We start from the raw sequence: 43,201 nt of genomic DNA, 5'->3' as shown, positions 1-43,201 counted from the left end.
ACGGGCAGGGACCGTACGCCCGGCGGCCGCGGGGGGGCGCCGTCAGTCGCGGGCGATCTCGCCCGTCTCCACCAGCCTGCCGTCGAGGCGCGCGACCAGGCCGGTCACCTGGCGCGCGATGTCGGGTGCCGTCAGGCCGATCTCGGCCATGATCTCCTTGCGGGAGGCGTGCTGGAGGAACCGCTCGGGGATGCCGAAGTCCCGCAGCGGCATGTCGACTCCGGCGTCCCTGAGGGCCTGCGCGATCGAGGCGCCGACGCCCCCGGTGCGGATGTTGTCCTCGACGGTGACCACGACGCGGTGGCGCTCGGCGAGGGGCACCATCTCCTCGTCGACGGGCTTGACCCAGCGCGGGTCGACCACGGTGGTCGAGATGCCCTGCTTGTCCAGGAGTGCGGCGACTTCGAGGCACATCGGCGCGAGGGCGCCCACCGAGACGAGGAGCACGTCGGGCGTGCCGGTGTCCCCTGCGGGGCGGTGCAGCACGTCCATGCCGCCGACCCTGCCGACCGCGGCGACGGCGGGGCCCACGGCGCCCTTGGAGTACCGCACCACGGTCGGCGCGTCCTCGACCTGCACGGCCTCGCGCAGCTGGGCGCGCACCTGGTCGGCGTCGCGCGGCGCGGCGATCCTGAGGCCCGGCACGACCTGGAGCATCGACATGTCCCACATGCCGTTGTGCGAGGGGCCGTCGGTGCCGGTGATGCCGGCGCGGTCGAGCGCGAAGGTGACGCCGCAGCGGTGCAGCGCGACGTCCATGAGGACCTGGTCGAAGGCGCGGTTGAGGAAGGTCGCGTAGACCGCGAAGACGGGGTGCAGACCGGCCGTCGCGAGGCCGGCGGCGGAGACCGCGCCGTGCTGCTCGGCGATGCCGACGTCGTAGACGCGGTCGGGGAACGCCTCGGCGAACTTGGTCAGGCCGACCGGGTGCAGCATCGAGGCGGTGATGGCGACGATGTCGTCGCGCTCCCGGCCGAGTTTGAGCATCTCCTCGCCGAACACGGAGGTCCAGTCGGCGCCGCCCGCCGAGATCGGCAGGCCGGTGTCCGGGTGGATCGGCCCGATCCCGTGGAAGCGGTCGGTCGGGTCCTGCTCCGCCGGGGTGTAGCCGCGGCCCTTCTCGGTGATGCAGTGGACGATGACGGGCCCGCCGAAGCGTTTCGCCCGCATCAGTGCCGATTCGACCGCTTCGACGTCGTGGCCGTCGATCGGCCCCATGTACTTGAGCCCGAGGTCCTCGAACATGCCCTGCGGGGCGACGAAGTCCTTCAGGCCCTTCTTGGCGCCGTGCAGGGTCTCGTAGAGCGGCCTGCCGACGACCGGGGTGCGCTCGAGGAGGTCCTTGCCGCGGGCGAGGAAGCGCTCGTAGCCGTCGGAGATGCGCAGGGTCGCGAGGTGGTTGGCGAGGCCGCCGGTGGTGCGCGCGTACGACCACTCGTTGTCGTTGACGACGATGACGAGCGGGCGGTCCTTGGCCGCGGCGATGTTGTTGAGCGCCTCCCAGGCCATGCCGCCGGTCAGCGCGCCGTCGCCGATGACGGCGACCACGCTGTCGTCCTTCTTCAGGACGCGGTTGGCCTTGGCGAGTCCGTCGGCCCAGCCGAGGACCGTGCTGGCGTGCGAGTTCTCGATCACGTCGTGCTCGGACTCGGCGCGCGAGGGGTAGCCGGAGAGGCCGCCCTTGCCCTTGAGCCCGGCGAAGTCCTGACGTCCGGTGAGGAGCTTGTGCACGTAGGACTGGTGGCCGGTGTCGAACAGGATTCTGTCGTTCGGCGAGTCGTACACCCGGTGGAGCGCGATGGTGAGTTCCACGACCCCCAGATTGGGCCCGAGGTGGCCGCCGGTCTTGGAGACCGCGTCGACGAGGAACGTCCTGATCTCGTCCGCGAGCTGCCTGAGCTGCTCGGGGTCGAGGCGGTCCAGATCCCGCGGTCCCTTGATGTGGGTCAGCAACGGCACCCGTGCCTCCTTGCGATTGAACCGGTCGAGCTCTGCCGATCCGCTGATTCTAATGTTCCGCCGGAGGCGGCGTCGGCCGGGCGGCGCGTTTGTGCGTCACACCATCGACTGCGAAGAGCGGGAATCCCTTGCGGGGACGGAGCTCTTGTGCATCATTGTTCGAACACGCGTGCCCCCGCCGGTCTCCGGCGGGGGCACGCGCCCAGGACATGCCGGTGCCCGGCGCCTGCGGGGCGCCGGGCACGGGCTGCGGGACCGCGGTCAGGCGCGACCCGCGCTCCTCTGCGTCTTCCTGGTGATCGCGTCGATGACCACGGTGGCCAGCAGGACGGCGCCGGTGACCATGGACACGATGGGCGCGGCGACGCCCTGGATGCCCAGGCCGACCTGGATGGAGATGATCACGAGGACACCCAGCAGGGCGTTCCACGTCCGGCCGCGGCCGCCGAAGAGGCTGGTGCCGCCGATGACCGCCGCGGCGATCGAGTTCATCAGCAGGTTGCCCGCGCCGGCGCCCTGGTTGGCCGCGGCGATCTGCGAGGCGAGGAACAGGCCGCCGAGCGCCGCGAAGCCGCCGGAGATCGTGAAGACCGAGATCCGGATCAGGGTCACGTTGATACCGGCGCGGCGCGACGCCTCGACGCTGCCGCCGAGCGCGAAGATCTTCCGGCCGTACGTGGTCCTGCGGAGCACGAAGTCGGTGATCACCAGCAGGCCGATGAAGATCACGACCGCCAGCGGCAGGCCCTTGTACTGGTTGAAGATGATCGCGACGCCGAAGGCGGCGATGGCGACGAGGACCGTGCGCAGGATGGTGTCACTCAGCGGGCGCGCGGGGATGCCGGCCTTCTGCCTGCTGCGGTTCTGCGCGAACGACGCCCAGAAGTAGACGGCCACCGCCACGACGGCCAGGATGTAGGCCGCCGCCACGTCGCTGAAGAAGTAGTTCTCCAGCTTGTAGACGATGTTGTCGTTCGGGATGTTGATGGTGCCGGCCGGGCCGAGCACCTGGAGCATCAGGCCGCTCCAGAACAGCAGGCCCGCCAGGGTCACGGCGAACGCGGGGACGCCGATGCGGGCGAAGAAGAAGCCGTGGATGGCGCCCGCGACCGCGCCGGAGGCCAGCGCGATGATCAGGGCCAGGACGTTGTTCATCCCGTGCGTGACGCCGAGCACCGCGAAGATGGCGCTCGCCAGGCCGCTGACCGAGCCGACCGAGAGGTCGATCTCGCCCAGCAGCAGCACGAAGACGATGCCGGTGGCGATCAGCCCCGTACCGCTCATCTGCACGAGGATGTCGGTGATGTTCCCGGCCCCGAGGAAGCTGGAGTTGAGGCTGGTGAAGATCGCGGCGATCAGGATCAGACCGATGATGACGGGTATGGAACCCAGCTCACCGGCCTTGATCTTGCGCTTGAACTCGGTGACGTACCCGCCGATGCCCTGCTCCTGCACGAGCAGCCGGGGGTCGACGGCCGTGACGGCGCCCTGGGCGGCCTCCGGCGCGTCGACGGCCTCGTGCCGTGGCGCGGAGGTCTTGTCGATGCTCACTTCTGAACCTCCGCGGTACGGGACGCGCGCCGGGTCACGGCGTTGTCCGTGGCGCCGGTGATGGCGGCGATGATTTCTTCCTGCGACGTGGTCCTGACGTCGAAGACGCCGTTGTTGCCGCCGAGGCGCAGGACCGCGACCCGGTCGGCGACCGCCTTCACGTCGGCCATGTTGTGGCTGATGAGCAGGACGGCGAGGCCGCGGGCGCGCAGCCGCTCGACCAGGTCGAGCACCTGGGCGGTCTGCTCGACGCCGAGCGCGGCGGTGGGCTCGTCGAGGATCACGAGCTTGGGCTCGCCGAGCATCGAGCGGGCGATCGCCACGACCTGGCGCTGACCGCCGGAGAGCGAGGCGATCGGGATGCGCACGCTCGGGATGCGGATGGAGAGCGAGTCGAGGAGCTCGCGCGAGCGGCGCTCCATCTCGACCTCGTTGAGCACGCCCCAGCGGCGGATCTCCCGGCCGAGGAAGAGGTTGCCCACGACGTCGATGTTGTCGGCGAGCGCGAGGTCCTGGTAGACGGTCGCGATGCCCAGGTGCTGGGCGTCCTGCGGCCGGTCGACGGAGACCTTGTCGCCCTCCCACTCGATGACGCCCTCGTCGATGGGGTGCACGCCGGCGATCGTCTTGACCAGCGTGGACTTTCCGGCGCCGTTGTCGCCCACCAGGGCGACCACCTCGCCGGCATGGATCTCAAGGTCGACGTCGGTGAGCGCCTGTACGGCACCGAACCGCTTGTAGACCCCTCGCAACGCCAGCACGGGCGTAGCGGTCACGTGAACCATCTCCTTCGCCGCCTGACCGGCGGGGATGCCGCGCCGGGGGTGTGGCGCGGAGGTCGAGCAGAACATGCGCGAGCCCGCCGCCGGTACGCGGCGGCAGGGTGTGGGGAGTTCCGTCCGGCGCCCCGCCGCTGCTGCTTGCGGGGCGTTGGTCGAGCGGGGCGCCGGACAGGCTGTGGTGAGCTCGCGGGGACCGGGTCCCCGCGCCCTCACGGCCGGGTCACTGGAGGCCGTTGGCCTTGCAGGCGGCGGCGTAGGTCGGGGTGCAGATGTCCGAGACCTTGTAGATCTTGTCCTTCAGGACCGTGTCCTTGATGTTGGACTTGGTCAGGGCGACCACCGGGACGATCTTGGTGGGCACGTTCTTCGTGGTGTCGCTGTTGCTGCTGTCCGGCGCGATGGAGTCGACGGACTTGCCCTGGGCGAGCGCGACGGCCAGCTGGCCGGCGATCGACGCCTCCTGCGGGTAGGACTTGTAGACGCTCATGAACTGCGTGCCCGAGAGGATGCGCTGGACACCGGTGAGCGTGGAGTCCTGGCCGGTGACCGGGATCTTCTCCGGGTCCATGCCCGCGGACTTCATGGCCTGGATGATGGCGCCCGCCATGTCGTCGTTGGCGGAGTAGACGCCGACGATGTTGCTCTTGCCGAGGGCCTGGATGGCCGCCGCCATGTTGGCGTTGGCGTTGTTCGGGTCCCAGTCCTGGGTGTCGTACTGCTTGCCGATGCTCGTGGCCTTCTGGAGGATCGGCAGCGCGCCGTTCTTGAACAGCTTCGCGTTCGGGTCCGTGATGGCGCCGTTCATCATCACGATCTTGCCGCTCTTGGCCTTCGAGCCGAGCTGCTTGACCAGGGCGTTGGCCTGGACGCGGCCGACCTCGGTGTTGTCGAAGGAGGTGTACGCGTCGACGGGGCCGTCCGCGAGGCGGTCGTAGGCGACGACCGGGATGCCCTGGTCCTTGGCCTTCTGGACCGAGGAGGCGATCGACTTCGAGTCCACCGAGTCCAGGATGATCACGTCGACCTTGCGGGTGATCAGCGTGGACATCTGCTGGGTCTGGGTCGTCGCGTCCTGCTGGGCGTTCTCGTAGACGACCTTGCCCTTGCCGTTGGTGAGGTCGGCTATGCGCTGGGTTATCAGCGGGCGGTCGAGCGCCTCGTAGCGCGCGGTCTTGTTCTCCGGGAGCAGCAGACCGACCGTGATGGCGTCCGAGGAGGACTTCTTCTTGCCGGAGTCCCCACCGCTGCCGCCGGACTGCTTGGCGCTGCCGCAGGCGGCGAGAAGGACGGCCATCGCGGTGGCCGACGCGGCCATCGCAGCACGACGCATCTGAGCGTTCACTTCGAAAAACCTCCCTGACGAGGCCGCGTCGCTGCGGCCGAGGTGGCAGGAAGTCAACTCGGCCAAACGGGCGGCGTCAAGGAGTAAATCCTTAACGAGATGACAACGGTGCCATTCGTTATCTAAGTGAAGGCAGGCGTGGAGGCCGGAAGGGCGCTTTCCAGCAGGGTCGAATCGCCCATTTCACTCAGTACGAGGGCCAGCGCGCCGAGCACCTCGGCCCGGCCGCCCAGGGCGCCGGGGAGCACGGAGAGCCGGCGGGCCGCACTGGGGATGGCGTAGCGCGACACGGACTCCCTGATGGGCGCGAGCACCAGTTCCCCAGCCTCCGCCAGATCGCCGCCGAGCACCACCCTGGAGGGGTTCAGGAGGTTGCACAGGTTGGCGACGCCGCTGCCGACGTGCCGGCCGACGTCGGCGACGACCCGGCGGCAGCCGGGGTCGCCCTCGCGCGCCAGCTGGACCACCCGCTCCATGGTCAGCTCCGTGCCGTGGCTGGGCTGGAGGAGCGGCAGGACGTAGCGGGCCGCGGTGAAGGTCTCCAGGCACCCGCGGTTGCCGCAGCGGCACACGGGCCCCGCCTCGTCCAGGGTGATGTGCCCGATCTCGCCCGCGGTTCCGCCGGGGCCCCGGTAGATCGTGCCGTCGATGACGAGGCCGGCGCCGACACCGCTGGCGACCTTGATGTACGCGAGGTCCCGCACGCCCCGACCGCTGCCCCACACCATCTCGCCGAGTGCCCCGAGGTTGGCATCGTTGTCCACGTACACCGGGACGCCGAGGCGCGCGGCCAGCTCCTCGCTCGGGTTGATGCCGCTCCAGCCCGGGAGTATGGCGGTGGAGCCGAGCGTGCCCGACTCGACGTCGATCGGGCCCGGGACGCCGAGCCCGGCCCCGACGATCTTCGTGCGGTCGATGCCGGTGGTCGTGATCAGCCGCTCGACCAGGGTCTCGGCCCGGCCGAAGCCGTCCGCGTACGAGGCGTCGACGTCGAGCGGCTCCGACTCCTCCGCGAGCACCTGGTGGGCGAGGTTGCCGACCGCGACGCGCAGGTGGGTGTGGCCGAAGTCGACGCCGAGCACGATGCCCGCGTCGGCGCTGAGCGAGACGCTGCGGGCCCTGCGCCCGCCCGCCGAGGTGGGGGTCACCTCGACCGTGCCGCCGTCCTTGAGCTCCCGGACGATGTTGGAGACCGTGGCGGCGGACAGGCCGGTGCTCCTGGCGATCTCGGCCTGCGTCAGCGAACCGGCCATGCGCACCGCGCGCACGACGCGTTCGAGGTTGGCCCGGTGCAGCGACGACTGCGACCCCGGAGTCTCCACGGCTCATCCACTCCTGCCCCTGGCGGGCGGCGCGACGGCCGCCTGCCGCGGGGCCGCGTCACTGAGACCCCGACGTATCTCCAACTTGTGAACCCTAAGCTCAGCGTTTGGTGCAGCCTCCCGTCAAGACCTTGAGCGACGCCGGTGGGGACGAAACACCTGGAACACGGCGAAACGCCCGCCGACCGCGGCCGGTGGGCGTTTCGCGCCTGACTCTATTTCAACGCGCCCGCGGTCAGTCCCGCGACCACCTGCCGCTGGAAGACGATGTAGGCGGCGAGCACCGGCAGCATCGCCATCACCAGCCCGGCGAACAGGCCCGAGTAGTCGCCCTTGTACCCCTGGCTCGTGGCGAGTTCGACCAGGCCCTGGGAGAGGACCTTGTGGTCGGGGCTGGTGTTCAGGACCGTGGGCAGCAGGTACTGGTTCCACTGCCCGAGGAAGTTGAAGATCCCCACGCTGATCAGTCCGGGCCGCGCCATCGGCAGCATGACCTGGAAGAACGTGCGGGTGTGCGAGGCGCCGTCGATGATCGCGGCCTCGGCGACCGAGGTCGGCAGCGTCCGGAAGAAGGACGTGAGGAAGAAGACCGTGAACGGCAGCGAGTACGCGATGTAGACCAGGATCAGCCCGTGGATGGTGTTGAGGATCGCCAGGTTCTGCATCACGTAGAACAGCGGCACGAGCGCGAGGATCACCGGGAAGCTCATCCCGCCGATGAACAGGAAGTAGATGAACCTGTTGCCGGGGAACTCGAACCGCGCCAGCACGTACGCCGCCATCGAGCCGAGCAGCAGCGTGCCGAAGAGCGAACAGGCGACGATGATCACGGTGTTGAGGAAGTAGTCGCTCATGTGCGCCTGCTCCCAGGCGCGCGACCAGTTCTCGAAGTGCAGGTGGTCGGGGAGCGACCAGGGCGAGGTGAAGATGGACTTGTCGTCCTTGAACGACGTCATCACCGCCCACAGCAGCGGCATCACCACCAGGACGGCCCAGAGCACCAGGATGCCGTGGGAGAAGACGTTCAGCACCCCGCCGGTCTTCTTCTCGCGGTCCGCGCCGCGGGGCGCGGGGCCCGGCCCGGGCGCGGGCGTCGCGGCCTCGGCGGGCTGGGGGGAGGCGTCGGTCGTCATCAGTACTCCAGCCGTTCGCGTCGGCCCAGGCGCAGCACACCGGCGGCGAAGACCAGGGTGATCACGAGCAGGGCGACACCGATCGAGGTCGCGTAGCCGGCCTGGCCGTCGCGGAACGCCTTCTGGTAGACGTACAGGCTCAGGACGTTGGTGGAATCGGCGGGCCCGCCGGGACCCACGGTCATGATCTGGGTGACCGCGAACGCCTCGGCGCCCAGGGACAGCACCCCCATGTAGACCCAGCCCGACTGCACGGTGTCCCACAGCAGCGGCAGGGTGATCCGGAAGAACGTGGTGGCCCGGCCGGCGCCGTCGAGCAGCGCCGCCTCGTAGAAGTCCTTCGGGATGGACGACATGCCGGCCGAGAACAGCACCACGAAGAAGCCGATCTGGCTCCACATCAGGACCGCCATCACGCACCACAGCGCGAGCCCCGGGTCGCCGAGCCACTCGGGCTGCACACTGTCGAGGCCGACCGCGCCGAGGAAGGCGTTGAGCGCGCCGCTGTCGGGGTTGTAGAGGAACTGGAACAGCAGGGCCACGATGGCGATGGAGAGCACCTGCGGGAAGAAGTACACGATCTTGTAGAAGGGCGCGCCCTGGACGCCGGAGACCGCGGCGCCCCTGCGCCTGCGGCCGCCGACGTTGAGCATGAAGGACAGGAACAGGGCGATCGCCAGCACCACCACGGGGAGCACCAGCACATAGACCACACTGTGCCGGAAGGACGCCCAGAACGTGCTGTCGTGGATCATCCGCCGGTAGTTGTCGAGCCCCGTCACCGAGAACCGGGGGCTGAGCCCGGTCCAGTCGGTGAACGAGTAGTAGATCGACTGGATGAACGGCCAGACGACGAAGATGGCGTACAACGCCAGGGGCACGATCAGGAACCCCGCGATGAACCGGTACTTGCCGTGCTGCATGTCTCCCGACCCCGAATCCTGTGCGGACACCGCCCGACGGCGCGCCGCGGTGCCTGGGAGCTGCCAGGCACCGCGGCGGCCGGGGACCCGGTACGGCCCCGGCGCGGGCGCGCTCCTGGCGCCCCCGCGGCCGTACCGCCCTACTGGTGCTTGTAGTGGGTGATGGACGAGTCCTTGGCCGCCGCGTCGGTGAACTCCTGGCACTTCTTGACGCATTCGGCCGGGGTCATCCGGCCTGCCATCATCTCGCCGAGCGCGCCGACGCCGATCTTCTGCTTCATCAGGTCGACGTACCAGTCCTGGAGGCGGGGGTTGAGGACGTTGGAGCCCGCCTTCTTCAGCGCGTCCACGCCGGACTGGAGGGCGCTGGTGAGCGTGAGTCCCTCGGTCCCGCCGTCGAAGGAGCTGAGCGACTTCACCTTCTGCGTGAAGTTCCGCGAGGACGCCTCGCTGAGCATGATGCGCAGCTGCTCCATCCCGCCGAGCGGGTTCTTCGCCTTCGCGGGGACGATGTACGGCTCGCCGCCCGCGGCCCAGAGGGTGCCGAAGGGCAGCTTGTCGTGGGCGTCGAGGCCGGAGGGCGCGGAGACCTTCATCCGGAAGTCCTTGGGCGTGGTCTTCGCCGCCTCGTTCTCCACCCAGGAGCCGTTGGGGATGAACAGCGCCTTGTACTGGGTCCACGCGGTCTGCGACTGGATGTGGTCGAGCCCCGGGGTGCCCTTGAGGATGTACCCCTTGGCGTACAGCTCGTAGTACGCGTCGAAGGCGGCCTTCACGGCGGGCGCCTTCCAGCAGTTCGGCTCCAGGTTGTCGATCGCGTCGAGTACCTCGCGGCCGCCGATCTTGCCGATGAACGGGAACAGCGAGAAGGGGATGTAGTACGGGTACTTGCCCGCGTACGTCCAGCCGGCGACGCCCTTCTTCTTGGCCTTGGCGCACAGCGCCAGCATGTCGTCCCAGGTCTCGGGGTACTGCGCGTCGAAGCGGTCGAGCGCGGTCTGCGAGTACCAGACGCCGTAGACCGTGTACGCGTAGTTCATGACGTAGACCGGCGCGCCGTTGAACTGGCCCATCTCAAGGACGCCGGGGCGCAGGGTGTCGCGGACCTTCTTGGACGGGTCGTCGATCGAGGGCGCGTCCATCAGCGGGGTGAGGTCGGCGAGCTGCTTCTGCCCCACGAGGACGCCCATGTCCATCTGCTCGGCACCGGAGTTGTCGATCAGGTCGGGCGGGGTGCCTCCGTTGAAGCGGGGCTGGAGCTGGGTCTGGATCTTCTGGGTGGGCGTGAGGCTGATCTTCGCCTTGGGGAAGCTCTTGCGGTAGAGCGCGGTGGCGTCCTTGGCGTACTCGGTGCCGAAGCCGCCGTCGAAGATCACGAAGTCGAGCGGGGCGGTGTCGTTGACCCCGAGCGGGTTCTTCGCGCTCGTCTTCCCCTTGTCGGGCTTGCTCGCGCCGTCGTCCCCGCCGCCGCTCGCGCAGGCGCTCAGGAAGCTCACCGCCGGCACGCCGATCACGCCGAGCGCCGCCGACCGCTTGATCACGTCGCGGCGGCCGAGGCCCCCGTCGCTTTGAGCGGAGGTGGATGCCATGCTCAAGTCCTCGCCTTCTCCAGGACTCAGGCGGTGTGCCGCGCGGCCGTCCTTCTCGTCTGAGGCGAAGGCCCCGCCACCGCGGGTCTATGAAGCTGGTCGTGCCGGGTGCCCGGGTGTGCACGGGCGGTGGACCGCAGCGGGGCGCGGTCCGCTTCCGCCCCGCGGAATGCGGGCAGAGTCCACCCGGGTCCTCCCCCCGGCCCCGTCTGCACAGCGAAAACACCAGGGCGGACGCCGACAGGTATAGTCCACTTCCCGCCGGGTGAGCAAGATCGAAAGCAAAGTTGGACGGCAGTCTTTCCCTGTTCGAGACCTCACAGAAATGTGGAGCGATGAGGGAATGTTCCGGTCCGAATCGCATCCGGAATTCCCGGTTTCACGACATCTTCCCTCCGCAACACCCTTGACAGCACGGCCCCTTCGGATGTCGATCATGCCTCGCACCCCGGCTTCCGGGGCTCGGTCCCGCCCGGTACGGACGGTATGCCGAACGCCGGGGAAACACGCCGGGCGCATACAGCGCGGGCAAAGCGTCCCCAAAGGGATGGGAGGGCGGGAGAAGGGGAGGGGAAGACGGGAAAGGCAGGAAAGGGGCGTTGGCTCGATGAATCCCCCTCCCCCACGTTTCCCCGCCACCGGTATTCGTCGATCCGCCTTTCCCTTTACGGATCATGGAAAAGGGGCCGAGCACGTGGTGGGAGGGGATCCGGAGGGCCGCCGAGGGTCCGCGCAAGGGTCCACGGAGGACTCGGCGCAGGGGGCCGGGGGGCGGCACCGGCCGCCGCGCCGCCGCCGGTGCGGCGGCGCGCGGGCGCCCCGGCGGGTGGCCGGTCGGAAGGTTCGGTTCACTGAACGGACGGTGAACGAGCGGCGGAGCGACCGCAATCGGAGGTGTGGAGCGCTGAACCGTGGGGACACGGCCTCCGTAAGGGAGGACAATGGTCTCCCGGGGCCCCGGTGCCGGGGACCGCACCGATCTGTCACGCCGAGGGGGCGCGTCATGGTGTTCCAGGGGGCGTACACGGTGCTGTGCGCGGTTCTGGCGTTGTTCGGCCTCGCCTGCGTCGTATGGGCCTGGACCGTCAGCGGGCGCGGCGGCGGGGCCTGCTGAGCTGACGGCGCGGGCCCGGCCGAGCCGGGGCCCGCAGGCGCGGCGCCCGTCAGTCCAGGAGGCGGCGGATCAGCGGCAGCAGCTCGTCCCTGTCGGCCGCGGCGAGGTGCGGCAGGGTGCCGGCGCGGCGCGCGAGGACGACGCCGACGAACGCGGCTGTGAGCAATTCAGCGCGCAGGGCGGCCTGTTCCTCGTCCTCCTGCGCGAAGCGCTCCCGCAGCGGCCCCACGACCCTGCGGTCCAGCTCGGCCGCGGCCGCGGCGTGCGCGTCCGGGTCCTCGTAGGGCCGCACCGCCACCTGCGCGACGGGTCCGGGGCCCTGCCGGTCGAAGCGGGCGACCAGCCCGGCGAGGCGGTCGGCGTCGAAGAGGTCGGCGAAGCTCTCCGACCGGTCCTCGGCCCGCAGGACGGCCACGAACAGCAGCGCCTTGCCGCCGAAGTAGCGGGCGATCATCGCCGGGTCGACCCCGGCGCGCTCGCCGATGTCCCTGGCGGTGGTGCGGTCGTAGCCCCGCTCGCCGAACAGCTCACCGGCGGCCCGCAGCAGCCGCTCGCGGCTGGCCGCCGCGTCCCGGCGGCGCGGCGCGGGGCGCCCCTCGGCTGCGGGGCCGCCCGCGGCGGGCGGTGCGGTCTCGGCGGCGGGCCGCGGCCCGGTCGGCTCGGTCACGGGGTCAGTCCTCGCTGGGGTCGTACGGGGCGGGGGCCGCGCCCTCCATGGCGCGCGAGCGCGGGCCGCCGGCCGGGGGCAGGTCGGGGGTGGCGGGCACCGCACCGGCGAGGCCCTCGTCGGCGAGGACGGGGTCCGCGGCGGCGGACGGCGCGTCCGGTGCGCCGGTGCTCCCCGCGGCCGTCGCGACGCGGGCGCGCAGCCTGGGCAGCATGACGGCGGCGAGTGCGGTGGCGATCCACATCGCGCACGCGATCAGCCCTCCGTCGGTGTAGCCCGCGCCGCTCGGCAGGTCGCGCCCCCTGGCGGTGTGGGCCTCCAGCACCACGGCGCTCATGGTACTGCCGGCCGCGTAGCCGATGTACCTGATGACCTGGTTGAAACTGGTGGCGCTGCCGGTCTCCTGCGCCGGCACCGAGCCCACGATGAGACCGGGCATGACCGCGAAGATCGCGCCCACGCCGAGGCCGGCGAGCGCCATCACGACGAGGACCTCCACCATGGTGGAGCGGGCGCAGCTGAACACCGCCATGGCGAGCAGCATCACGGCGGCGCCGAGCGCGAGGGCGGCGCCCGCGGGGATCCGGGCCGCCAGGGCGCGGGTGATCCGGGTGGCGACGACGCTCGCCGCGGAGAACGGCACGAGGACGAGGCCCGCGACGAAGACGGAGGCGCCGAGGCCGTACCCGCTGCCGACCGGGGTCTGGACGAAGCGCGTCACCAGCGAGATCAGCAGGTACATCCCGACGCCCGCGAGCAGCGCCGAGACGTCGGCGGTGAGGATGGAGGGGCGGCGCAGCAGGCGCAGGTCGACGAGCGGGTGGGCGGCGAGCAGCTCCCGTACGACCCAGCCGGCGAGCACCAGGACCGAGCCGGTGACGACGCAGATCAGCAGCGGCGAGGTCCACCCCCAGCTCTCGCCCTCGCTCAGCGAGAGCAGCATCCCGACGAGGGCGGCGCCCAGCAGCACGGCGCCCGGCAGGTCGACGGGCCGGCGGGGCCGGTGCGCCGAGGACGGTACGACGACGGCGGCGACCACCAGCCCGAGCGCGCTGACGACGGCGCCGAACCAGAACGCGGCGTGCAGCCCGCCGAACTGGGCGACGAGCCCGGTGACGGGGTAGCCGAGGCCCACGCCCGCGACCGTCGTCACCGAGAGCACGGCCGCGGCCAGCCGCGCGCGCTCGGCGGGCAGCGCGTCGCGCACGGCGGTGATGCCGAGCGGCGTCAGCCCCAGGCCGATGCCCTGAAGCGCCCGCCCGACCAGCAGGAACGCGAAGCCGAGCGGCAGCGCGGCGAGGATCGCGCCCAGCATGACGGCGGCGAGCGACACGATGATCACCCGCCGCCGGTGCGGCCCGTCCCCCAGCCGCCCGGTCAGCGGCGTGGCGACGGCGGCCACCAGGAAGGTCACGGTGAGCGCCCACTGGGCGTCGTTCACCGATATGTGGTCGGTCTCCGCGACGGTCGGGATCAGCGGCGCCCCGAGGCTGCTGACCACCGCCACCACCATGCCCATGAACACGAGCCCCGGCACGAGGAACCGGTGCACGGGTGCGGGCGGAGCGTCCTGACGCAGAAGTCCATGGGTCATACAATCAGGCTACGCCCCACGTCCACACCCGATGTCTACACCCGATGACCACCCGCCCTCGGCAACCCGACACGGCGCCCCCGCACCGTGGGGTGCGGGGGCGCCGGGGTGGGGCTGGGGGTTACTTGCGGAGGAGGCTGCGGAGGACGTACTGCATGATGCCTCCGTTGCGGTAGTAGTCCGCCTCTCCGGGGGTGTCGATGCGGACGACCGCGTCGAACTCCACGCCGGAGTCGGTGGTGACCTTGACCGTGGACGGGACGGAGCCGTCGTTGAGGCCGGTCACGCCGGTGAAGGAGAAGGTCTCCTCGCCGGTGAGGCCGAGGGACTCCGCGCTCTGGCCCTGGGGGAACTGGAGCGGGAGGACGCCCATGCCGATGAGGTTGGAGCGGTGGATGCGCTCGTAGGACTCGGCGATGACGGCCTTGACGCCCAGCAGGGCGGTGCCCTTGGCGGCCCAGTCTCGCGAGGAGCCGGAGCCGTACTCCTTGCCCGCGAGGACGACGAGCGGGATGCCCTGCTCGATGTAGTTGCGCGAGGCGTCGTAGATGAAGGAGACCGGCGCTTCCGCCTGGGTGAAGTCGCGGGTGTAGCCGCCCTCGGTGCCCGGCGCGATCTGGTTGCGCAGGCGGATGTTGGCGAACGTGCCGCGGATCATGACCTCGTGGTTGCCGCGGCGCGAGCCGTAGCTGTTGAAGTCGCGGCGCTCGACGCCGTGCTCCGTGAGGTACTGGCCGGCCGGGGTGTCGGCCTTGATGGCGCCGGCCGGGGAGATGTGGTCGGTGGTGACCGAGTCGCCGAGCTTCGCCAGGACGCGGGCGCCCGCGATGTCCTCGACCGGGGCCGGCTCGTGCGCCATGCCCTCGAAGTACGGGGGCTTGCGGACGTAGGTCGACTCCGCGTCCCACTCGAAGGTGTTGCCCGTCGGGACGGGGAGCGCCTGCCACTGGGCGTCGCCCGCGAAGACGTCCGCGTAGGACTTGTTGAACATGTCCTCGCCGATGGCGTTGGCGACGACCTCGTTCACCTCCGCCTCGGTGGGCCAGACGTCCTTGAGGAAGACCGGGTTGCCCTCGGCGTCGTGGCCGAGCGCGTCCCTGGTGATGTCGGTCTTCATCGAGCCGGCCAGCGCGTACGCGACGACCAGCGGCGGGGACGCCAGGTAGTTCATCTTGACGTCGGGGTTGATGCGGCCCTCGAAGTTGCGGTTGCCGGAGAGCACCGCGGTGACCGCGAGGTCGTGCTCGTTGACCGCCTTGGAGACCTCCTCGGGCAGCGGGCCCGAGTTGCCGATGCAGGTGGTGCAGCCGTAGCCGACGAGGTTGAAGCCGACCTTGTCGAGGTACGGGGTGAGGCCCGCCTTGTCGAAGTAGTCGGTGACGACCTTGGAGCCGGGCGCGAGCGTGGTCTTGACCCACGGCTTGCGGGTCAGGCCCTTCTCGACCGCCTTCTTGGCCACGAGCGCCGCGGCGACCATGACGTACGGGTTCGAGGTGTTGGTGCAGGAGGTGATCGCGGCGACGGTGACGGCGCCGTGGTCCAGCTCGTACGCCACACCCTCGGGTGAGGTGACGCCGACCGGGTTGGACGGGACGCCGTTGGCGGCGGCCGGGGCGTCGGAGGCCGGGAAGGACTCCTTGCCCGCCTCGTCCACGGTGTCCACGTAGTTGCGGACGTCCGTCTTGAACTGCTCGGCGGCGTTCGCCAGGACGATGCGGTCCTGCGGGCGCTTCGGTCCTGCGATCGACGGGACGACCGTCGCGAGGTCGAGTTCCAGCTTCTCGGAGAAGTCCGGCTCGGCCTTCGGGTCGAGCCAGAGGCCCTGCTCCTTGGCGTACGCCTCGACGAGCGCGACCTGCTGGTCGCTGCGGCCGGTCAGGCGCAGGTAGTTCAGGGTCTCGTCGTCGATCGGGAAGATCGCGGCGGTGGAGCCGAACTCCGGCGACATGTTGCCGATGGTGGCGCGGTTGGCGAGCGAGGTCGCGGCGACGCCCTCGCCGTAGAACTCGACGAACTTGCCGACGACGCCGTGCTTGCGCAGCATCTCGGTGATGGTGAGCACCAGGTCGGTCGCGGTGGTGCCGGGCGTGAGCTCACCCGTCAGCTTGAAGCCGACGACGCGCGGGATGAGCATCGACACGGGCTGGCCGAGCATCGCGGCCTCGGCCTCGATGCCGCCGACGCCCCAGCCGAGGACGCCGAGGCCGTTGACCATGGTGGTGTGCGAGTCGGTGCCGACCAGGGTGTCGGGGTACGCCTTGCCGTCGCGGACCATCACGACGCGGGCGAGCTTCTCGATGTTGACCTGGTGGACGATGCCGGTGCCCGGGGGGACGACCTTGAACTCGTCGAAGGCGGTCTGGCCCCAGCGCAGGAACTGGTAGCGCTCCTTGTTGCGGCCGTACTCCAGCTCGACGTTCTGCTGGAAGGCGTTGCTCGTGCCGAACTTGTCGGCGATCACGGAGTGGTCGATGACCAGCTCGGCGGGGGCCAGCGGGTTGATCTTCGCCGGGTCGCCGCCGAGGTCCTTGACGGCCTCGCGCATGGTGGCGAGGTCCACGACACACGGCACACCGGTGAAGTCCTGCATGATCACCCGGGCGGGCGTGAACTGGATCTCCTGGCTGGGCTGCGCCTGGGAGTCCCAGCCGCCGATCGCGCGGATGTGGTCCGCGGTGATGTTCGCACCGTCCTCGGTGCGCAGCAGGTTCTCCAGGAGCACCTTCAGGCTGTAAGGGAGGCGCGCGGAGCCCTCGACCTTGTCCAGCCGGAAGATCTCGTACGACTCGTCGCCCACGCGCAGCGTGCTGCGGGCGTCGAAGCTGTTGGCCGACACGACAGTCTCCTTCTTGATGTGCGCGTACTACCGCCATGCTGCCGCCACGAGTCGTCACCGATCCGCTAAGGTAAGACTTAGTTAGGGTAGCCTTACCTTGTCGCAGGCCGCGGTACGCCTTCGACAAGTATCTCGATGTCGAGATAACTCTAGTACATGGCCGCGCCGTGGTCATGCACGTACGGCCGCCCCGGCGGCCGTGAGGGTGCGCGTCCGACGCGCGACCGCCTCCCCGCGTGGCGCGCCGGGCCGCTCCCCGCGGCCCGCACCGGCCGGAGCGCGTGTCCGGTCCGCGTAGGGGCGGGCCGGGTACCCGCGGGTCAGGCGCCGGGGTGCCGCTCGCGGTCGAGCAGGGCCGCGGCCTCTGCGCGGTTGGCCACGCCCAGCTTCGCGAACAGGTTGTTGACATGCGTCTTCACCGTCGCGACCGAGACGTACAGGGTCTCGGCCACCGAGCGGTTGCCGCGGCGCTCCGCGATCAGTTCGAGCACCCGGGTCTCCTGCACGGTGAGGGAGTGGCGGGCCGCGACCCGTTCGAGGGCGCTGCGCGCCGAGAGGCCCCGCACCATGACCGACGCGATCTCGGGCGCGAAGGTCCTGTGCCCGTCCGCGGTCGCGGTGATCGCGGAGACGATCTGCGCCCGGCCCGCGCTCTTGGTGAGATACCCGGCGGCGCCCGCGCGCAGCGCGCCGACGATGGACTCGTCGTCCGCGTAGGTGGTCAGGACGAGCACCGCGGGCGCGGGCGGCGGGAAGGCCGCGATCGCCCGCGTGGCCTCGACGCCGTCGACGCCCGGCATCCGCAGGTCCATCAGGACCACGGCGGGCGCGAGGCGGCGCGCCTCGGCGACGGCCTGCGCGCCGTCCGCCGCGGTGCCGACGACCTCGACCTCCTCCTCGTGTTCGAGGATGGTGACGAGGCCGTCGCGCACGGCGGCCTGGTCGTCCGCCACCACCACCCTGACGGGCCGCTCACTCATAGGGCACCCGGCATTCCACGCTCCACACTCCCTCTCGTCCGCGCGCGTCGAGCGTGCCGCCGACCAGGCGCGCCCTCTCCCGCATCCCGGCGATCCCGTGGCCGCCCGGCGGCAGGGCGCCGCCGGACGCGCCGGGTGGGGGCAGCGGGTTGGCGACCCGCAGGACCGCGGCCTCCCTGCCCGCCTCCACCAGGACCTCCACGTGCGTGCCCCGTGCATGCTTGCGCGCGTTGGTCAGCGCCTCGACGGTGACCGAGGCGAGCACCTCGGCGACGGGCGCGGGCACCCGCGCCGGATCGCCGCGCAGCTCCACGGAGACGTCCGCGCCGAGGGCCCGCGCACCGGCCGCGACCTCGGCGAGCGCCGCGTCGATGCCGGAGGGGAGCCGGCGCAGCGCCGCCACGGCGCGGCGCGCCGCGACCAGGCCTTCGGCGGCGCTCTCGCGTGCCCCGCGTACGCGGCCGACGACGTCGGCGTCGGCGCCGTGCGCCGTGCTGACGGCGTCCAGCGCGTCGAGCTGGATGACGAGGCCGCCGAGGGAGTGCGCGAGCACGTCGTGGAGGTCCCTGGCGATCCTGGCACGCTCCTCCAGGACCGCGCGCTCGGCCCGCCGCTCCGCGCTCTCGCGCTGGGCCCGCCTGTCGAGGCCGGAGAGCCGGGCGAGCAGGCCGAAGCCGCCGCCCAGCACGGCTGAGACCAGGGTGTTGGCGGCATCGGCGGGGGCGCCGCCCGTCAGCGCGAGCGCGAGGCCGTGGCCGAGGGCCGCGGCGGCGAGCGACCACCCGATCAGCGGGAGCGCCGTGTCGACGGTGGAGGTCAGCAGGAACAGCCCGGCCCCGGTGAGGAACGTCGCGCCGGAGGGCTCGCCCGCGTCGAGGCCCGCGCTGACCGCGCCGCCGACGAGGACCACGGCCCAGGCGGCGCTCGGCCAGGGCCTCGCCATCCGGTGCCGCAGGACCGTGACGGCGGTCCAGAGCGCGAGCAGCGCGTAGCAGAGCACGGACGCGGCTTCCGGCGCCCGGCGCGTGCCGGCCTGGAGGAACGCGGCGACCCCGATGGCGAGGGCGCCGAGCAGCATCCTGCGGAGACGGGACGCGTCGAGGCCCTCCCTGAAGGGGCCGGGCGCGAAGCCGCGCGCGCTCTCGAATGGCACGTCTCCATCATGGCCGGGGACGCGGCGGGCGACCCGGCCCGGCGGCGCGTTCTCCACCTTTATCTCCACCCCGGCGGCTGATCCGCGCGGCCCGTGCGCCCGGCCATGGTGGTGGTGTGCCGGCCGGTCCGGCGGGCCCGGCCGGCGGCAGCGGCCGGGCGGTCTCCCAGGGAAGGGTCCCGTGGTCATGGGCAGCGCGTCGTTCGCCAACCTCGCCGTCACCGCGGCCGTCCTCGCGTGGCTGCTCGTCCGGCAGCTCTCCGAGCGGCCGCTGAAGGAGAAGTCGCGGGTCGCCCTCGTGCTGGTGGTGGTCGGCGCGGTGGAGACCGTCGCCTTTGCCGGGCACCATCCGCTGTCGGGCCACGACGCGGCGATACTGCTCGCGAGCCTCCTGGTGGGGGTGGGGCTCGCTACGGTACGGGCGTTCACCGTGCGGCTCGCCGTCAGGGGCGGCCAGGTGGTCCGGCGCGGCACCTGGCTGACGGGTCTTCTGTGGATCGCCGGCATCGCCCAGCACTTCCTGATGGACACCACGGTGGCCGCGGGCCTCGGCCAAGTGACGATCCTGCTCTACTTCGGCGTGGTGCTGCTGGCACAGCGCCAGGTCCTCAACGCCCGCGCCCGCACGGGGGCCCCGACCGGGTGAACTGGCGGCCGGGGGGCCGTGGGCGGGGGCGTCCCCACGGCCGGGCCCCACGACCCCGCGCCCCCGGGAGGGGGCGGCCGGCTCAGCGCGGCCGGGTGACCGGGCCCGGTCTCCGTCGGCGAAGGCCGTCGGGACCGGGGCCCGGCCGCCGGCGCCGGGCGGTCGGGCCCGCGCGGCGGCCGTGGCGGGCCTGCGGCCCTGCCCCGGTCGCCGGCTTGGCCGTCAGAGTGCGATCTGGAGGCGGTTGTCGACGATCTGCCCGAAGTCGGCGTCCTCGGGGATCAGGTCCCAGTCGACCATCCAGTCGTACGTGCGCTGGAACTCGGCGACCGGGTACGGCGCCGGCTCCGCGTACCGCAGGCGGTCGCGGCGGAAGTCGGACGGGTCGAGGTGCACGACCTCCTCGGGCACGTCGGCGATGAGGTAGTGCAGGTACGGCTTCGGGTCCTCGTTGATCTTGTGTACGGCCTTGACCACCGCGCGCTGGATCGCGGTGAAGGTCTCCGGGTCCATGCCGGGGGCCGCGATCTCGGCGCCGACGTAGAACGCCTCGGCGATCAGCTTGTAGCCGAGCTTCTCCGCGACGGTGATCCACGGCTCCATCACCGCGGCCGCCGCGACCTTGCCGTCGCGCAGCGCCTCGAACCGCTCCTTCGGGCCGCCGACGTGGACGATGTTGATCTCCTCCTTCCTGAGGAAGCCCTCAAGCGTCTGGATGCCGATGTAGTGGGACCCGTGGTGGAAGTTGACCCCGACGGTGCGGCCCGCCAGATCCTGCGGGTGGTTGGCCGGGTCGTCGGGCCTGACGAAGATGGCCTGGCTGCCGATGGCCGCGCGCTTGCTGACGACCTGGCCGCCCGCCTCGCTGTCGTACGAGCGGCGGATCTGCCCCCACTCGCAGGCGCGGTAGAGGGACGCGTCACCGGCCTCGAAGGCGGAGTTGCCGCTGAACGCGGAGATCAGGGTGTGGTCCTCGACGGGCTTGAGCACCGCCTCGCGCTGCCCCTTGCGCACCAGCTCGACGTCGAGTCCCTCCTCGGCGAAGTACCCCTCGTCGCGTGCGACGAAGTAGGGCAGGGAGAAGACGGGGCTCGACGTCTCACTGACGATCTTCTTGAGTGCCATGGTGGCGGCCTTCCTGTAAACCGGTGGGCGGGTGGGGATGCGCCGCCCGCGCCGTGCACCGCGCGGGCGGGCGCGCGGACGTCAGCGCAGGACCTGCGCGACGGTGGTGTCCTTGGGCAGCGGGCCGTACGTCTTCTGCAGGCCCTGGTAGAAGCCCTGCTTGGCGAGGGCGTCGACGTAGGAGTTGTCCACGAGCGGGGTGAGGTTCTTCAACGCCGCCTGTTGGGCGGCCGGTTGGTAACGGACGTACGGTGCGAAGTCCGCCGTGTCGCACCGGCCGACGGGCGCCTGGACCGGCGGCAGGTAGGCGTCGAAGCTCTTGCCGAGCGTGGCCGCGTCGGCCGGTTTCGCGGGGTCGAGGTGGAGGAAGGCGCCGAGCGTCTTCACCCCGTCGGCCTTGTGCGTCTGATACGACCAGGCGCCCTCGGCCAGGCTCTTGAGGACCGCGGTCACCGCCTCGGGGTTCTTCTTCGCCCAGTCGGTGGAGACGACGTACGGGCTCGGCGGTCCGAGCGCGTAGCCGAGTCGGGCCAGACCCGCCTTGTCCGCACGGAAGTTGAAGGGCGTGGAGAGCAGGCCGCTGTCGACCTTGCCGCTGGTGAGCGCGGTCAGCACGTTGGGGATCGAACCCAGCGCCACGAACTTCACCGCGCCCGGGTCGAGCCCCTTGGAGCGCAGGTACGCCTGGAGGGCGACCTGCGGGGCGCCGCCGAGCGAGGGCACACCCACGGTCCTGCCCCGGAGATCCGCGAGCGAGGAGGTCCCCTTGCGGGCGTAGACGTAGTAGCCGTTGCTCTTGGCGACGCAGCCGATCGCGGTGATCGGCACGTGCTTGGCGTACAGGTCGAGCACGTCGCCGCCGGCCAGCTGGTCGAAGGCGACGGAGCCCGCCACGAAGGCCGCCTTGAGCTGGCCCTCGGCGGAGAGCGGGGTGGTGACGGAGAGCCCGTTCTTGCGGAAGAAGCCCTTCTGCAGGGTGTACTGGAAGGCTCCCTGGGCCGCGGACACCGAGGCCGTGGGCACCGTCAGGGCCGTCGCCGAGCCCTTCGCGCCGGTGTGGTCCGCCGCGGCGGATCCCGAGCCGCACCCGGCGAGCAGGGCGGACAGCGCGCCCGCCGTGGCGAGGGCGAGGGCGCGGCGGACGCGTGGTCCGCCGGGGGTGCGGGCGGCCCGTGGGGGCCTTGCGTCGGGTGCATGCGGTTCACGCATCGGCGGTGCCTTTTCTCAGGGGTCGGCGGGGCTCGGGCGACCGCGCGGCCACCGGTCCCCGGGTCATGGCGAGTTCGGAGGCGCTGGCCCGCTCGTCGCCGCTGCGGAGGCGCTGGTAGACGCGGGCGCTGACGGCGGCGATGTACTCGCCGTGCTGGAACTCCTCGGTGCGCGGGCGCTTCTCGTCGACCTCGAAGGTCTCCACGATGCGTCCGGGCCGTTCGCTCATCACCGCGACGCGGTCGCCGAGGAAGACCGCCTCGTGGATGTCGTGGGTGACGATGACGGCCGCCGTGCCGAGGGCGTGCAGGGTCGCGGACAGTACGCGCTGGAGCCGTTCGCGGGTGAGGGTGTCCACGGCGCTGAACGGCTCGTCCAGCAGCAGGGCCACCGGGTCGGTGGCGAGTGCGCGGGCGAGGTTGACGCGCTGCTGCATGCCACCGGAGAGCGCGGCGGGCCTGAAGTCGTGGAAGCCGGTGAGGCCCACGAGTTCGAGCAGTTCGTCGGCGCGCGCCCGGCGCCGCGCGGCGCTCGGCCGGCCGCTGTGCGCCCGTAGCCGCAGCCCGAACTCGATGTTCTTGCGCACGCTCCACCAGGGGAAGAGCGAGGGCTGCTGGAAGACGTACCCGGTGTCGGTGCTGCCTGCTTCGGGCGGCCGCCCCTGGAGTGTGACACTGCCCCGGTCGAGCGAGGCGAGGCCCTGGAGGGACTTGAGCAGTGTGGTCTTGCCGCAGCCGCTCGGTCCCACGACGGCGAGCACCTCCCCGCGCCCGACGGCCAGGTCCACGCCGTCGAGGACGGGCAGGGGCCCTGAGGCGGTCCTGTAGTGCGCGTACGCCCCGTGGACCTCGATGACCTGTGCCGCGTGGGCGGCCGGTTCGTCCAGTGTGTTCATGCCTGCTCCGTCCGGGCGGTACGGGCCTCGTTCATGCGGCGTTCGAAGAACGCGACGAGTGCGGTGAGGACGATGCCGATCACACTGAGCGTGACCACACCGACGTAGACGTCATCGGTCTTGAGGTTCTGCTGGCCGGAGATGATGAGGTAGCCCAGGCCCGAGGTGGAGCCGAACAGGTCGGCGGCGACGAGCGCGATCAGGGCGCGGCCGATGGCCAGCCGCAGTCCGGTGAGGATGTGCGGTGCGGTGCCGGGGAGGGTGAGGTGGCACAGCGTCTCGAAGGCGTTGGCGCGGAACGCGCGGGTCACGTCCCGCAGTCCGCCGCCGACGACGGAGGCCGCGCCCGCCTGGGTGTTGATGACGAGCGGGAAGAACCCCGAGGCCGCGACGATCGCGACCTTGGCGGTGAAACCGAAGCCGAGGCCGACAATGACCAGCGGCGCCACCGCGATCACGGGGATCGTGTAGAGCGCGGTCACCCAGGGCCCGAGCGCCGCGGCGAGCGGGCGGCTGGTGCCGAGCAGCAGTCCGGCCGGCACGCCCACGGCCGTGGCGATCGCGAGGCCGATGAGCAGTTGGGCGAGGCTGAGGCCGATGTCGGGCCCGAGTGTGCCGGCGCCGAACAGGGCCGCGGCGTCCCTGGCGATCTGGGCCGGGCCGACGACGGCGAGCGGGTTGGGGCTGAAGACGGTGATCACGAGCTGCCACACCGCGAGGCCGGCCACGATGGAGACCAGGGGCAGTACCAGCCTGCGGACGCGGCTGCTCCGCGAGCCCCTCGGGGTCTCGGCTGAAGCGGGCACGGGAAATCCTCCGTTGCTCGGGCGCTGCGGCGGACGGGTGTCGGATGGCGGGCGGGGACCGGGACCGGTACCGGGGACGGGTGGGCCACCCGGGCGCACGGTCGCGGAAAGGGCAGGAAAGGAGCGCGGAACGTGCCGGGGAAAGACACGGGAGGGCGCCGCGCCCCGCGACCTGTGGATGCGGTGGGGCGGCGGCAGGGGCGGTGCGCGGGACGCGGTGGGTACGGGCAGGGGCGGTGGCCGCCGTCCGCACGGAGGCGTCAGGGCGCGGGGCTGTGCCGCACGGTGAAGGGTGACTCCCGGCCGTACGGCGGTCGTTGAAGCCCGGTCAGCGGCGCGCGGACGCCCACGGGAGCCGTGGCCGCCGGGTGCGCGGGACGCTCGGAAGGTGCAGGGATCCCGGGGGTCCGCCGCGGCGGTACGGGATCGGGCCGCGGCGCGCCGGTGCGCGCCGGGCGTGCGCTATCAGCGACAGACGGCCCCGCTGTAGAGAACGAAGTCCAGGTACCGTCGCCGCACGAGAAGGTCAGCAGCCGGGTTCATGCGAACGAGTATGCGCGGGGGCCTTTCCGGGTGTCAACAGGCATCGCATTTCATTGACATGACGCCCGGTGCCCCGGCCCGCGAGGGCCCGGGCGGCGCGGCACGGCAGCGCGCCCGGCGGCCCGGCCGTGGCGGCTTCGCCAACTCCCTCACGAAGCGGAGTGGTTGGCGGCCCCGTTCGCGTCGGTCCGGGAGCGGAGCGAGGACCTGCCGCCGCGGTCGGTGATCCGGCGCTGCGAGGAGGCGGGCCGCCCGCCGGAGCGTTCGAGCCAGACGCAGATCAGGTCGGTCCAGGCGTGCACCCGTGCCACGCCCGAGACGTCGAGCGCCATCAGCCGCAGCAGCCGCTCGGTGCGCGCCCTGTTGCCGAAGGCGGCGCGGCGGGTACCGAGCCGCCGTTCGAGCTCGGCGAGCGCGGCGCGCACCGGGCGGCGCGACACGGGCCTGCCCCGGTCGCGCGCCGCGAGTTGGCGCTCCATCACGGGCCCGGCGAAGGCCAGCCAGCGGTCGAGTTCGGGGACGGCGTGGCGGCGCGCCTCCGCGGCGAAGCGGTCCCAGTCGGCGCGGCCGCGCCAGCCCCGCTGGAGCGCCTGCCACAGGCGGCCCTCCCTGCGGTCGAGGCCGTGGTCCCGGCAGATGCGCCTGGCCTCCTCGCGCAGCAGGTGCTCGTCGTACCAGAGGACGGGACGCGGAGTGCCGGCGCCGCCCTCCGCGGGCCACACCCGCCGCACGGCGGTGGCGAGCGCGGGCGAGCCGTCACCGACGACCCGGGCCGGCGCCCCGGCGCGCTCCCGGTCCAACTCCCGCAGGAACGAGGCCCAGTGGGCCGCGCCCGTGCCGGTCGACAGGCGGATCGCGAAGATCGCGGGCCGAGCCCCTGGCCGGTGGGTGAGAGCGACGAAGACGGAGAACGCCAGGGCGGGCGCGCCACCGCGCCCGCCGGGTCCCGGCGCGAGCAGCGGCAGCACGCCGACGAGGACCGTGTCGGGCCACGTGTCCTGGCAGGGCGCCTGGGCCCGCCAGAGCGCCTCCGCGTAGACCTCGACCCAGTCGGAGACGAGGGTGCCGTGCCTGCGCGCCGCGTCGCCCGCGGCGGCCGGGCCCCAGCGGCGGGCCGCGCGCTCGCGCACGTCGTGGCCCGCCTGGGCGTAGCTCGTGCCGCGGCCGACCAGGACGAGGCCCGAGGCGATGTCGTACGCCGTGAACTGGTACTTGCGCGCGGTGCGCAGCTCCTCGGCCTCCTTGGCCCGGTCCTCCTCCGTCCGCTTCTCCGTCGGCTCCGCCCCCGGGTACGGGACGGTCAGCGGCGCGGAGAAGCGGTGGGAGGAGGAGGTGGAGCCGGGCTTGGGCATGTTGCAGACGTAGAGCTGCCGCCGCCGCCCCGGCGTGCCGTACCGCCCGCCCAGGACGACCTTGCTCTGCTCGTGCCCGGGGACCGGGCAGCGTGGCGGCGCCGCCGCCACGCTCGTGTCAGACGTCACCACGTCCGTGATTACAGACGCGGCCCCCACCGGTGTCAAGCCGGGCAGGGCGCGCACGGGACCCGCTCGGGCGTGAACTGGGGCGTACGGAAAGGCGAGTTCACACACTTGTCACGGCGGGACGCTGGCCCGGCGGAAAGGGTCCGTGGTGTGCTGGCGCCATGGCCATGCTGGTGATCCGTCGACACGTGGACTACATGCGTGTCAGCAGCGCAGGGTGTCCCGCCGCGCGCTGACACCGCGCTCCTGGGGTCGCTGCCCCTGTCCCCGCGGGCGCCGCGCCACGGACGGCTGACCACGGACGGCTGACGGCGGGCAGGCAGGCACGGTCCGCCGTGAGGGCGGCCCCCTGCCCGCCCGGTGCCTACGGCCGTGCGTCGCACCGGCCGGGTGCCCCGCCGCCGTGCGCCGCCCTGCCCGCGCGTCCGGCGGCCGTCCGCCGCACCGCACGTCCCGCGGGCCCCGACGTCCTCCACCGCCCCGGATGTCCTCCACCGTCCCGCCGGTGCGCGCCCGCGGGGCTGCTTCCCCGCGTCCCCACACCCCCGTCCGCACAAGGGAGAACCATGACCCGGTCCACCGAACCCGCAGCCGCCGACGTCCCCGAGGGGGCCGCGGCCGGGCCCGACACCTCCGCCTGGTCGTTCGAGACCAAGCAGGTGCACGCGGGCGCCGCGCCCGACCCGGCCACCGGCGCCCGCGCCGTCCCGATCTACCAGACGTCCTCGTACGTCTTCCGCGACACCCGGCACGCCGCGGACCTGTTCTCGCTCGCCGAGCCCGGGAACATCTACACCCGGCTGCACAACCCCACGCAGGACGTCTTCGAGCAGCGCGTCGCCGCGCTGGAGGGTGGTGTCGCCGCGGTGGCGCTGGCGTCCGGGCAGGCGGCGGAGACGCTGGCGATCCTGACGGTGGCGCGCGCCGGGGACCACATCGTCTCCAGCGCCTCGCTGTACGGGGGCACGTACAACCTCTTCCGGCACACGCTGCCGAAGTTCGGGATCGACGTGACGTTCGTCGACGATCCTGACGACATCGACGCGTGGCGGGCCGCGATCGGGCCGCGCACGAAGGCCCTGTTCGCGGAGACACTCGGCAATCCGCGCGGCAACGTCCTGGACGTGCGCGCGGTCGCCGACGCGGCGCACGCCGCGGGGGTGCCGCTGATCGTGGACAACACGGTGCCGACTCCGTACCTGCTGCGGCCGGTCGAGCACGGCGCCGACCTCGTCGTGCACTCGGCGACGAAGTTCCTCGGCGGGCACGGCACCACCATCGCGGGCGTCGTGGTCGACGGCGGCACCTTCGACTTCGGCGCAGAGACGGGCCGCTTCCCCGACTTCAACGAGCCGGACCCCAGCTACCACGGGCTGCGGTACTGGCCCGACCTCGGTCCCGGGGCGTTCGCGGTGAAGCTGCGGGTGCAGCTGTTGCGCGACGTGGGCCCCGCGCTCTCGCCGCACTCGGCGTTCCTGCTGCTCCAGGGCGTGGAGACGCTGAGCCTGCGCATCGAGCGGCACTCGGCCAACGCGCAGGCGCTCGCCGAGTGGCTGGAGGGGCGCGACGAGGTCGCGGTGGTGCACTATCCCGGGCTGCCGTCCAACCGGTGGTACGAGGCGGGCCTGCGCTACCTGCCGAACGGCGCGGGCGCGGTGGTGGCGTTCGAGCTGCGCGACGGCATCGAGGCGGGCAAGCGGTTCGTGGACGGTCTCGAACTCTTCAGCCATCTGGCGAACATCGGGGACGTGCGCAGCCTCGTCATCCATCCCGCGTCCACCACCCACAGTCAGCTGGCCGAGGAGCAGTTGAGGGCCACGGGCACCGCTCCTGGGCTGGTGCGGCTGTCGGTCGGGATCGAGCACCTCGCCGATCTGAAGGCCGATCTGGAGGCCGGGTTCCGCGCCGCGAAGGGCACGGGCGCGGGGAAGGGCGCCTCCTGAGCGGCTCCCGGCCGGCGGACCCGCCGCCGGCCTCCGGGGCCTGGCGGGCGGGGGGCCCGCCGGGGCGGCGTCGCTGGCACGCGCTGGGGCGGCCGCTGCCGCTGGAGTCCGGCGGCGAACTGCCGGGCGTGCGGATCGCGTACGAGACCTGGGGGCGCCTCGCCGCCGACGCCTCCAACGCGGTGCTGGTCCTGCACGCGCTGACCGGCGACAGCCATGCGGCGGGCCCTGCCGGGCCCGGCCATCCCACGGCGGGGTGGTGGGACGGCCTGATCGGCCCCGGTCGCGCGCTGGACACCGACAGGTTCCATGTCGTGGCGCCCAATGTGCTCGGCGGTTGCCAGGGCACCACGGGCCCGGCGTCGCTCCGGCCGGACGGCCGGGTCTGGGGCTCGGCCTTCCCCGACCTGACACAGCGCGACCAGGTCGCGGCCGAGGCGGAGTTGGCCGGGGCGCTCGGCATCCGCAGGTGGGCGCTCGTGGTCGGCGGTTCGATGGGCGGCATGCGCGCGCTGGAGTGGGCCGTGTCCCGCCCCGAGAGCGTGCGGTCGCTGCTGGTGCTCGCGTGTCCTGCCGCGGCGAGCGCGGAGCAGATCGCCTGGGCCCGCGTCCAGTTGGGGGCCATCAGGGCCGATCCGCGCTGGCACGGCGGCGACTACCACGGTGCGGCTCCGGGCCGGGGGCCGCACACCGGGCTCGGGCTCGCCCGGCGGCTCGCCCAGGTGACCTACCGCAGCGAGGCGGAGTTCCAGGAGCGGTTCGGCCGGCTGCCGCAGGGCGCCGAGGACCCGTACCGCGGCGGCAGGTACCAGGTGGAGTCCTATCTCGACCACCACGCCGACCGCCTGGTGCGCCGCTTCGACGCGGCGTCGTACGTGGTGCTGACACAGGCCATGAACAGGCACGACGTGGGGCGGGGACGCGGCGGCACGCGGGCCGCGCTGCGGCGGGTGAAGGCCCGAACCGTGGTGGCGGGCGTCGACTCGGACCGCCTCTACCCGCTGTACCAGCAGAGGGAGCTGGCCGAGGGCATCCGGGGCGCCTGGCCGCCGCGGGTGATCACGTCGGCGCACGGGCACGACGGCTTCCTGGTCGAGACCGGGCAGGTCGGCGCGCTGCTCGCGGCGCTGACGCAACCGGTCTGACGCGGGCGGGCCGCGGCCACCCGGCCGGGCCTGCCGGCCCCCACGGCCGGCCCCCGGCACGGCCGAGGCGAGCCCCCCGGCACGGCGGCGCGACGCGGCGGTGGCTTCCGGCACTGCGGCTGCATCCCGCACGGCGGCATGGCCGGAGCGCCGGGCCGCGCCGCCGTGCCAGGGGGGTCGGCGCCGGGCGGCGCCGCCGTCAGCAGGCGCCCTCGTCCTCCCAGGCGCCCCACTCACCGGTGCTGCCCGGCTTCTCGTTCTGCGTCCACCACTTGGCCTTCCAGGCGTGGCCGCCGTACGAGACCTCGTTGCCCGCGGTGTAGGCGGTGGCGGCGTTCCACGCGGCGGCGGCGCAGCCGTTCGGGTCGCCGGGGCCCGTCGGGTCGGTCGGCGGGTCGGTGGGCGTGGTGCTCGGCGGGGTGGCGCCGGCGAACTTCACCGAGTACTTGGCGAAGTCCCACGCCGACTGGGGCACGCTCGAACAAGTGCCGGACGTGGTGCCGTTGTTGTCGGGCGGCGAGCACTGCCGGTCGCGGTTGAGGGACCAGAAGGTGAAGCGGTCCATGCCGTGGCCGGTCGCGTAGTCCAGCACGGTCTGGAAGTCGGACTGGGTGAAGATCTCGCCCGTGTCGCTGCGGCCGTTCATGCCGGAGAAGCCCTCGTGCGCGTACGCGGTGGCCTCGCTCCAGCCGAAGGTGGTCTGGAGCAGCTTGTTGAAGGCGGTGAGCGCCGAGGTCTGCGAGGCCGCCCCGTTGAAGCCGCCGTCGAAGGGCATGATGGAGAAGTTGTTGGGCGTGAAGCCCTGCGACTTGGCCTCGTTGAGCATCTGCTGGCCGAACCAGCCGGTGCCCGCCGCGGTGCCCGCCGTGGTCACGGAGACGTAGAGCCCGGGGTTCTTCTGCTGGAGGATCTTGGCGGCGCCGATCTCGTGGGAGACGGCCGCGGTGTTCTCGTACTCCGGCTCCTCCAGGTCGAAGTCGATGGCGTGCAGCTGGTACTTGTCGATGACCTGCTGGTAGGCGGCGGCCGTGGACGCGGCGTCGGAGCACGCCTGGCCCAGCTTCGTGCCACCGTAGCCGCCGATGGAGACGGAGACGTCGCCGCCCTTGGCGCGGATGGCGCTGATGGTCGAGGCGACGGAGGTGTCGCTCGACACGGGCGCGGTGCCGCCCCACGTGGGCGAGCAGCCGCCGCCGTTGGGGGCGAGGATGAACGCCAGCTGGAACGCCTTGAGGCCGGAGGCGTCCATGATCTGGGTGGCGCTCGGCGGGGTGTTGTCGAGGGGCATCAGGTAAGGGGCGGCGGCGTACCACCTGTTGCTGAGCGCGGCGGCCCGGGCGGTGGACGCTCCCGCCGTGGCGCCGTGCGCGGCGGTGTGGGCGGCGTCGGCCGAGCCGAAGGCGGTCGGCGACGCCACGGCGAGGCCCGCGCCGGCGAGCGCGACCGCTGCCGCGCCGCCGAGGAGGGCACGTAGACGCTTCATGGGCGATCTCCCGGTGAGGTGGGAAAGGAGGGCCGGAGGTCGCAGCGCGAACCTGCGAACGCAGCTCAGAATCGGTCACGCCCTCCGGCACGTCAATAACTTGGACTAGACCAAAGCCATCGAACCTCCGGCGCCGCGGCTTCGCGGCACGGGGGCATGACGATCGCGTTACCGCTCGCGGCCGCCGCGCGGTGACGGCTCGTCAGCACCGCCGCGCACGGCGGGGCATGGTCCGCGCGGCCCGGGCAACACGGAGACCACGAAGGAAGAGAGGGGTACGCCATGCCGATCACGTTCCGCAAGAGCTTCCGGATCCTCCCGGGGGTACGCCTCAACATCAACCGCCACTCGTGGTCCGTCACCACGGGCGGCGGCGACCACGGCCCGCGCCACACGCACAGCAGCACCGGCAGGAGCACGACGTCGATGGACCTGCCGGGCCCCTTCGGCTGGCGGAAGACCACGACGAAGCGGCGCAAGGGGCACTGAGCGGGGCCGGGGCGCCGGGGCTGGCCATCGGGGCCGGGGGCGCCGGACCGGGCGCCGACGGTCGGCGTCGCCGGGCCGTGCGCCGGGAGCCGGGGGCATCGGCCACGTACCGCGAAGGCAGGGACGCGGCGCCGGAGCCCCGCCCCCGCGACGCCTCCCGCGCGGCGGCCACTCCCCCACTCCCCAGCCTCCTCCGTCTCCTTCCGCTCTCCTTCCGCACCGGGCTTTGCTTCCGGTTGCGGCGGCGACACGCGCGGGTCGATGATCGGTCGGCGGGGCGGGTTCCGGTATCCCTGTTCCGGGGCCGCGCGCCCGTACGGTGGCCGCGACACGGCGCCTCACCCGGACGGACTACCCCGACTCGGCACTTATCTCATAGGTGATATAGCCTTTCCTCTATGGCAGACGACTACCTCGTACGCATCGGCAAGCTCATCCGCGACGCCAGGCAGCACCGGGGCTGGACGCAGACGCAGCTGGCCGAGGCACTCGCAACCAGCCAGAGCGCGGTCAATCGCATCGAGCGCGGCAATCAGAACATCAGCCTTGAGATGATCGCCCGTATCGGCGAGGCCCTCGACAGTGAGATCGTCTCCCTCGGCTACTCGGGCCCCATGCACCTGCGGGTGGTCGGCGGCCGCAGGCTCTCCGGCTCCATCGACGTCAAGACGTCCAAGAACGCCTGTGTCGCCCTCCTGTGCGGCTCCCTGCTGAACAAGGGCCGCACGGTGCTGCGCCGGGTCGCCAGGATCGAGGAGGTCTACCGGCTCCTCGAAGTCCTCAACTCGATCGGCGTGCGGACCCGCTGGATCAACGACGGCGTCGACCTGGAGATCGTGCCGCCCGCCGACCTCGACATGGAGGCCATCGACGCCGACGCGGCCCGCAGGACCCGCTCGATCATCATGTTCATGGGGCCGCTGCTGCACCGCATGGACTCCTTCCGGCTGCCGTACGCCGGCGGCTGCGACCTCGGCACGCGCACGATCGAGCCGCACATGATCGCGCTGCGCCGCTTCGGCCTCGACATCGCCGCGACCGAGGGGCTCTACCACGCGCAGGTCGACCGCACGGTCGCCCCGAGCCGGCCGATCGTCCTGACCGAGCGCGGCGACACCGTCACCGAGAACGCGCTGCTCGCCGCAGCGCGCCACGACGGCGTCACGGTCATCCGCAACGCCTCGTCGAACTACATGGTCCAGGACCTCTGCTTCTTCCTCGAAGCGCTGGGCGTGCGGGTCGAGGGCATCGGCACCACGACGCTCACGGTGCACGGCGTGCCGTCCATCGACACCGACGTCGACTACTCGCACTCGGAGGACCCGGTCGAGGCGATGAGCCTGATCGCCGCCGCGGTCGTCACGGAGTCGCAGCTGACGATCCGCCGGGTCCCGATCGAGTTCCTTGAGATCGAGCTCGCGGTCCTGGAGGAGATGGGCCTCGACCACGACACGACGCCCGAGTACGCGGCGGACAACGGCCGTACCCGGCTGGTGGACCTGACGGTGCGCCCGTCCAAGCTGGAGGCGCCGATCGACAAGATCCACCCGATGCCGTTCCCCGGCCTCAACATCGACAACGTACCGTTCTTCGCCGCGATCGCGGCGATGGCCCAGGGCCAGACCCTCATCCACGACTGGGTCTACGACAACCGGGCGATCTATCTCACCGACCTCAACCGCCTCGGCGGACGCCTCCAACTCCTCGACCCGCACCGCGTCCTGGTCGAAGGCCCCACCCGCTGGCGCGCCGCAGAGATGATGTGCCCGCCGGCGCTGCGCCCCGCGGTGGTGGTCCTGCTGGCCATGATGGCCGCAGAGGGCACCTCGGTCCTGCGCAACGTCTACGTCATCAACCGCGGTTACGAGGACCTCGCGGAGCGCCTCAACTCGGTCGGCGCACAGATCGAGATCTTCCGCGACATCTGACCCGACGATGCCGCCGCACCCCATCCTGACCTGCTATTTAGCAGGTCAGGATGGGGTGCGGCGGCATCTGTGGGACTTCTCTGGGACTTTGGGCCTGCGGCGGGCTACGGGCCGAGCTCCACAGGCTTTGCCGAGCGGCCGCAGCTACGCGAAGATCGCGTCGATGGCGGCACTTCCCCGTGCGCCGGCGCGGGGCAGGAAGTGGGAGTACTTCCGCAGCGTGAACCCGGGATCGGAGTGCCCCAACCAACGTGCCAGGGAGACGACCGATTCACCAGCCTCCAGTTCCTCGGAGGCGAAGAAGTGGCGCAGAGCGTGGAAGCCGTGCTCCCGGGACGGCTCCCACACGCGAGCGCCGTCGGCGCTGCTCTCCTCCAGCGGAGCGATCACGCCCGCCGCAGCTAGAGCGGGCTTCCACACGTAGGAGTTGAAGTAGTTCCGGTCGACGGCCTTCCGCTCACGTCCTGTCACCAGGAGGCTGTGGGTCCTCGGCCGCCGGTGTTTGGCTTCCACCGGCGTCTCAGCAGGAGTCGGGTCGTCCCAGGGCAGCGTGACCGGCACCGGCGCGAACTGCTCCATGTGCTGCCGGATGGCCTGGGCCACGCTTGACGGCAGCGGAACGTCCCGGACCTTGCGCCCCTTGGGGAGAGCGAAACACAGCTTCGCCCGCACCATCTTGATCTGCCGCCGGACGTGCACGACTTCCTTCTCGAAGTCGATGTCGTCCGCTGAGAGGCCGAGCGCCTCCCCTTGGCGGAGCCCAAGACCTGCTCCGATCACGAGGAGGAGCCGGTAGCGGTCCGGCATGGCCGCCCGTACCGCGAGCACCCGTTCGGGCGGCCACGCCTCCACCCTGCCGGGGGTGGCGGCCGGCGGGCCGACCGTGCTGGAGCGGCACGGGTTTCGTCCGAGGCGACGGTCCTCGACGGCGGCCTGGAGGACGCTGGAGAGCGTCGCCCAGACCAGACGGATGGAGGTCGGACCGAGGTCCTTCTCCAGCCGCCTCTTCCAGTGACGCAGGACTTCCGTGCCGATGGCGTTGAGCGGCTGAGCACTCAGATGGGGAACGATGTGCCGACGCACCCTCTGCTCGATCCGCTCGGTCGTGGACGGGTCACCGCTCTGGGTGGGCCACCAGTGGGTCGCGATGTAGTCCTTGAGGGAGATGGCCCCATCGCGGGGATCGCCGAACTCTCCTCGGCGGGCGTCGGTCTGGGCCTGGGCGAGCCAGGTCTTGGCGTCCTGAAAGGCGTCGAAGGACCGGTCCTTCACGCCGGAGATGCCCTTGACTCGGTAGCGGGTGCACTTGCCGTACATGGCGGTGCGCTCGCGCTTGCCGGTTTTCGTGTTCGGGCGCTTCTTCAGCCATCGGTCTTCTATGTAGCCGGCCAGGTTGAACCGTTCCGGGCGACGTAGCAGCAAGACGCGGCGTGACCTCAGTCACGCCGCTATTCGTCGTGTGAAACAGCTTCAGACCCGACACCTTCCCTCCCCGGCTAAGAGATGGAAAACGTCGGGTGGGTGCAGATTTGTTTCCGCAAGGGGCACTGAGGCTGTGAAGAAAGCGTGAGAGTGAGCTCTGTGTCCAGCCACCCGCGCACCGGTCAGATCACCGTCCGAGATCCAGCACGGGCACCTTCACCCCATCCCAGCACGGGGAAAAACCAGGAGCCCGACCCCGCAGAGTCGGGCTCCGCCTGACCTGTACGTTTGCCAGATCAGAGACGTGGTGACCGCTACACGTTGAAGCGGGACTCGCTCACACGTCCAATCCCCGCATGACGGACTCCTCGACCTCCACACGAGCCATCGCACGAGCAGGGCATCCACTTGGCGTGAGGGCCCACGAGGGCCGAACCCACGGCTGGCCACATGACCAACGCGTGACCAACAGCGGCCAGGAACAGCCAGAAACGCCTGGATAAGGACCGATCCAGGCGGCAAAGGCAGACCTGCGCCAGAAGCACAAAACAGCTGGTCAGAGGGACATTAGACTTCAATTCGCCCAGGCTTGGCGGCCCCGGCCGTCGTCGCCCCCCGTCCGGCCGGGCCTCGGCGGGAGCTCAGGGGCGTACGGGCGCACCCTCGGTGTACAGCCGCACCGCGCGGTCCGCCGCACGCACCGTCCAGCCGTCCTCGTGCGTGGCGAGGACCGTGCCGGGCGTGCCCTCCAGGTGGTCCGCCAACTCCACCGCGCGGACGAGCCCTTCGGCGTCCGGCAGGCGCACCGTGGCCCGCGTCGTGAGGACGTTGACGGCCGCGGCCTTGCGCCGGACGGTCTCCGCCGTGTCGGTGAAGTCCATGACGAACTCGTCCGCCGTGAAGGGCGCCGCGTAGGAGGCGCCGGCGGGGTCCTGTTCCTCGCCGGGTTCACCGCGCAGCGCCCGCGCGGCGCCCTCCTCGATGACTTCGGCGAAGAGGTCCGTCCAGCGGGCGAGGAGCGTCGGGCCGTCGAGCCGCTCGGGCAGCGGGCACTCGCGCGTGCTGAGCACGGCGCCGGTGTCGAACTCGGCGGCCGTGCGGTGCAGGGTCGCCCCGATGGTCCCGGCGCCGTCGTACACCAGGCGCGCGGGGTTGGGACCCCGCCCGGCGGGGAGCACGGTCGGGTGGAGGTTGACCGCGCCGTGCAGGGGAACGTCGAGGATCTCCTTCGGTATCAGGCGGGGGAACGCCGCGGAGATCACGAGGTCGGGGGCGAGCGAGGCGATCAGCGGCGCGGCCACGGTCCGCAGCCGGCCGGTGACGAGGAGGCTGACGCCCTTCCCCAGCTCATCCGCCAGGTCGCCGCCGCCGTACCGGCCGGCTCCGCCAGGAGGGGCGACGGCGAGGAGGATCTCGTGGCCGTGCCGCTCGGCCCAGTCGGCGACCAGCCGGTAATTCGCGGGAAAGGCGGAAAGGACGACAATGCGTGCTGGTGCGGAACTCATGGGCCGATCGTGCCCTGATTCCACCGCGGAGCGCACTGCGGCCTATCTCACAACGGGTTTCTTCGTCATGGCGGCCGCCCGCCGCGTAGCGGCTTTCCGGACCGCGTCCGGCGTTCCCCTGTGCCTCCTGTTCCCGCGGCCGTTCGCGACCCGGTACGGGAAAGAGGGCAGCCCTTTCACGTCGGACGGTTCCTTTCACGTCGGACAGCCCTTTTCTCGTCGGACGGCCCTTTCGCGTCCGGCGGGCCTTCGGGGACCCCGTACGGCGAAAGGCGCGCGTTTCCCGCGCGCCCGGAGAAGCGCACGCGCCGGTACACGTGACGGCTCCCCGCCGGGCCCCGCGGCGGAATGCGCGCTGCGCCGCGGCCGGCCCGTCGGTCCCTCAGCCGGCGCTCACGAAAGCACGCACCCGGTCCGCCGTGTGCTCCGGCCGCTCCACGACCGGTGAGTGGCCCGCGTCCTCGATGACCTCGGCCGTCGCGTTCGGCAGCAGGCCGTAGCGCTCGCACGACGGGCGAGCCCTGTACACCTGGTCCTGCGCACCGAAGAGTACGAGCGTGGGGAGTGCGAGCTGCGCCACCCGCGCGTCGAGCGGCATGTCCGCGACGTATCTCTCCTTTTCCGCCTGCGTGGCGGAGAACGCCGCGTACGGGACCGCCCGCGCCTCGCCGACGACTCGCGCGGGCTCGTCGAAGACGGAGTCGAGGGAGGCGCCGGGCGCCAGGAATCCCTCGACCGCCCGGCGGAAACCGGACGCGGGAAGGGCCGCGTGGAGCAGGGGCCCAACCACCGGCATGCGCAGCACCTTGTTGACGGCGGGCGGAGTGGCCAGGGAATAGTCGGGTCCCTCGTCCACCAGGACGAGCCTGCGCAGCGGAAAACCCGACTCACCCAGGGCGACGGCGACGTCGGCGCCGAGCGAGAAACCGACCACCGCCGGTCCGCTCACGTCCAGCTCGTCCAGCAGGGCGCGCAGCACGGCCGCCTGTTCCTCGGGCGAGTAGCCGGACCGCGGCTTGCCGGAGAAACCGTGCCCCAGCAGGTCGGAGCGGATCAGGCGGAAGTCCCCTGCGAGCAGGGGCACGAGCCGATCGAACCACCGCAGCGAGCCGAGGAACCCGTGCACCAGCACGAGTGGCGGGGCGCCGGCGGGCCCGTCGAGCCGCACATGCAGGTCGTGACCGGCCACCGGCATGATCGTGCCGAGGGGACGGGGGGACGCGTCAGGGGTCATGCCACACTCCCGGGCGAGCTTTCGGTGGTACGTACGGGGCCGCCGCTCCGCGCCGCCGGCGGGGTTGCCGCAGGTGCGGTTCGGCGGGGCGGTGGACGACCTGGACTCCCGTACATCCTTCCAGGTCCGACGGCCGTTCTCGACGCCGGCACCGCTCCACCTGATGCCGGCGAACACGGCTCGGAGCTGGTGGCGGTGTGCGGGGTGACCCACGCCGTGCCGGCCTCCGCCTGCTCGGCGGTGACGGCGGCGCGCTCGGGGCCCCGCCCCGGACGGAGCCGCCGAGGCCCGTCGTCACCGCCGCCTGCCGCATCGCCCAGGCCCCTGACGGCACGGGTGGCGAGGACGGCGAGGTGGGGCGAGCCCTGACGGCTCCCCGCACCCCGCCGGTCACGCCTTCGGCCTCTTCCGCCTCAGAACGGCCGCACCACCGTCTCGGCCACCCGGACCGGCCCCTCCCCCACCAGGTACACCCGGTCGAACTGGGCGAGCGTGGTGTCCACATGGCGCGGCACGAGGAGTACGGGATCGCCCGGCCCGAGCGCCGCGCCGGACTCCAGGGTCACCTTGAGGTGCTCCTGGGAGGGGGCGCCGACCTCCGCGGGGACGCCGACCAGCCGGGCGTGCGGCCGGCCGCCGTCGACCTGGAGGGTGGTGAGCCCGGCGTCGAGGGTCACCCCGTTCGGCTCCTGCGTGCTGACCACGCGGGACAGGACGAAGGCGGCGCAGCCGAAACCCGTGTCGCCGAACCGCGCGAGGCTGCGCAGGTCGTTGTAGACCACCGTGCCAGGACCGAGGGTGAGCCGTTCGTCCCACGGCGCGGGCAGGGGGGTGCGCGCGGCCGGGACGAAGGTGTGGCTGCCGCCTGCCACCAGCTCGCCCACCGGATGGCCGCGGGCTTCGAGCGCCTCGGCGAGCCCTACGAGGTCCTGCAGGTCGGCCGCGACCGTGGCGCGCTGTTCGGCCTCCGGGAGGTCGGCGAGGTGGCCGTCGTAGGAGTGGAGCCCGAGCACCTCGAAGCCCGCCCCGGTGAGCGCGTCGGCGACCGCGCCGGCCCGGTCGGCGTCCTTGACCGGGACGCCCGTGCGGCCGCCGCCGTTGTCCACGTCGAGGAAGGCGGCCACCGGGCCGCGCCGCCAGCCGCGCACGGCCCGCACGTCGTCCGCCAGGGCGGAGACCCGCGCCCGCGGGTGGGCCGCGGCGAGGTCCGTGAGCCGCCACTGCGCCGGCCCGACGGCGGGGTGGGCGAGCAGCACGTCCCGCGCGCCGGTGGCGAGCAGGAGCTCCACCTCCGCGAGCGTGGACGCCTTGAAGCGGGTGACGCCCGCCTCCCGCAGCGCCTCGACGGTCCAGCGCAGTCGCGCCGTCTTCACGTGCGCCCGCCAGGAGCGTGCGGAACCGAGGTACGACAGGGTCACGGCGATGTTCTCCCGTACCCGGCCGGTGTCGATCAGGACCGCCGGGGTGAGGGCCGAGGCGAACGGCTCGCCCCGGACCAGTTCGCGCAGTTCGGATGCGTCCAGAGGACGGTTCACGCCGCCTCACTCCCTTGTTCTCGTCTTCCCGCGCCGGTGTACAGGCCGCTCGCCGCGGGGTCCGTCCTCGTGGCGTCCGCCAGCTCGGCGGCGGTCGCTCGGCCGGTGGTGAGCAGCCGCGGGCGGCGGGGGATCACCGTGCCGCGGTGGTACACCACGTGCCCCGCGGCCACGGTGGTGACCACGGACTTCGAGACGCGGTCGACGACCGCGACGTCGGCGTCCGCGCCCGCGGCGAGGGTCCCCTTGTTCTCCAGTCCCAGGGTCCGCGCGGGGGTCCAGGACGCCTTCTGGACGAACTCCTTGAGGCTCAGCGCGCCGAGTTCCACCAGGGAGAGGCCGGCGCGCACGGTGACGTTGCGCGGGATGCCGCCGCCGTCGGTGGCGATGGCCGCGACGTCGAAGGCACCGCCGGCGTTCTTGGAGCCGACCAACGGGACCCGTGACGCGGCGGGGTTGAGCGGCAGGCATAGCCCGGTGTGCGTCCCCGCCTCCTCCCAGGCCCGTACGGCCGCGGGCCCGGACAGCGGGACCGTGCGGTCGCCGTCCCGCAGCGGGATCGCGGCCCAGCCGTCCAGGATCGCGGCACGCAGCCCCTCCTCGGTCCCCGGATAGCCTCCCCCGGCCAGCCACTCGGCGACCCTGGCCACCTTGGGCAGCCCGTTCTCGCAGTCGGCGACATTGCCGTTGATCTCGGCGAGGTAGGACTCCGCGAACAGCCGCGGCGAGCCGCGCAGCAGCGCGACCGCCTCCCGGGCCTCGTCCTCCGGTGTCCCGAGCTCGCCCCTGCAGTAGCTGTTGACGTGCGCGATGTGGGCGGGTCCGCCGTCCAGGTACGCGACGGTCTGGCGCAGCCCCTCGATGTCGCTGCCGGCGCTCGTGGTGCCGCAGTGCACCGCGAGCCACACCCCCATCTCGTGGGCCGTCTCGGCGATGGCCGCGGCGCTCTCCACCGACCAGCCGGAGTCCACGTGGATCTTCACCCCGAGCGCCCCGTCCGCGAGGACCCGGTGGAACGCCGCTCTGATCTCGCCGCGGCTCGGCGCGGCCGGCAGGTGGAGGCCGGGGACGAGGCGCACCACGCACGCGATCGTCAGTCCCGTGCCGTACCGGTCGGCGAGGGCGAACACATCGGCGGCGGACGGGGTGCCCAGGTCGAGCGCGGTGGTCACTCCGGCCCGCGCGAGCATGGCGTGGCCCGCGTCGCCGCCGTATCCGGTGTCGAGGTGGACATGGAGGTCGACGAGTCCGGGGAGGACGTAGCAGCCGTCCGCTTCGACCACCGAGCGCGTCGGGGCGCTGATCTCGTCCTCGACGGCGGCGATGCGTCCGCCCTCCACGGCGAGGTCGGCGTACCGGTCGGTGCCGGAGGCGTGATCGACGACGCGGCCGTTTCTGATCACCAGGTCGTACATGCCTGATGGCCCTTTCTCCGAGCTGGAACGGCTCGGGCGTTACGGAGCCGGCGGGCGGCTCAGCCGAGCTTGAGGCCGACACCGGGGCCGACCGGCAGGCCGGTGAAGTAGAAGACGGCGAGCACGGCGAACCAGGTCAGCATGGCGGCCGGGACGAAGAGGCTGGTGCGCCGGATCAGCCAGCCGATCGTGACCTCGGGGTCGACCTTGCGCGCCTCGTTGTAGGTGAAGTACAGGAACACGTTGGCCGGTGACATGACGGACCCCCACATCACCGCCATCCGGAAGGCGATCTGGAGGCCCGCGGGAGCGAGTCCCGTCATCATCAGCGCGGGCACCATCACCGGGGCTTCGAGCCCCCACAGGGCGGTTCCCGCGATGAACACGCTCATCACCAGGGTGAGGAGCGCCACCGCGATCAGCGCCAGGTAGCCGGTGACGCCGATGCCCTTGAGGCCCGACGCGATCCCCACGGCGAAGTACGAGGAGAGGTTCGACCAGGTCAGGACGAGGATCACCTGCGCCAGCACGAACACGATGACGATGAAGCCGGACATCTCCTTGATCGAGTTCGTCAGCAGCGGCAGAAGCCTGCGCTGCTCCCGGGGGACGCCCGCGACCCGGGCGTAGACCATGCCGAAGACGACGAACGCGAGCGCCAGGATGGGTACCAGGTTCTTCAGGAAGGGGGACTGCACCAGCGCGCCCCCGTCGCCGCGCAGCACGCTGCCGGGCCACAGCCACCAGACGACCACGGCGGCGAGGTACGCGGCGACCGCCGCGAGGCCGGCGAACACACCGCGGTACTGCGGGCGTTCGACGGCGACCTCCTGGTCCGGGGCGTTTGGCCGGGACGCGGTGGCGGGCAGTGGCGTCATCCGGGGTTCGAGGACGTGGACGATCATCCAGCCGAGCACCAGCGGCAGCACGACGCCGATCACGGAGGTGATGAACCAGTTCATGGTGACCCCGGTGTCGGGGACGTAACCGTGCACGGGCCCGGCGAGCCTGGCCGCACTCTCGGTCACCGCCGTGTAGCCGACGTCGGACGTGCCGAAGATCAGGCCGCCCCCGTAGCCGACGCTCACACAGGCGAGCCCCGCCACCAGACCGGTCAGCGGGTTGCGGCCCTTGGCCCGGAAGATCTGCATCGCCAGCGGCGGCAGGAGGACGAACGAGCCGTCGGAGAGCACATGTCCCTGGCAGCACAGAAAGGCGACGCCGTACGGCACGACTCTCGCGGGGACGCGGGAGAAGGCGATCCGCACCGCCGCCTCCAGCGCGCCGGTCCCCTGGGCGACGCCGAGGCCGAGGACCATGACCAGCGTCACCCCGAGGGCGGGGAAGCCGACGAAGTTGTCGATGGCCCCGGTCAGCAGGGTGAGGAGACCTTCGCCGGAGAAGAATCCGCGGATGGGCGTCTCCTTGCCGCCGGACGCCGTGAAGGACACGCCGCAGGCCGCGAGAACCGAGGACGTGAGCGCGATGGCCAGGAACAGGCCGCCGAGTATCACCAGGGGGCCGGGGACCTTCCTGGCCGGCCGCTGAGCGGTCTGTCCGCGCGGGCCCGCGGGCGCGGTGACGCTTACCATGCCGCTCTCTCCCCCGCCTCGCGGGGAGCGCCGGCCGAGGCGATGGCCTCCACCTCGACCCGGGCGCCGTAGGGGAGAGCGCCGGCCGCGTAGCAGGTCCTGGCGGGCCGGGGCTCGGCGAAGAATTCCGCGTAGATCGAGTCGAACGCGTCGCGATCGCTGAGATCCGCGAGGAGGACCGTGGTCTTGACGACGTCTTCGGGGCGGCGGCCGTTCTCCTCAAGGCGCGCCCCGAGGTTCGCGAGAGCCTGTCGCGCCTCCGCCGCTATTCCTCCCGGCACGATGTCGTCGTCGGTGACGCCGAGCAGCCCGGATATGAAGATCAGGCCCGCGGCTGACCGGGTCGCGGAATAGGGGTGCTGCGCATCGGCGAACCGTTTCGGTGCGACTGGTCGGGTGTCCATGGGTAGCAGTCCTCGGCATCTCTTGGGGCGGCAGGGCGCGACGCGGCGCGCGGGACCGCTCCTGTCGGCGGGGCCCCGGGTACCGCGTGCTGACCGCTGTTCGGCCGTCGGTTCTCGCACGGGAGATGCGCCGTCCGGCTGCCGCCTGCGAAGGCCCCGGGAGCCGGTGGGGGCGTGCGCGGCCGACCGCGCACGCCCCCATCACCCCGGGACTGGTTGGACATACTTTCCAATCACCTGGACAGGATGTCAAGAAGTGGTGGGCCGAGGGGCCGCGTCACGCTCCCGTTCCGGGGGCCCGGGTGGCGCTGAGGTCGGCGTACACGGTCGCCCGTGAGACGTTGAGGTGCGCCGCCACCTGCTGGACGGCCCTGGGCAGCTTGAAGACGCCCTTGGCGTCGAGCGCCTCGATAATGGCGAGCCTGCCCTTGCGGGTGTCCCGGGGCAGCACCCGGCCGAGGGCGGACTCCTCCTGCGCGATCACCGTCTCCATGACCTCGCCGATGTCGTCGGAGAAGAACGTCGTCGCGGTGGCCTCCGGCTCGGACGCGCTGCCGACCAGCGCGGCCAGCGAGGTGGCGGCGATGCGCAGCTCGGTGATGTCGAGGTTGACGCACAGGGCCCCGATCACCTGTCCCGACCCGGTGCGCAGCACGAGGGTCGAGGACTTCACGGTGCGGCCGTCGGGGGTGCGCGTGAGGTAGTTGAGCCGGTCCTCGGCCCGGTCGCCCTGCGCGAGGACCCCGAGGCCGATCTCGCTCATCGCGCCGCCGATGTGCCGGGAGGTCACCGACCCGGCCAGGGCCCGGATGCTGCTCTCGGGGTGGCGGAAGTCGTGCAGCACGACCTCGCAGTGCGGGCCGAACGTGGCCGCCAGGCCGTCCACGAGGGGCTCGACGGCTCTCATGAGGTCCTCCGCCGCATCGGCGCCGGGCTGCCGGGCCCCGCCGACGTCTCCTGCTGAAGCCATCGCGCTGCCTTCCCTCCGCGTGCGCCTGGCCGCGTGACGAAAAGCCCCTCTCACCTGGCCTTCGCGCCCCCGCGGTGCGCTGAACCGTCGTCCACCGAAGTCTCTCACGCCCCTCGGGCCCCCCTCGGCCCCGGCCCGCGTGGGCGCGACGCCGGTACCGCGCGGCGGGGGCGCCACGCGGTACCGGCGTACCCGAGGAGTCCGGCGGCCCCGGCGGTCTCAGGACTCCGGCGGGGTGGTGGGGCGGGCGGGGGACGGGGAGCCGCCGGCCGTCGCGGACGCGCTGGGCGCGGGGGTCACGACCGAGCCCGCCGAGCCGTCGACCCGGTCGGCGAGCGCCGTGAAGGCGCTCCAGCTCAGGGTCGGCCTGCCGGGCACCCACAGCCGCTGCGCCAGCGCGTTGAGCGGCATCCTGATGCCCGCCGCGACCTGCGCCGTCGTCTGCGCGTCCGGCACGTCGCCCCAGACCGCGAAGCGCGCGCCGCG

At 72.1% G+C, this 43,201-nt stretch carries 32 protein-coding genes and 1 pseudogene; 5 read left to right on the top strand and 28 right to left on the bottom strand.

Annotated features, from left to right (window positions below; genetic code table 11):
- Positions 1-42 precede the first annotated feature (42 nt).
- The 13 genes from dxs to AB0910_RS29835 form a co-directional block, all read right to left on the bottom strand.
- Complete coding sequence (gene dxs, locus AB0910_RS29895) at positions 43-1,959, bottom strand: 1-deoxy-D-xylulose-5-phosphate synthase (protein WP_366747789.1); 1,917 nt, start codon at positions 1,957-1,959, stop codon at positions 43-45.
- Between the two features lie 261 nt (positions 1,960-2,220).
- Positions 2,221-3,510 carry a sugar ABC transporter permease gene (locus tag AB0910_RS29890; RefSeq protein WP_366747788.1) on the bottom strand — a complete coding sequence of 430 codons (1,290 nt, stop codon included), beginning with the start codon at positions 3,508-3,510 and terminating at the stop codon, positions 2,221-2,223.
- A complete protein-coding gene (locus AB0910_RS29885) occupies positions 3,507-4,295 on the bottom strand; it encodes an ATP-binding cassette domain-containing protein (protein ID WP_366747787.1) in 789 nt (262 codons plus the stop codon). The genes AB0910_RS29890 and AB0910_RS29885 overlap by 4 nt, the downstream gene beginning before the upstream one ends.
- A 217-nt stretch (positions 4,296-4,512) precedes the next feature.
- Entirely contained in the window at positions 4,513-5,622 is a 1,110-nt protein-coding gene (locus AB0910_RS29880; protein WP_366747786.1) for a substrate-binding domain-containing protein, read from the bottom strand.
- Between the two features lie 134 nt (positions 5,623-5,756).
- Positions 5,757-6,956 (bottom strand): ROK family transcriptional regulator, encoded by a 1,200-nt coding sequence (locus AB0910_RS29875; protein WP_366747785.1) that lies wholly within the window; start codon positions 6,954-6,956, stop codon positions 5,757-5,759.
- 215 nt (positions 6,957-7,171) lie between these two features.
- Positions 7,172-8,089, bottom strand: coding sequence for a carbohydrate ABC transporter permease (locus AB0910_RS29870; RefSeq protein ID WP_366747784.1), 918 nt, complete (start codon positions 8,087-8,089; stop codon positions 7,172-7,174).
- On the bottom strand, positions 8,089-9,012 hold the full coding sequence (locus AB0910_RS29865) for a sugar ABC transporter permease (protein WP_366747783.1): 924 nt from the start codon (positions 9,010-9,012) through the stop codon (positions 8,089-8,091). The genes AB0910_RS29870 and AB0910_RS29865 overlap by 1 nt, the downstream gene beginning before the upstream one ends.
- Before the next feature lie 140 nt (positions 9,013-9,152).
- Positions 9,153-10,601 carry an N-acetylglucosamine/diacetylchitobiose ABC transporter substrate-binding protein gene (gene ngcE, locus AB0910_RS29860; protein WP_366747782.1) on the bottom strand — a complete coding sequence of 483 codons (1,449 nt, stop codon included), beginning with the start codon at positions 10,599-10,601 and terminating at the stop codon, positions 9,153-9,155.
- A gap of 1,163 nt (positions 10,602-11,764) precedes the next feature.
- Positions 11,765-12,382, bottom strand: a complete 618-nt coding sequence (locus tag AB0910_RS29855) for a TetR family transcriptional regulator (protein ID WP_366747781.1) — start codon at positions 12,380-12,382, stop codon at positions 11,765-11,767.
- Between the two features lie 4 nt (positions 12,383-12,386).
- The gene (locus AB0910_RS29850) at positions 12,387-13,976 is read right to left on the bottom strand and encodes an MFS transporter (protein WP_366747780.1); all 1,590 of its coding nucleotides are present in this window, start codon (positions 13,974-13,976) and stop codon (positions 12,387-12,389) included.
- A 121-nt stretch (positions 13,977-14,097) separates the two neighbouring features.
- A complete protein-coding gene (acnA, locus tag AB0910_RS29845) occupies positions 14,098-16,812 on the bottom strand; it encodes an aconitate hydratase AcnA (protein ID WP_366747779.1) in 2,715 nt (904 codons plus the stop codon).
- A 320-nt stretch (positions 16,813-17,132) separates the two neighbouring features.
- A complete protein-coding gene (locus AB0910_RS29840) occupies positions 17,133-17,792 on the bottom strand; it encodes a response regulator transcription factor (protein WP_366747778.1) in 660 nt (219 codons plus the stop codon).
- Positions 17,785-18,945, bottom strand: a complete 1,161-nt coding sequence (locus AB0910_RS29835) for a histidine kinase (protein ID WP_366747777.1) — start codon at positions 18,943-18,945, stop codon at positions 17,785-17,787. Before AB0910_RS29835 ends, AB0910_RS29840 begins: the two co-directional genes overlap by 8 nt.
- Positions 18,946-19,132: 187 nt before the next feature.
- Here AB0910_RS29835 and AB0910_RS29830 point away from each other — a divergent pair, with 187 nt between their 5' ends.
- Complete coding sequence (locus AB0910_RS29830) at positions 19,133-19,591, top strand: hypothetical protein (RefSeq protein ID WP_366747791.1); 459 nt, start codon at positions 19,133-19,135, stop codon at positions 19,589-19,591.
- A gap of 222 nt (positions 19,592-19,813) precedes the next feature.
- On the opposite strand, the gene AB0910_RS29825 is transcribed toward AB0910_RS29830, so the two are convergent.
- The 5 genes from AB0910_RS29825 to AB0910_RS29805 all read right to left on the bottom strand — a co-directional run bounded on the left by AB0910_RS29825 (position 19,814) and on the right by AB0910_RS29805 (position 25,653).
- Complete coding sequence (locus AB0910_RS29825; protein WP_366747776.1) at positions 19,814-20,716, bottom strand: ABC transporter substrate-binding protein; 903 nt, start codon at positions 20,714-20,716, stop codon at positions 19,814-19,816.
- Between the two features lie 81 nt (positions 20,717-20,797).
- Entirely contained in the window at positions 20,798-21,925 is a 1,128-nt protein-coding gene (locus tag AB0910_RS29820; protein WP_366747775.1) for an ABC transporter substrate-binding protein, read from the bottom strand.
- On the bottom strand, positions 21,918-22,820 hold the full coding sequence (locus AB0910_RS29815) for an ABC transporter ATP-binding protein (protein ID WP_366747774.1): 903 nt from the start codon (positions 22,818-22,820) through the stop codon (positions 21,918-21,920). Before AB0910_RS29815 ends, AB0910_RS29820 begins: the two co-directional genes overlap by 8 nt.
- Positions 22,817-23,626 carry an ABC transporter permease gene (locus tag AB0910_RS29810; protein ID WP_366747773.1) on the bottom strand — a complete coding sequence of 270 codons (810 nt, stop codon included), beginning with the start codon at positions 23,624-23,626 and terminating at the stop codon, positions 22,817-22,819. The genes AB0910_RS29815 and AB0910_RS29810 overlap by 4 nt, the downstream gene beginning before the upstream one ends.
- 692 nt (positions 23,627-24,318) lie before the next feature.
- A complete protein-coding gene (locus AB0910_RS29805) occupies positions 24,319-25,653 on the bottom strand; it encodes a hypothetical protein (RefSeq protein WP_366747772.1) in 1,335 nt (444 codons plus the stop codon).
- A 563-nt stretch (positions 25,654-26,216) separates the two neighbouring features.
- Between AB0910_RS29805 and AB0910_RS29800 the strand changes: the two genes are divergently transcribed.
- Positions 26,217-27,593, top strand: a complete 1,377-nt coding sequence (locus AB0910_RS29800) for a bifunctional o-acetylhomoserine/o-acetylserine sulfhydrylase (protein WP_366747771.1) — start codon at positions 26,217-26,219, stop codon at positions 27,591-27,593.
- Complete coding sequence (locus AB0910_RS29795) at positions 27,590-28,738, top strand: homoserine O-acetyltransferase (protein WP_366747790.1); 1,149 nt, start codon at positions 27,590-27,592, stop codon at positions 28,736-28,738. Before AB0910_RS29800 ends, AB0910_RS29795 begins: the two co-directional genes overlap by 4 nt.
- Before the next feature lie 199 nt (positions 28,739-28,937).
- On the opposite strand, the gene AB0910_RS29790 is transcribed toward AB0910_RS29795, so the two are convergent.
- The gene (locus AB0910_RS29790; RefSeq protein WP_366747770.1) at positions 28,938-30,221 is read right to left on the bottom strand and encodes a carbohydrate-binding protein; all 1,284 of its coding nucleotides are present in this window, start codon (positions 30,219-30,221) and stop codon (positions 28,938-28,940) included.
- A gap of 282 nt (positions 30,222-30,503) precedes the next feature.
- On the opposite strand from AB0910_RS29790, the gene AB0910_RS29785 reads away from it, so the two are divergent.
- Both AB0910_RS29785 and AB0910_RS29780 read left to right on the top strand, forming a co-directional pair.
- Positions 30,504-30,710, top strand: coding sequence for a DUF4236 domain-containing protein (locus tag AB0910_RS29785; RefSeq protein ID WP_235795776.1), 207 nt, complete (start codon positions 30,504-30,506; stop codon positions 30,708-30,710).
- A gap of 398 nt (positions 30,711-31,108) precedes the next feature.
- A complete protein-coding gene (locus AB0910_RS29780; RefSeq protein ID WP_366747769.1) occupies positions 31,109-32,638 on the top strand; it encodes a UDP-N-acetylglucosamine 1-carboxyvinyltransferase in 1,530 nt (509 codons plus the stop codon).
- A gap of 144 nt (positions 32,639-32,782) precedes the next feature.
- Here AB0910_RS29780 and AB0910_RS29775 read toward each other — a convergent pair whose 3' ends face one another.
- The 9 genes and pseudogenes from AB0910_RS29775 to AB0910_RS29735 all read right to left on the bottom strand — a co-directional run.
- Complete coding sequence (locus tag AB0910_RS29775) at positions 32,783-34,060, bottom strand: site-specific integrase (protein WP_366747768.1); 1,278 nt, start codon at positions 34,058-34,060, stop codon at positions 32,783-32,785.
- A gap of 641 nt (positions 34,061-34,701) precedes the next feature.
- Positions 34,702-35,565 carry a formyltransferase family protein gene (locus tag AB0910_RS29770; protein ID WP_366747767.1) on the bottom strand — a complete coding sequence of 288 codons (864 nt, stop codon included), beginning with the start codon at positions 35,563-35,565 and terminating at the stop codon, positions 34,702-34,704.
- A 382-nt stretch (positions 35,566-35,947) separates the two neighbouring features.
- On the bottom strand, positions 35,948-36,799 hold the full coding sequence (locus AB0910_RS29765) for an alpha/beta hydrolase (RefSeq protein ID WP_366747766.1): 852 nt from the start codon (positions 36,797-36,799) through the stop codon (positions 35,948-35,950).
- A 413-nt stretch (positions 36,800-37,212) separates the two neighbouring features.
- Positions 37,213-38,334, bottom strand: coding sequence for an alanine racemase (locus AB0910_RS29760; RefSeq protein WP_366747765.1), 1,122 nt, complete (start codon positions 38,332-38,334; stop codon positions 37,213-37,215).
- Positions 38,331-39,749: an amidohydrolase family protein gene (locus AB0910_RS29755; protein ID WP_366747764.1), complete on the bottom strand. Its 1,419-nt coding sequence runs from the start codon at positions 39,747-39,749 to the stop codon at positions 38,331-38,333. Before AB0910_RS29755 ends, AB0910_RS29760 begins: the two co-directional genes overlap by 4 nt.
- Before the next feature lie 59 nt (positions 39,750-39,808).
- The gene (locus AB0910_RS29750; protein ID WP_366747763.1) at positions 39,809-41,341 is read right to left on the bottom strand and encodes an AbgT family transporter; all 1,533 of its coding nucleotides are present in this window, start codon (positions 41,339-41,341) and stop codon (positions 39,809-39,811) included.
- Positions 41,335-41,745, bottom strand: coding sequence for a RidA family protein (locus AB0910_RS29745; protein ID WP_366747762.1), 411 nt, complete (start codon positions 41,743-41,745; stop codon positions 41,335-41,337). Before AB0910_RS29745 ends, AB0910_RS29750 begins: the two co-directional genes overlap by 7 nt.
- A 277-nt stretch (positions 41,746-42,022) precedes the next feature.
- Positions 42,023-42,715: a PAS domain-containing protein gene (locus AB0910_RS29740; protein ID WP_366747761.1), complete on the bottom strand. Its 693-nt coding sequence runs from the start codon at positions 42,713-42,715 to the stop codon at positions 42,023-42,025.
- A 219-nt stretch (positions 42,716-42,934) separates the two neighbouring features.
- Positions 42,935-43,201, bottom strand: a pseudogene (locus AB0910_RS29735) (hypothetical protein); the annotation flags it as partial.

The organism is Streptomyces sp. NPDC047002, assembly GCF_040704505.1.
Taxonomy (GTDB): Bacteria; Actinomycetota; Actinomycetes; order Streptomycetales; family Streptomycetaceae; genus Streptomyces.
Note: the sequence above shows the minus strand (reverse complement) of the source record. Positions and strands in the feature narration are given on the sequence as shown.

Bases quoted from the DNA above. Each gene is read 5' to 3' on its own strand.
- AB0910_RS29770 (WP_366747767.1), bottom strand. From the start codon at position 35,565: ATGAGTTCCGCACCAGCACGCATTGTCGTCCTTTCCGCCTTTCCCGCG.
- AB0910_RS29865 (WP_366747783.1), bottom strand. From the start codon at position 9,012: ATGCAGCACGGCAAGTACCGGTTCATCGCGGGGTTCCTGATCGTGCCC.
- AB0910_RS29840 (WP_366747778.1), bottom strand. From the start codon at position 17,792: ATGAGTGAGCGGCCCGTCAGGGTGGTGGTGGCGGACGACCAGGCCGCC.
- AB0910_RS29780 (WP_366747769.1), top strand. From the start codon at position 31,109: ATGGCAGACGACTACCTCGTACGCATCGGCAAGCTCATCCGCGACGCC.
- AB0910_RS29870 (WP_366747784.1), bottom strand. From the start codon at position 8,089: ATGACGACCGACGCCTCCCCCCAGCCCGCCGAGGCCGCGACGCCCGCG.
- AB0910_RS29825 (WP_366747776.1), bottom strand. From the start codon at position 20,716: ATGGCACTCAAGAAGATCGTCAGTGAGACGTCGAGCCCCGTCTTCTCC.
- AB0910_RS29820 (WP_366747775.1), bottom strand. From the start codon at position 21,925: ATGCGTGAACCGCATGCACCCGACGCAAGGCCCCCACGGGCCGCCCGC.
- AB0910_RS29815 (WP_366747774.1), bottom strand. From the start codon at position 22,820: ATGAACACACTGGACGAACCGGCCGCCCACGCGGCACAGGTCATCGAG.
- AB0910_RS29830 (WP_366747791.1), top strand. From the start codon at position 19,133: ATGGGCAGCGCGTCGTTCGCCAACCTCGCCGTCACCGCGGCCGTCCTC.
- AB0910_RS29885 (WP_366747787.1), bottom strand. From the start codon at position 4,295: ATGGTTCACGTGACCGCTACGCCCGTGCTGGCGTTGCGAGGGGTCTAC.
- AB0910_RS29800 (WP_366747771.1), top strand. From the start codon at position 26,217: ATGACCCGGTCCACCGAACCCGCAGCCGCCGACGTCCCCGAGGGGGCC.
- AB0910_RS29850 (WP_366747780.1), bottom strand. From the start codon at position 13,976: ATGACCCATGGACTTCTGCGTCAGGACGCTCCGCCCGCACCCGTGCAC.
- AB0910_RS29750 (WP_366747763.1), bottom strand. From the start codon at position 41,341: ATGGTAAGCGTCACCGCGCCCGCGGGCCCGCGCGGACAGACCGCTCAG.
- AB0910_RS29880 (WP_366747786.1), bottom strand. From the start codon at position 5,622: ATGCGTCGTGCTGCGATGGCCGCGTCGGCCACCGCGATGGCCGTCCTT.
- AB0910_RS29790 (WP_366747770.1), bottom strand. From the start codon at position 30,221: ATGAAGCGTCTACGTGCCCTCCTCGGCGGCGCGGCAGCGGTCGCGCTC.
- AB0910_RS29740 (WP_366747761.1), bottom strand. From the start codon at position 42,715: ATGGCTTCAGCAGGAGACGTCGGCGGGGCCCGGCAGCCCGGCGCCGAT.
- AB0910_RS29755 (WP_366747764.1), bottom strand. From the start codon at position 39,749: ATGTACGACCTGGTGATCAGAAACGGCCGCGTCGTCGATCACGCCTCC.
- AB0910_RS29745 (WP_366747762.1), bottom strand. From the start codon at position 41,745: ATGGACACCCGACCAGTCGCACCGAAACGGTTCGCCGATGCGCAGCAC.
- AB0910_RS29785 (WP_235795776.1), top strand. From the start codon at position 30,504: ATGCCGATCACGTTCCGCAAGAGCTTCCGGATCCTCCCGGGGGTACGC.
- ngcE (WP_366747782.1), bottom strand. From the start codon at position 10,601: ATGGCATCCACCTCCGCTCAAAGCGACGGGGGCCTCGGCCGCCGCGAC.
- AB0910_RS29765 (WP_366747766.1), bottom strand. From the start codon at position 36,799: ATGACCCCTGACGCGTCCCCCCGTCCCCTCGGCACGATCATGCCGGTG.